The sequence below is a fragment of the Prolixibacter denitrificans genome (assembly GCF_003014495.1).
Taxonomy (GTDB): Bacteria; Bacteroidota; Bacteroidia; order Bacteroidales; family Prolixibacteraceae; genus Prolixibacter; species Prolixibacter denitrificans.
Window position 1 is genome coordinate 57,672 of record NZ_PYGC01000012.1, and the last position, 57,671, is coordinate 115,342.

Here is a 57,671-nt window from a genome sequence, read left to right on the forward strand (position 1 = left end):
CTCTTCCAGTTTTCCCAGCCAGTTTTTGTCGAACTGGTTGGCAGGAATATTTCCGTACAGCATACGCAACTTCGGATCCGTCGACGAAGTGAACATGTTTTTGTTGTAAGGGTAATAGCTGGTATCGGATTGTGCTTTGGGACTATTCGCATAAATCTGCAGATTCCGGGCCATGTGAAAGGTGGTGACGAATTTCAATCCCCGGCCATGAATGGCTTTGCTCAGTTTGGCCATCACATCCTCGTGCGGGCCCATATCCTTCACGTTCCACGGATTGATTTTACTGGCCCACATCGAAAAACCATCGTGGTGTTCAGCTACCTGACCGGCAAATTTAGCTCCGGCTTTGAAAAATAGGTTGGCCCACTGATCGGCATTGAAATGCTGCGCTTTGAACATGGGAACAAAGTCTTGATAGCCAAATTTATTCAACGGACCATAAGTAGCCACCTGGTGCTTGTAAGCGTTGGTCCCTTTAATGTGCATGTTGCGCGCGTACCAATCGTTGGCGTATGCCGGAACGGAAAGCACTCCCCAGTGGAAATAGATACCGAATTTGGCGTCCTTGAGCCATTCTGGCGCTTTTTGATAGTGAGCCGGAATATGCCATTCTTCCTTTTGCTGTTTCTTCTCGTTTGCTGCCCGGCTTGTCGACGAAAGTGTCCCGAGCACAAGTATCAATGAAATAAGTTTTAGTGTCTGAATTCCTTTTGGCTTTCTGAATTGAGTCATGTTGCGTTCTTTAATCCCAGGTCATCGTCCTCCGACGCCTTTCTCCTCTGTTATGCTTAATTTGTAACTTGTATTTCTTTCGTTAACCGGATGTCGTCCGAGGAATTCCCGATTTGCAATTGAATTTGGTCCGGTTCAACCGTGAAGGCTTTCTTTACTTCATTCCAGTATGCCAAATCTTTTGCGTGTAGCTTTAAGCTGACTTTTTTCGTTTCTCCGGGCTTGATGGTTATTCTTTTAAAGCCTTTTAACTCCTTTTTGGGGCGTTGTACTTCCGAATGCAGATGACGGACGTACAGTTGGGGCACTTCATCACCTGCACGTTTGCCGGTATTGGTAATGTCGAAGGAAATGGTCAGCGGTTTTCCAGCTTGAATATTATCGGAACTAACTTTCAGGTTGCTGTATTGAAAGGTGGTGTAGCTCAATCCGAATCCAAAAGGATAGAGTGGTTTTCCCTTGAAATACATGTAGGTTCTGCCTTTTCGGATATCATAATCGAGGCGGGGCGGGACCTGAGAGATTGCCAGCGGCCATGTTTGTACCAGTCGTCCGGCCGGATTGAAATCGCCGAACAACACCGATGCCAATGCGCTTCCTTCTTCCTGACTGCAATGTGTCATGTGCAGAATGGCCGGTACGTTATGCTCCGTCCAGTTAATAGCATATGGGAAACTGCTGATAAGTACCACGATGGTTTTCGGGTTCACCCGATAGATTTGTTTAATTAATTCTTCTTCCTCGAGATTAATGGATTTGCGGTCGACCGCTTCTTTTCCATAGCTTGGCTTGGTTACTTTCGCCCAGCCAGCATCGCCGGTAGGATGGTTGCCAACGACCACGATGGCATAGTCGGATGTTTTGGCCAAATCGACGGCTTTGTTTTTTGAATTGTCTTCGGCATAGCTAACGCGAATGCTGTCGCCAACCCGACTGCGAATACCATCCAACGGCGTAATAGTGTAAGGAGGCGTTCCTCCGTACCAATCGCCGAGTACTTCGTTGGCAAATCGGCCAATCACGGCAATCGACTTGGTTTTTCCGGTTTGAAGTGGCAACGTCTGGTTATCGTTTTTCAGTAAAACGATGGACTTTTGTGTTGCCAGTTTGACCAGGTCTTTATTCTTTTGGCTCTTCCAGGGCACGGGCTCGCTGTTCAGACCGATTTGGGAATACGGATTATCGTTCGGTGGATCGAGCAATCCTAGTTTGATCATTACCCGGAAATCACCCCGGATAACACTGTCGATATCAGCTTCGGTCAGAAGTTTGTCTTTTAATGCCGCGCGAATGGCATCAGCATAATCGTCTAAAAACTGGTTGATGCCCGCTTTTACGGCTTCGGCAGCTCCTTCTTCCAAATCGGGATAGTACTTGTGATCGCTGATCAGCAATTTCAGCGCACCGCCGTCGGTGCAGATGATGCCTTTTTGTCCCCATTCTTTCACTGTTACGTTTTTCAGTACCGGGTTGACCATCATGGGGATTTCGTTCCACGAGTTATACGCTGCCATGTAAGCCTGGCTTCCTCCGTCTTCGATTCCCATTCGAAAGGGAACGGAATAGTATTCGCGGAAAAGTCGTTCGTTGAAGTTGGAAGATGACCAGGTTCGTTCATCTTCGTTACTATTGGCCAGAAAGTGTTTCATCAGCGAGGCCGTCAGCCAGTATTTTGGATTGTTGCCCTGAAGGCCTTTTACGAAAGCAGTGACCATGGTTCCGTTGAAGAAGGGATCTTCTCCGTAGCACTCCTCGGTTCGTCCCCAGCGTGGATCACGGCCTAAATCGGCATTGGGAGCACGAACTACCAGGCCTTTGCTTTTGTAATTTGGGTTTTGAAAAAGATATCGGGTTTCGTAGCCTTCAACGGCGGCTACTTTTTTTAGTAATGCCGGGTCCCAGGTTTCGGCCAGACCGTAAGCTTGAGGGAAAGTCGTAGTGGGAGTAGGGGTGGCATATTTTCCCCAATTTGCCGGTCCGCCCATGGAGACTCCATGCAGGCCTTCTACGTGAGTGGCTCCTTTAATTCCCAGTCGGGGAACACTGGGATCGGTACTCAGACAGCTGATTTTTTCATCCAGTGTCATGAGCGATAAAATGTTGTCAATTCGTTTTTCTACCGGAAGGTTGGGATTCTGGAAAGGGTATTGGTATTGCGCATGTGCTTTTTGGGTTCCTGTCATTAGAGTCCCAATGAGCAGAAGCATTTGGATGAGATGTGATTTCATAGTAAGCCAGTTCTTATCGGGATAGAAAGAAAAGTAATGGTAAAGGGATATTGTACTAAAAAGAACCACCAACCGTGAAAGGATCACAGTTGGTGGATTTGGTTTTTATTTATTGATGTTTCTTAATGAAAGAATGGTAAGATTCAACTTTGAACGTTGTTTTTCCTTCCAGCGGATTGCTGTCGAGCTTATAGTTCTTACCATCTGATGAAAGCTCTACTTTGTGCAGCAGATTGTCGGATGGAAGACATACCAAACCGTCGGCTTTGGTGTTGCGCGTATCGAATACTTCCAGCTCCAGCTTCGACCAGTCCATGTCTTTGGTTGACTGAGCCAATTTGATGTGGGGAATGACAGCACCGTCGCGGACCAGCATCACGACCGGAATTTTTCCGGCTTCGATGTGGTGCCATCCACCTTCATAAGCTTTTCCTGTTTGGTAATCGATCCATTCGCCTTTCGGCAGATAAACATCACGGCCGCTTTCATCTTCAAACAACGGAGCAACCAGCATATCAGAACCGAACAGGTACTCGTTGTCGACCAACCACGAGCCTGCGTCGTGCGGATACTCAACGAAAAGTGCCCGAACCATCGGCAGTCCTTTTTCTGTGCACTCTTTCGCCTGTGCATAGATGTACGGCATCAGGCGGTAGCGCATGTTATCCGCTCTGCGGAAAGCATCTTCGAAATCTTTGCCGTAGGCCCAGGGCTCTTTCGGCGGTGCTCCGTGACAACGACTATGCGAGCTCAACAAACCGAAAGGCAACCAGCGGCGGTACAGGTCTTCCGGTGTTTTCTGAACAAATCCGCCTATATCATGGCTCCAGAAAGCAAATCCTGATAATCCGAATGACAAACCAGCACGAAGTTCAGAGGCCATGGCTGTGTTGCTGTTGGCAGCATCGCCGCCCCAGTGCAACGGATAACGCTGACTTCCTGCCCAGGTACTGCGTGCCCATATGATGTCGTTACCGGTGATTTTCTTCGTGATATCGTGTGCCGCTTTGTTGTAACGCAGCGGATATAGGTTGTGCTCGTAAAAGCCTGTACGACCGTTGTGGTAAATTCCGTTCAATGGAGCAGCTTCGCCAAAGTCAACTTTAATAGCGCTCACGCCCATTTTCAGCAGGCCTGCCAGTTTATCCTGGTACCATTTTACGGTTTCAGGATTGGTGAAATCGAGCGTCGCATCTTCAAAAGGAAGATTACCCTTTGCATCTTTCACATACAGTCCTTTTTTTACGATTTCCGGGAAGAGCGTATTCTTCGGCACAAAGTAAGGTAACTGCCAGAGACAAATATGGAATCCGTCATCTTTCAGGTCACTGATCATCTTTTCAGGAGAAGGAAAACGTGACGGAGAGAATTTATAGTCACAACGCCAGTCGGTTTCGAACCACCCGGTGTCGAAGTGAATCACATCGGCTGGGATTTTATCCTTGCGGAGATGTTCGGTTACTTCATAGCCTTGTTTCTCTGAGTCATAAGTGATACGGCTCATCCACAGACCAAATGACCAGAGCGGTGGCATTGGTGCTTTTCCGGTCAGGTCGGTGTACTGATCGAGAATGTCTTTCGGTTCGCCCAGGAAGATGAATAAGTCCAGTTGATCATCACCAATCATTAGCGTATTTACACCACGGAACGAAGCGCCGAAATCGCAGGTAATGGGCGTAGAAGTGTGCATAAACATACCGTAACCCCGGCTACTCATGAAGAACGGAATCGGTTTGTATTCCGCTTCGTTCTGGGTACCGTTGGCATCGTCGGTGTACAGCACAACCCTCTGACCACGCTTGTTAAGGTTGGTGAACGATTCGCCACAGCCGAAGATTTTTTCATTCGGCGAAAGCGTAAACGATGCTGCCACACTGCGCGAGTAGTCGGATGAACGACGAACAAAAGAGAATGGGACTATGGGAGTGTAAGTATCCTTGTTATCTGCAGGACTATCGGTTTGCGTCAGCAATTTTCCTTTGGCATTGTAGATTTTGATGTGCCAGGGATGGGTTTCAACAACTACGGAACCATAAGCACTCGTGTACTTGTATCCGTTGTCGACTTTGGTGTATTTCCAGATTCCCGGTTTGGCTTCGGGAGCTACACCGTTGACCAGCATCAGCGATTTACCTTCCGGTTTGGCCACAAAGCCGGTGTTCATTCGGATACGAATGGTGCGTGCCGATACAAAATCGATACGGAAGGGGAGATGCGGGTTGGCCTCGTATTCCCTGCCCGGAAACTCATTGCCCGGAGCGGGTTGCAGAAATGCCAGCATGTTGTCGAAAGCCTGGCGTGTTTTGTAAACATTACGCTGCCATTCGACGGTACCTTTTCCGGTAGCCGGATCGAACTTCGTCAAGCTGTCGGCAACAAAGTAGGTATTCTTAAAATTGTAGAAATCGGGACTAATGTCCACCGGTGAGTTGAGTAATCCGTTCTGTGATTCCAGCGACTGCGCGGCCATGGGCTGGCTGAATGTAGTCAAAATCGCAGCAGCCAGTACCGTAAAGGTCCTACGAATCAGCAACTGTGGGTTTTTCCTTTTCATTTGTTTATTCTTTGTTTCATTGAATGATTTATACTTTGTCTTTGCTTATCCTTTTTTATTGAGCTGTTAGCGTCACCTTCGCATCTGGTAGTCCTTCTGCTGAAGCTGTGAGATAGATGTTTCCCGGTTTTCCGTCTGACTGAAGAACGATGAGGCATTTTCCGTTAAAAGCGTGTCGGTAGTTGGCCTTGAATGGCTCGTGGCTGGTCTCACTTCCATTATCCACGCCGGCAATGGTGGCTTCGCCATTTACTTTAAAACGAACCAGGTTGTCGGCATGTGGAACCAGCGTTCCGTTTTGGTCGACCACATTTACGGTCACAAAAGCCAGGTCTTTACCATCGGCATGGATTTGCGGACGATCCACCGTAAGCTGTAATCTGTATGGTTTACCAGCTGTTTGAATTTCTTTAGTGAGAATAACTTTTCCATCCTTTTTTCCCACTGCTTTTAACGTGCCGGGCTCGTAAGTCAGTCGCCACATCAAATGAAGTTTGTCACCCGTCTTTTTACGGACACCCATTGATTTCCCGTTTAGGAAAAGTTCCACCTCATCGCAGTTGGTGTAAGCCCAAACATCAATAGTTTGCCCTTTTTTCCAGTTCCAGTGCGGGAAAATGTGCAGTACCGGTTTGTTGGTCCATTCACTTTGATAGAGGTAGTACGCATCTTTCGGGAAGCCTGCTAAGTCGACAATGCCGAAGTAGGAGCTTCGTGCCGGCCATGTATAAGGCGTCGGTTCTCCCAGATAATCGAAGCCGGTCCAGATAAATTGTCCCGAAAGGAAATCGTATTTCTCGATGAGTTTGAGTGTTTCTTCGTGTGTCGAACCCCATGGTGCATGGCAGTTATCGTAAGACGAGCAGGTGTAGTCGGGGTTTCCCTTCTCTGGAAGATCCCAACGTTTGGGCCACAGCCTGATGCTATCAGATGGCATGTCATAACTTCCGCGGGTTTGCAGCGAAGACACCGTTTCGGTAGCAATGAATTTTTGCCCGGGGAAAGAGTCCGGGAAGCTGGCATACAACTGATGATGGTAATTGTAACCAATCAGGTCGAGCGCACCCGATTTGATGATGCTGTTGCCGGGTTGCGGATCGTTGCAGGCAGATGTAATCGGACGAGTTGTATCGTATTGATGAACGATGCCGGCCAATTCACGTGCGATACTGGTTCCGGTAGAGTCCCATTGTTCCGGAATTTCGTTACCAATGCTCCAAATCATCACACTGGGGTGATTGCGGTCGCGAAGAATCTGGTCGGTCAAATCCTGCTTGTGCCATTTATCCCAGTCGTGTGAATAGTCGTATTTCGTTTTCTGCTTTTTCCACATATCAAAGGCTTCGTCCATGACAATGAAGCCCATTTGGTCGCAAAGCTGCAGCAATTCCGGAGCCGGAGGATTGTGGGAAGTCCGGATAGCGTTGACGCCAGCGCCTTTTAAAATTTCCAGCTGTCGCTGAATAGCGCGGGTGTTGACGGCAGCTCCCAGACATCCTAAATCGTGGTGCATACAAACACCATTGATTTTCATGGGAACGCCGTTCAGCGAAAAGCCTTTTTGCGCATCGAAGTGGAAATAACGGATGCCAAACGGTACGGTTTTATCATCGATGATTTTGTTGTCACTGATAACCTGGGAAACACTTTTATAAAGAGTAGGCGAGTCGATTGACCATAATTCAGGTTGCTGAATATGGAATTGTTGGTCAACAGAAGCCGTTTCTCCCGAAGCAATTTCTTTTTCGTTGTCAGTTTCTCCGACTTTCGTCCCGGTTTGATTAAAGAGTGTCGTGCGGAGCGTAATTTTTTTCGATTCCTTTGAATCGTTCGTAACCTGCGTGGTAACCCGCACCAATGCATTTTCGTTACTCACTTCAGGTGTAGTGATGTGTGTTCCCCAATGGGAGATATGAATCGGGGAAGTCAGTTCGAGGCGAACATTTCGGTAAATGCCGGAGCCGCTGTACCAACGGGAGTTGGGTTGGTTTGAATTGTCGACTTTCACGGCAATGAGGTTGGTGCTGTCGCCAAAATGCACGTAGGGAGTCAAATCGTATTGGAAGGATATATAGCCGTTCGGGCGTTTGCCGAGATAGTGGCCATTGATCCAAACTTCGGAATTGTGATAAATACCATCGAAGTCGATGAAGACTTTTTTTCCTCTATTCTCTTTTTCTAATGAAAAGGTTTTGCGGTACCAGCCTATTCCACCCGGAAGGGCACCGCCACCAGCACCGGCCGGATTGTCTTTGCTAAATTTACCTTCAATGCTCCAGTCATGAGGAACGTTTAAGGTTCTCCAGTTTGTGTCGTTAAATGCAGTCCCACTGGCATTGGTTGTATCGCCCAGGTGGAATTTCCAGTTGTTGTCGAAATCCCGGATGATTCGGGCCCGGTCACTCTGCGACTGATGCTGATCGCATCCATTCATCATTAAAGACAGTGAAACCAGCAGAAGAAGGGTGTAAGTTAATTTCATTGTATTCAGTTAGTAGAAGTTTTATTGTACAAAATACTATAACTTGTTTAATAAACCTTAGCGATTACGGTCAAAATGCTTTGGAAATGCATACTTGTTTTTATTGTCTTCGAAGAGAATAAGAGTTTTATGAGTAGAAATAATCCGGGAGAGCAAAGTGCCCTTCCCGGATCAAACTGCTACTTGTGATGAGACTAATGTGAATCGTAATAAGCTTTGCTAACGAAGTTTAATGTTTGAATGCAGGCTCCCTGTCCGGAAATAACCGGATCGCGAAGAACACCAATCATCATTTTGTCTGCTGTCAACGCCATAATCTTGAACTTCCCTGTCCATGATTTGGTCAGGGTTGTATGGTAATTGATGGGATGAATCAGTGTTACATCGTTCAATGTAATGGTGTGATTCTTCGTATCCAGCATATAGGTTCCAGACTGTTGTCCACCCATCGTAATTCCATCCGGTGTAGACGTGTGGTCAACCTGTACGTAAGGGCCGTCTTTCAAGTTAAAAGTCATTGAACCGAAATCGGTAGCAGCGCAAAGCCACTGGTTGCCGGACCAATCAGGTGACCAGTTCCACGAATCACCACCAACAGCAACTCCGTCGGTTACTGAAAGCCAACTATCGTTGGTTCCGTAAAAGTAGATGGGACCCGCCCATATCTTACTGACGCCGTTGGCATCCAGGTCTAAGTACCAGGTTTTTTCTTTGCCATAACCTCCGGAAATGTTGGTCCACATATCTCCGCTTACAGCATTCTGATCAAGTGTATTTATTGACACCTGTACCGAATCAGCCTGTACATATCCACCGGCGCTTTCTACTCCGTATTTAAACGTGTAATCGCCGGGGAATGCGACATTAATCGTATCGACGACCTTGATAGAACGTCCAAATGGAGTAGTCCACAGCGGGGTTACATTAGGTGTCAAACTTGTGAGAACGATATCATTTGGATTGGCGCTCGATGGTTCTATCGTGAAATTTAAATCGCTTTTGGAGAGTAATGCTCCAAGCTCATAGTTATCGGGTGTACAAGCCGAGAAAAGCAAGGTGAGTCCCAATAACGTATATAAAATTTTGAATCTATTTTTCATTGCTTTCTGTTTTATTGATCCGTTAATCTTACCAACCTGCATTTTGTTTCAGCGTTCCTGAAGACAAGGTAATCTGGTCGTTCGGTATTTGCTGAAAGCCGTTGGTTGCTTTGATATTCGCTTCCAGCTGAGAAGCACTTGGAGGCGTTCCACCATTATCCAGATAGGAAACAGAAGTGTTATCAGCAATGGTTTTGGCTGCTTTATCAACTCCCTGACGGAGCAAATCCCAGTAACGGATACCCTCTCCAACAAACTCGAGTCGGCGCTGGGCCATGATCACATCTTCGTTAACCGAAGTGGCCGGCGATGCGGAAGGATTAGCTCTTTCCAAAACCTGGTTGTAATACGAAACAGCATTGGGACTTCCCAATTCAGCTGCCATCAGCAATACATCGGAATAGCGGATAGCAAAATAGTCCTGGTACTGACCAATTTGGAAGTCTGTAACAACAGATGTTCCTGTTGAATCACAGATCGGACTATACTTTTTCATAAAATAGCCAGTGTATTCCCGGTTCTTGTCTGCTTTGGAATAATCCGGAAATTCTTCTGAAATATTGATGATGGAGGCGAACCGGCGACTATCGTCAGCGCTGAATGTATTGTATAGTTTCGGGTCTACTGTGCAGGCACCCCAGCCGTACTGGTAAGGGAAATGTGACTCTTCCCTGATTCCTTCCATCACCATCCATGTATTGCCCGTAATGTTACCGTTGTAATCACCGGTTGACGAGTACTTGATAGAGAAAACCACCTCGGGGTTATCTTCCCCTGCATAGGTAACACCTTTCGCTAACGATGCCGCCGGCCACAGGGTTGTGTAGTCGCTGACCAGGCTGTGGCCGCTGTTGGCGATGACATCTTCAACCGCAGCCAAGGCTGTTTGAGCTGTTTCACCGCCAATTGAGCTTTTGCCGTAGTATCCGCTGTAGAACAGATAAACCCGTGCCAACAATGACTCGGCAGCCCATTTGGTCACCCGACCACTCGGAACGCTGGTGTAGTCGTTCGAAGGAAGATGATCAACAGCATAACGCAAGTCGTTCATAATTAATGTATACGTTGAGTCGGCACTGGCTTGCGGCACATTGTCCAGGGTAGGGGTGGTGACCAACGGAACTTTCTCCCAAAGACGTACCATATCGAAATAGCAAAATGCACGAATGAACTTGGCTTCCGATTCGTATTGTGTTTTTACTGAAGTGCTGTCGCCCCATGAGACCTGGTCCAATTTACCCAGCAAAACATTACAACGGTATATCGCCTGGTAGTAATTTTTCCAGGTAGTACCAAAGATTGATACATCGGAAGGAGAGATCGATTTATTGAATTCATCAAGCATCTGGTATCCGTAACCATCCGATGCTCCTGTCCCTCCTAAGCTATTGTCAGAAAATACCTCAGAAGCTACCGGGAAAGCAGTCGCTCCGTTCCAAATCAAATCCAGACCGTTATAGCATCCCACCAGTGCCGTGTAGGCATCTTCAGGTGTCTGGTAATATGATTCATTGGTTTTCTTCGGATCCGTCAGGTCCGTCGTGAGAAAGTCACTGCACGAACTGAAGGCGGTCATTGCAATTAGTGCAATAAACAAAATCCTATATCGTTTCATATTCATGTTTTCTTTAAGGTTTAGAATTTAAGATTAACACCGACCATAAGTGTTCTGGGACGCGGATAGAAGCCCAGGTCAACTCCTTGTCCGAAAGAGTAAACATTGTTGGCGTCTTTAGCCGAGTACCCTACTTCCGGATCCATACCATTGTATTTGGTGAAGGTGAACAGATTTTGAGCAGCTACATAGAAGTGAAACTCGCTGAGGTTTTTCCATTTAACCAGCCTGGCAAAATCGTAGCCTAGTGAAATATTTGAGATACGCCAGTAGCTTCCATCGTGGATGTACAAGTCTGAGAATTTAGCCCAATTGGCATTATCCTGTGTTACACGGGGCATGGTGTTCGATGTACCTTCACCATGCCAGCGGCTCAGAATCTCACTGGTCCAGTTTCCATATGCACTGGCAACGTTCCGGTACGACTGAACGATTTTATTTCCGGCTACGCCATTGGTTGTTACCGAGAAATCAACATTCTTATAGTTGCATGAGAAACTCAGACCAAAAACTTCGTGTGGATTCGGGTCACCAATGTTGGTTTTGTCGTCAGCAGTAATTTTGCCGTCACCATTCATATCCACATATTTTACGTCGCCAGGTTGTGCATCGGGTTGAAGTACTTGTCCGTTGCTGGTATAGCTCCGCACATCAGCCTCATTTTGGAATATGCCATCTGTTTTGTAGCCCCAGAAATATCCAATCGGGTTTCCGGCTGAAGCACGGAAAAACTCGGGTGCATTGTTAAACAAGATATTGGTGCCGCCATGAATAATTCCGTCTTCGGTTGGAATGTTGTTGACAATGTTTTTGTTGTACGAAAATGAGCCGCTAACATTATAATGGAAATCTTTACCAATGTCGTTGTTGAAGGACAACTGAACCTCGACTCCTTTGTTGGTTACGTCACCGCCGTTGATATAGGGGTTGGTCTTTACTCCTGCAGTTGCCAGCAGTGGAGCGGCAATCAGCCAGTTTTTTGTCTTCTTATTGTAGAAGTCTACATTCAGACTCATTCTGTTATTCAGAAACTGTGCATCAAAACCCAGATCGGTCTGGTATGAGGTTTCCCATTTGGTATCGGTAACACCGATTGTCGACGGATAAGCTCCCTGCGTCAGCGTGCTGTTGTCGCTTCCAAAGTTGTACTGCGCATTGGACAGCTGAATGAGTGACAGATAGTTGAAAGCCGTAATAGCATCATTACCATTGGTACCCCAGCTTCCGCGAATTTTCAGGAAGTTGATAACATTTTTCAGTGGTTCCATAAAAGAGGCGTTGGATGCCACCCAGCCCAGAGATACAGACGGGAAGTAACCCCACTGATGTCCCTTGGCAAACATAGTGGAACCATCGGCTCGGAACACCAGCGAAGCCAGGTAGGTCTCCTTGTAGTTGTAGTTCAAACGACCGAAGAACGATTGCTGTGCATAAACGGCATTCTGATTACCGGTCAACGAAATGGTGTGCGTAACGGTCTGGGCATCGCCGGGATCACTACTCGGACTCATGGTGATGGTGGTTACCTCAGAATTACTCAGGTAAGCGCGGTCGAAGTTGCCGAACAGTGTTGTTCCCTTGTTCGAACCGTTCATCCAGCTTCCGGTGTATTTGCGTACAGAAGTACCACCCAAAATGTCAAACTTGTGATCGTTGAGATTGAAGGTGTAGTTAACCGTATTATCCCAGTTCCAGGTATAACCTTGTGAACTACTCTGGGTAATGGTTTCGTAGTCGTTATACGAATAAAGTGAAAGGTGCCCGTAAGCCGGCAAATAGCTGTGATAAGCCGATGCCGAGTAGTTCAAACCAAAAGTCGTTTTGATTTTCAGATTTTTAATCGGCTCCAATTCAGCATATACATCACCAACCAGCGTTTGTGTTTTTGTATTGTTTTTGTTGGTCAAAACCATTGAGGCGTAGGGATTGGATTCGCCGTCGTACCAGGGACCGCCATTGTAAACAGTTGAATTCTGGCTGTTCAGGAAATTACCGTCTGAATCGTACATGGCGAGCAGCGGCGATGTGGTGAAAGCGCCACGGAAACTGTTGTTGTAGATATTTCCGTCCTTAATCCCTTTCTGTTTTTTAAACGAGAAGGTCAGGTGTTCTCCAACTGTCAGCTTTTTGTTGTACAGTTTGCGTTCGCTATTGCTGCGGAAATTGTATCGTTCGTAATTCGAGTATTTCGAACCACCGACAATACCACCCTGGCTGGTATACGAAAGTCCCAGTGAGTAAGTCGAAATGTCACTTCCGCCACTGGTCGACAAGTTGTAGTTTTGCGTGGGAACGTTCGAAACGAACATCTCGTTCATCCAGTTGGTGCCTGTTCCCAGTGCGTCAATTTGTGACGGAGTGAAAAGCGGTCCTTTGCCAGAGTTGATGGCTGCCTCGTTTTGTATGGTTGCATATTCCCGTGCATTCAGCAAGTCCACTTTACGCGGAACATTTTGCAAACCGTAATAGGCATCGAAGGTAACCTGACCGCCTTTTTTGCCGGAAGCACTTCCGCTTTTGGTTGTAATCAAAACAACACCGTTGGCTCCGTTTACCCCGTAAATAGCACATGATGCAGCATCTTTCAGAATGTCGATCGTTGCAATGTCTGAGTTGTTCAGGTAGGTGATATCGTTGGTAATTACCCCATCGACAACATACAACGGGCTGGAGTTACCAATGGTACCCACACCACGAATATTTACTTTGAAACCTCCTCCGGGTTGTCCCGATTCTGAGGTAATGTTTACACCGGCAGCTTTTCCCTGCATGGCTTGTAAAGCATTTGTTGTATTCTCTTTCTGAAGGCTCGAACCATCAACAGAAGCAGTAGCACCCGTTACCAGCTTCTTTTTTTGAACACCGTAACCAATTACCACCACTTCGTCCAGGCCTTTGATATCCTGTTTCATGGTGATGGTCACTGTTGTTTTTCCGTTTAGCGGGATGGTTTGTGTCGTGTACCCGATAAACGATGCTTCCAGAACGTCATTCGGTTTGGCCTGCAACGTAAAATGGCCATCGATGTCGGATACGGTACCCGTTGACGTGCCTTTCACTACAATGGTAGCGCCCGGAATGGGTGAACCATCGTCAGCACCCACTACGGTTCCATTGATGGTAGCCAGCTGATTCTGGGCAAAACCAGGAACAGCAAGAAATACCAACATCAGGATTGCCATGATTCGTGCTATTTGAATCATTTGTTTCCGAAATAAGAAGAATCGCGTCAGCGACTTTCTTAGGAGTTGTTCATTCTTCATAGGTTTATTTGTTTTATTGAAAAAAGGGTGTAAAACAAGTTCTCACCGAAAACTCAACTGTTTCCGGTTTCTATATAATCGTTTGTGAATGTTTGTTGCAGAATTTTTTGTACCCGCCTGTAGATGTAAGCGATTCGGTGGATAATAATAGACCGCGATACCGGTTGCCGGATGAGATACTGTGGCAGTGGTAGTGCACAAAGTATGGTGCTGTTTCCCGGAAGGGATTTCCGGATACCACAAGGCAAGCTTGTGCATACCTGTTCGTGTTGTCGTGCAGCCAATGCAGGTTTGGATTAAAATTTTTCATATGACCCAGTTAGTTGATTGCCGCATTTATGTCCCGTTGCGACAAAATTGTTACTGACGAATGTATTGATTCGCGCTGCCGGGTATAGGATTGGTTTGTTTCTGTGTGGGGTGATAAATGTTAACAGGGGGAGAAATTTGTAAATAAAAGGGGGAGAAATGTTAATGGTATGACCAATTAGGGCATTTCATAATAGTCATCAGAACAGTTGATTCGTTATGATTTCTTTGTGAAGGATGATTTGGTGAAAAAGAATGCCGGATGAGCCGAGAATATATTAGTGATGCAATTATCCTGCAGTCATCAATCGGATGTGCATAGCGGCTTGTATCGTCAAAAAAAATCCCTCCGGAGAGGGATTTTGTATTTGAACGAATTGGATGGTAAAAGGTAGTCAATGTTATAATCCAATTGTTGTTTATTTAATGGCTTCATACTTGAAATTCCTGAACCTCACGGTTCCTTTTCCAATGGAACAAAGCCCGATTCGCAAGCTTAAGAATCCGCCGAGTACATTATGGTTCAGGCTGGAAACTTCCATCGAATTTTCAATTTTCTTCCAGTTCTTTCCATCGGTGCTGTAATACATGTCGACCGTATTGTTCATACTTCTAAGCCTCAGGAAGACATGTCGGTTGATGGCATCTTCTTCCGTTACGAACTGCCATCCCCGCAGATTGGCCAGGATGTTCTCTTTGTCGGCCAGCATGCCCGAATTGAAATTGTTATTGTAGAAAAGAACCAGGCCACCCATGGCATCGCCTTCAATATCCATTTCCACCTGAGCGATGTAGGAATGGTCGGACGGAACACACAGCAGCGGAGAGCAATTCCCGATGGAGTTTCCCTTGCCTTTAATCTCCAGTGATTTTCCCGTAAGGTGAAAGCGGGTGGTATCGTACTCGCCGAAGAACTTCCATTGCAGGTTCAATGATTTGCCTGTGAAATCATCATTCAACGTGAAGGTGGGTTTTGATTTCTCTCCAAAAGGCCTGAGGATGGGATCATCGGTTTTGAGCCCTTCCGGTATTTTAAACCAGCCGTCTTTGGTCCATTCCACCGGTTCCAGCATGGTTTGTCGTCCCATGTTGTAATGTCCTTTTTCGTATGCATGGAACATCAGCCACCAGTCGCCGTTGACGTCGTCGAACAATGTCCCGTGCCCCTTTGACCACCACCTTTCCGACTTATCTTGTGTCCGGAGAATCGGATTGTATGGGGAATTTTCCCACGGTCCCAGCGGAGATCTGGAGCGCGCCGAGATAATCATATGGCCGGTAGCCGGTCCGGCCGTTCCGCCTTCTGCCACCGTCAGGTAGTAGTAATCACCATGTCTGACCAGTTTCGGGCCTTCCATGCAGAAACATTCAATCGACCAATCACGAGGAATCGTCCAGCCGTCGTACACATGTTGCGTTGGTCCGGTAACCCGGAGGCCGTCATCCGATAACGGGACGTAACCGCCATTGGCGGAATAGAGGTAACGTTTTCCGTTCCGGTCGGCCACATGGCCCGGGTCGATATTGTTTATTTTCAAATCGACGGGATCGCTCCACGGACCGGCTATCGAGTCGGCTGTTACCACATAAATTTCGTTGTTAGCCGGGAAATAGATATAATACTTGCCTTTGTATTTCACAAAATCAGGAGCCCAAACCGAACCCAGGTATTTGTGCAGGGCGTTGGTCACCGGTGTCCAGTTAATCAAATCTTTCGATTGCCAGATCATCAGTCCAGGGTAATATTCGAACGACGAATGCACAACGTAGTAAGTATCTCCGTCGCGCAGAATACTCGGATCGGGGTAATCCCCGTCAAAAATGGGGTTCACAAAGTAGTCGGTGCCGACGGTTCTGGGGTTGGTTTGGTATTGGGCATGCGCCCACACCGCCAGTTTTGCCAGCAATAAGGTCAGGATAATTTTCTTCATATTCTTCGTTTTAGCGATTTCGTTAGCGCTTATCATCTGTTTTTTTGATTCAGTTGGCTGAATGTCGCATGGGTGTTGTGTTGCGACCAAACTATCACCGACGAAGGTATGGATTAGCGCTGATGGGAGTGGGGGTGTTTTGTTTCGTAAACGGGGAAAAATGTTACCAGAAAGGCCAATGGATATCGATATTCATAATCTGTCACAAAAAAGTGAGGAAAGAGAGAAAGTTTACCCGTTCCCATTTTTCCCGTATTGCGACGGTGTGATGCTGAATTCGTTTTTAAACTGCCGGGCAAAATATTTCGGGTCGTTGTAGCCTACCCGGTACGCCACTTCGCTAACGGTGAGCTGACCTTGTTTGAGGAATTGGGCTGCGCGTTTCAACCGGATGGTACGAATGAACTCGACCGGGGTTTGTCCGGTGAGCGAAGATATTTTCTTGTAAAGGTTCACCCGGCTCATGCCCAGCTCCGAGCTCATTTCCTGTACCGAGAACTGACTGTTGGCAATATTTTTCTCGACTAAATCAATGGCTTTTTGGATGAAGATTTCGTCCAGCGAGGTGATTTCGATTTCGCTGGGGCTGACATCGATCTTCTTACGGAAGGCTTTCTGCAGCTTCCGGCGTTGCGCCAGCAGGTTCTTGATGCGCGATTCGAGCAATTTGAAATTGAATGGCTTGGTGATGTAATCGTCAGCGCCCACATCGAAGCCTTCCATCTTCTGGTTGTCGGCTACTTTTGCGGTCAGCAGAATGACGGGGATGTGCGACGTCTCGGCCGTAGTCTTGACTTTTCGGCACAGTTCGATGCCATCCATCACCGGCATCATCACATCGCTGATAATCAAATCGGGCAGCGATTTCGATGCTATTTCCCAGCCGGTATGTCCGTCGCCGGCTTCGAGCACTTCAAAGGTGAGTTTGAAATTATCCTTCAGGTAAAATCGGAAATCTTCGTTGTCTTCCACCAACAACAATACCGGTTTGGTACTTTTCGCCGGCTTACCGGTTGTTTCACTTTCTTCTGCCGTTTCCGGTTCCATCACAACCGAAGGCTGAGCTGCCGGTTGGCGTTTCCAGCTTGCTTGTTCCGCTTCTGCCGATGTTTCTTTGCCAAATACCAATGGTAATGTCACCCGGAAACAGCTGCCTTTTCCCGGCTCGCTCTCCACGGTAATGGTGCCGTTTTGCAACTTCACATATTCATTTACGAGCGCCAGCCCGATGCCGCTTCCCTGGTTGTAATCGGAGCCGTTGGTCTCATCCTGGAAGAAGCGCTCGAAAATGCGTTGTTGTTTTTCTTCCGGAATACCGATACCGGTATCGCTGATGCTGATTTCGATGGTGGGCTGTTCTTTTTCGTCTAAACGAACAGCTACATGTACGTCGCCGTTTTCGGAGGTGTATTTGAAAGCATTGGAAAGCAGGTTCAGGAGAATTTTTTCCAGTTTATCGTGGTCGAAATACGCGGTGACATTTTCTACATCGGTCTGGAAATAGAGATGAATATTCTTCTTCTCCGAGAGGTCGGAAAACGATTCGGTGGTTTCGCGAATGAAACTGACAATTTCGCCTTCACTCGGACGGAGCTTAATCTCCTGGAATTCCAGCTTCCGGAAATCGAGTAATTGGTTCACCAGGCTTAGCAAACGTCGGCTGTTTCGGTAAATAAGCTGCAGGTGTTTCTTTTCGTCGTTGTCTTTCGCTTTTTGCAACAACTGCTCGATGGGTGTGATGATTAGCGTGAGCGGCGTGCGGAACTCATGACTGATATTCGTGAAGAAACGGAGTTTCAGCATGTCGAGGTCGTGCAGGCGGCGTGCCTTGATTTTTTCCCGCTCGATCTCGAATTTTTCGTGCTCCCGCCTGATAATCCGCTGGCGCCATAACCAAATGATGAGCAGGATAATGAGCACATAGGCGACATAAGCGTAAATCGTTTGCCAGAAAGGAGGGAGGATGTTAATCTTCAGGGTAGCACCTTCCTGGTTCCAGTAGCCGTTGTTGTTCGATGCCCTGACACGCAATGTGTACTCGCCCGGGTCGAGGTTGGTGAAGGTGGCCCGGCGGTTCTTCCAGTCGGTGTAAATCCAGCTGTTATTAAAGCCTTCCAGTTTGTAAGCAAATTGATTTTTTTCCGGATGGAAATAACTTAGCGTGGAGAAGGCTACCGAGAAGAAGTTTTCGGCGTGCTTCAGCGTGATTTCTTTGGTGTCGGTTACGGATTGCGGCAATAACACACGGCGGTTAAATTTTTCACCTACCCTGATGGTTTGGTTGAACACCTGCAGATTGGTGAATACCACTTTCGGTGTGTTTTTGTTTTCAATAAGGTTTTCGGGACTAAAAAAGTTGATGCCGTTCGGACCACCGAAGAAGAGCTGCCCATTGCGGGTGACATAAGCCGCCCGTTCGTTGAATTCCTTGGCCTGCAACCCGTCTTCGTCGTCATACTGCTTGATGCGTACGGCAAAATCGGATACCTGGTCGCCTTTGACGAAGATTTGAACCAGTCCCTTAATGGTTCCCAGCCAGATATTGTGTTGTTGATCCTCTACTATAGAAACAACGTTGTTCGTCGGTAAGCCGTTACTTTTCAAAATACGCCTGAACTGGCCGGTGTGCTCGTCGTACACATTCAGGCCTTCGGGTGTGCCTACCCAAATCCATCCGCGCGAATCGGCTAACAGGCAATTCACCGTATTGCTGCTCAATGTCGTGGTATCTTTGTCATTATGAAGCAGTTTACTGAATTTTTGGTTTCTTGTGTTTAAGATGCTCAGGCCATCGGGCGTGCCAATCCACAGGCGGTTTTGTTTGTCTTCGACCAAAGAAATGATAACATTGGAAACGATGGAATTCGCACCGCCGGTACGAAAATGCTGAAAACTTTCCGTATCACGGTTAAACCGGTCGAGTCCGCCGCCCAGTGTTCCAATCCAGAGATTGTTAAATGAATCTTCAAATATCGACCAGATATTGTTATCGGATATACTGGTTGAATCTTTGGGATTGTGGGTGTAGTGAGTGAATTTTTTCCCGTCGAAACGGTTAAGGCCACCGAAGTAAGTACCAATCCAAAGTTTGTTTTCGTGATCGATAAACAGTGAAACAATTACATCGTTGGAGAGGCTGTTCGGGTCATCGTCATGATGAACGTAATGGGTAAATTTTCCGGTTTTCCGGTTATAGTAGTTTAGTCCGCCGCCATTAGTCCCAATCCACAAATTCCCTTTTTTGTCTTCGGCAAAGCAGTTAATATCACCAAAGTTCAGCCCTTCTTCATTTTGAGGCGTATACCGGATGGTGTTGAACAGGATCAGGTTTTTGTGATAATAGCTAATTCCCTCTTTATAGGTTCCTATCCAGATAATCCCTTCGCTGTCGCGGAACATGGCCGTGACGCTGTTGTGAGCAATGCTGTGGACGTTGTAGGTTTCGTGTGTCAGGTAGCGTATGGTGAAATCTTTTTTGTCGAGTAGGTTGATGCCTCCGTGGTCGGTGGCTATCCAGATGTTGCCATCCGAGTCTTGTGTGATACCGGTAATGATGTTGGTGTTGGTATGAGTGGGCCTGGAAGCCTGGTCGATGTGGACAAGTTTTCCGGTGGCAGGCTCATAATAAAAGAGGCCGATGGCATGGTCCTGTGTCGAAATCCAGATATCGTCATCTTTGTCAATAAATATGCGACAATCCAATTGTTCCCCGGGATACCGGTCATGCAAGAAGCTGGCCTGAATCTTCGCTTTCATGCTCCCTTTGGGCTTCATTTCCAGGTAACCATCCTGATGGATGAGCCACAGGTTTCCTTTTGAATCTTCGGCCATGGCAATCACATCGGAGGTTGCTTTTATACCATTTTTATTGGCGAGATGTTCTACCGGGACAATATCCTGATGAAGCGTGTCGAAGCGGAATACCCCATAACCACTGGTCATCAGCCAACTCTTATTTTCACTGTCGGTAAACAGGTTGATGAAATGACTGATGAATTCAGGGTGTTTTTGCAGAACAGGAGAATTGGAAAAGGAGAAAGTCTCGGTTTTTGGGTCGTAAACGTTGAAGCCGTTTTGAGTTCTGACCCAAAGTTTCCCATTGCAGTCCTCGCTAATTGCCGCGATGATGTTGTTGTCAATCGATGTACTGTCGGACGGATTATGTGTGAAAACTTTAAAGGAGTAACCATCATAGCGGTTCAACCCAGATGTAGTTCCGAACCACATAAAGCCTTGCTTGTCACGCAAAATGCATGTAACATGATTATTCGATAACCCGTTTGTATTATTTATCTGGGCAAAGTTGTATTGTTTCTGTTGAGAAAATGCGGAAACACTAGAAAATACAGCTATAAGCAGTATTAGGATAAAGTTGGTGAATCTGATTTTCACAGGCCGGCTTTTACTTGATTCAGTTCCGCAATTTAATAAAAGGTTGGTATTTCCTGAAACATTCGGAATAAACGCGGATAATATTCTCAGAAATGGGGCCGACAGTAGTTTTGTTCCCACAATGTTGTACCGGAATGAAGCTTGTCTTTCTGTAGCAAAACAGACCGAAAACTCCATCCCGGGATTTATGGCAATTTAATCTGACGTTCTGTCAAAAATATTCCGGCAATCCTTCCTCAATTTGTTCGTGTTGCCAGATGATAAAGAGCTGTTCATCCTCAAAGCACTCCTTCGGTTTCTTCCCGTTGATGAGCTGCAGCAGAAGATTGGACAAATTGGGACGCAGTGATAAATCATTTACAACAAAACCCGATTCGATGTATATGTTGCGGGCAGAGGTTAACGAGATGCGGCTCACATCCGGAATATCGCCGGTTTGCTCGCTCAGCCGCATATTGGTGTACGAAACCAATATCTCTTTCGTAACCGGAAGAAAGCGTTCCAGCATTTTGGCTTTGAGCAGTACTTTGCCTTGCGGCTCATTAATCTGAATTTTGCTTTGCTCGCTTTCCGGGAGTTGAGCAAACAGTTGCCGGAATTGCTGCCAGTCGGAAACCACGATAGCTAAATTCCGGATATATCCTTTTTCGGTTATTTCCTCGAAAGGTTTAACAATAAACGGAGCCAGTTTATTGCGGAATCCCGATTTCTGGTAACGGCTTTTGTAGGCATACGAACAGTAATTCACCGGCAGATTGATTTGTTCCTGTTTTGTATACTCCAGAATTTTTAAAGCGGTTATCTCCGAATCGGGCAGTGTTACTCTCGGACCATGAGCGAATTGAAAGTTTCGGTCGAGCAGTTTGGGCAGGTTGTAGGGCGTTAATCTCATCTGGTGCAGGTTCAGATGCGACAATCCGGCTTCGGCCGACTCCTTAACTGCTTTTTTTAATTGCTCGAGTTCATCAGGCACGGCCGGAACTTCCACTGTTACTACCGGAATGATGCCAATCGCTTGTTTCACCTTTTTTAGGTTATAGTTGGTCGCTCCGATGTCGAACCGGATTTCATTCAGCCCCAGTTCAGCCAATTCTTGCAACTTTTTTGGCGTCGAAAGAATGCCATTGGTATACATCCAGATGTAGAGCTCGTTCCCAAACGAATCTCTCAACGCTTTCAGAAATGTTTTTACCCGATCGAATGTCAGGAAAGGCTCGCCGCCACTAAAACTGACGCCTTTGAAGCCCATCTTTTTTATGTAGGCGACATACTCTTCCGGTGTGTGAAAATCGATGGTTTGTGTTTCCGGTACGCCAATGGTTTCCTGTGGAGCAGGACAGTAAAAGCAATGCGCATTGCAACGGTTGTTGATGAAAAGACAGCTCCATTCGCCTGCACCGCAAAGCCGGCAACCCGGCGACAGATTGCTGGTGTCGACTTTCGTTTCCTTAAATCCGGTTTGAATGTTGTCTTTTAGTCGTTCGAGGATTTGGTCCCGTTCGGCTTCCAGTTCAATTCCTTCGTAATACCCCAGCCATTTCAGCTGGTCGTAAAAAACACCATATTCCAGACGATTTCGTTCGACGAGATCGTTCCGGTACTTAATTAAGGCGTTCATCTCTTATTTCCTCATGGAACCTAACGATATCAATGTTTAGCTCAATTCGGTTATACGAAAAAAGCGAGCAAATATATCGAATTTTCCAATCAGAATTTCAGCCGGAAGCAGTATTCAACGCGCGGATGATTAAATAGATTCATTCTTGTTTTGCGCTCCGTTGTTGAGTTGTTTATCTTTTTCTCCGAAAGAAATCAATGATTGAGTCGATGCTGATTTTCCCGGGACCGAGGATGAACAGCGTAAACAGCATGAGCATGTAGTATAGCGGAATCTCAAACCCATTATCACTTGCAGCGAATCCATGTTGCCAGTGAACCGTTTTGATAGCAACAAACATCACAAACATGAGTGGAATGGTGATTATTCGGGTTCCTAATCCCAGGAGCAGCAAAATTACACCCAATGCTTCAGTGGAAGCTGCCATGTAGGCATTCAGGGTAGGCATCGGCATTCCCATTTGTGTAAACCAGGAGATGACGCCATCCATGTTGCTCCACTTCATTTTGGCAGGACCCATAAATCCATAGGCGAGGATTAGACGTAAGAAAAGGAGGGGAAGCGCTTTTGCTTTGCTGATAGCTTCAACCAATTTGTGGTAAGTGGAATAGAGTTTCATGTCTTCGTTTTTGGTGTTTAGACGAATTGAGTCCTGCTACCTTACATGGCGGGAAAAATTTTTATATCGACCGGACCTTGCCGCCCATTATAGCTTGGGAACCATAAAAGAGGTCGTCTTTTTTATCTCCATGGCATTTCTTATCTTTTTTATTTGAATGGAGTAATAAGAGAGACTTTTGCTTTAGGTGTAAAACAGTTTAACCAGTTGAAATTCATGCAAATTATTAATAAGTGGATTACTTTTTTCAATCCGGAACAGTTCCAGGGATGGGGTCGTAAAAAGCGTTATTTCGAGGGCTGGTACTATAAGATGGTTAGTGCAGGCGAAACCAAAGCTATTGCTGTTATTCCGGGTATTGCGATGGATGAAACCGGAAAAAAGCAGGCCTTTATCCAGGTACTTGACGGACGAAAACATACTTCCGAATACTTTCGTTTCGATGCGGAACAGTTCCGGCCGCAGGCACGAAAATTTCAATTCTCGATTGCCGACAATCATTTTTCACTCGATACGATACATTTGGAATTGCCCGTCCTTTCAGGTGAATTGCATTTCTCGGGGATGGTGCCCTGGCCAAAGCCCTGGTATTCGCCCGGAATTATGGGCCCTTACGCATTCGTGCCTTTTATGGAATGTTACCATGGAATCGTCAGTATGGATCACAGCATCGAGGGGAAGCTGCAGTGGAATGGTGGATCTGTTGACTTTTCGGGTGGACGAGGTTATACTGAGAAGGATTGGGGACTATCGTTTCCCAGTGCGTATATCTGGATGCAAAGCAACCATTTTTCCCGTCCGGGAATTTCTCTGAAGCTTTCTGTCGCGAACATTCCCTGGATACGAAAAGCTTTTGTAGGATTCATAGCCGGTTTGTGGTTGGACGGGAGGTTAATTCGTTTTACGACATACAACAAGTCGGTTTTGCGTAAGTCTTCGGTCTCAGCGGAATTGGTTGAATTGATCATTGAAAATCAGAGCTACCGGCTTTGGATTCGTGCCTACCGGGAAAAAGCTACAGAATTGGCTTCACCTATTCATGGATTTATGGAGGGACGGATTGAAGAAAGCATGACTTCGACCATTGATGTGGAGCTATTCGATAGAAAAAGAAGAGTGATAGTATTTAAGGATACCGGGCGAAATGCCGGTCTGGAGGTAGCCGGAAATATTCAGGAAATTATCCTTTGAAAGCTTTACGGATAAAGTGGCATATTTTTGTTTACTTCACTTCCACGGAATAACGAAATGTAATCGATTGTATGAATCTTCCCGATATACGTAATGATAATGTTGCCTGGTTTCTCGATAGCGCTGCTGTTGTTCAGGAAACTGCCGAGCAGATCATGAAGGATTTTGCCATGTTTGGTATTACCATCACTTTCTCAGGAAATACGGACCAAGCTTACCGCGAATTGCACGAGCAGTTGGTCGATCAGATTCGTCATCTGCTGGCCAATGATTATCAACGGCTTTTGTCGGTGCTTTACCAAGTGGATATTACGCAAAGGGAAATTACACAGGCCGGTTTGGATTTGCCCGATTATAATGAGATGGAGGTATTGGCACATCAGATTATCGTGCGCGATTTGAAGAAGGTGCTGACCCGACGTTATTTCAAATCGCAGGGTTAATGTAGTTTCAACTGAACCGTGTAAAAACACAAATGGGAACCATTCTTTGACGAATAGTCCCCATTTCGCTGTTGAAGTTTTCACTTCACAGTGTCAGGTTACGGTTATTGTGGCCGGCTACATGACCGTCCGAAGACTTTCGTGCAACCTCAGGCTCTTGGACAATATTTGTTACAACATCATCTTCAAGCTGTCCCTTCGGCGTCCCGGGAGGACACCTTCCCGGACGAAGCTTCTTTCAGGCTATCTCTGTCTATCTGTTCCGAAGAACTGATTGACAGTCGATGAAGTGAAACAGGAAATAAATTCCTTGTTCCGGCTTCTTTCTGCAACATTAACCGGAGTTGCTGCTGCAGAGCCATCAGATTCAGTTTTGAAATGAACGTTTCCGTTTATCCGAGACCGACTGGCAGTTCGATTGGATTTTACTCCTTTCGCTTTCCAGGCTTCAGCTCCTTCAACAAGCAAGTTTTGCAACCTGAACGATCGGAATCGAGCCTCAATTAAGTGACTTTTTTCTTCTCCTTGTTTCCGGCGCGACCTTTTATCGCTCACCTGATATATGCAAATTACAATGTTTTATTTATCAGGCAAGTGTTTTTGGCAAAACAAAATCAACGAAAAACAAACAAGAGATATTAACAATTGTTGATAACGCTTGTGGGCCTTGTTTCTATTGATTGTTTGGGATTGCTGGGGCTGGATCTTCAGCAACAATCGGTAGAGCTAAGGAGAAAAATTATTCGCTAATAATGGTCAATCGCCCTTCTTTTTGGGGATGCAACACTTTATTTTTCAGTGCGTAGTGCTCGAGTGCTTTGTAGTCCAACATCGCTTTTGGATTGTTTTTACCGATGATTCTCCGGAATCGATTCGGTGTCCGATTCAGAATGTAGTTATTCATTGTGACGGAAATTGAGTCACTGGAAGGAAGGGGAGTTCCGTTTCGATAAACTGAAAGGGAATCATTTTCCAGTCGGTAGGTGTATTTTATGCCGAAAACCTGAAAGAGTTGCCCTGTTTTACTGTTCACGTTGGCTTTGATTAGTTTCTCCAATTGGTTTCCGGTTATTTTTACCAGGCATAGCTTATTCCCGAAAGGCAATAACGAGCGGGCTGACTTCAGTGTGAAAGTTCCTGCGGGAACGTTAGCCCGGATGCCACCGCCATTAATGAGCGCAACGTCGGAATGATATGCCGCCCGAAAAGCATCAGCAACCAGGTTGCCCGCAGCGCTTTCACCCGTAATTCCTTCCCGGAAGGAAAGAGGAACTTCCAATCGGGCCAGTGGTTCCGAAAGCTTTTGATTCATGTCATTCCGGTAAAATACTTCGAGCTTGCGAAGTTGCGGACTGGGTAAAACCGTTGAGTCCAACGGAATGATTTCGACAGATGGTCTTCCGGTTTTCCGGAGGATAACATGGGCAACCGAACTCATATTTCCTGCCGGAGCGATAATCGGGCGCTTTCCCAGGTAAAATACATTGCTGTTGTATTCATGCTCTTCTTCTGTGAAAACGAAATTAATTTGAGGAAATGCGTTGAGTAATTTCCTGTTGGTTTCGAGGTCGGTTTGTGTAACGGCAATAATCCAGTCGGGGTGTTGTGACTTTATCTCTGGTAAAACTTCGGATGTGGCTTTTGTCAGATTTTCCTGAACAACACCTCCGTCATTTAATGTGGTGTTCATCGCGTCTGTTAAGCCGATAAAAGCAATCCGGATACCATGGAAATTGTGAATAACGTAGCGGGGGACATCAGCGAACGGTTTTCCGGAAGGAGACTGAAGATTAGAGGAAAACCACTGGAAAGTTGAGCGCCGGATGAGCGAGTTGGCGTGATCGGAACCAAAATCAAATTCGTGCTGACCAAAATTGCAAAGGTCGAGCGGAATTTGATTAAAAGCCCGAATCATCGGCCAGCCTTTGTACATTCCTCCGAATAAAACACCTCCGGCCAAATCTCCACCGTGAATCAGGAAGGTATTCTGATTTTCCTGGCGGATGCTGTCTGTTATTGTTTTCAGACGGGCGACGCCACCTCGTCCTCCGGGAACGTCTTCTACCGGAAAAATGCGATGAGCATCGGTGAAATAAAGCAAATCGACTTGTTGGGCTTTTACTTTTGATGTTATTCCTAATATTATCAGCAGAAGAATAGAGATAAGTTGCCGCATCAGCTATCCGGATTAAGATTTTGGCGTGAAAATAGAAAAAATGGTTGAAGTGTTGGAGAGAAAAGAGATGGTAAAAACAAAGGGGGGAGGAAGGATGAGGCTATAAAACACAAATGGGAACCATTCGGAGGAATAGTTCCCATTTCGCTGTTGAAGTTTTCACTTCACAGTGTCAGGTTACGGTTATTGTGGCCGGCTACATGATTGTCCGAAGACTTTCGTGCAACCTGTGGCTTTTAGATAATGCCTGTTACAGCATCGTCTTCAAGCTGTCCATTCGGTATTCACGAGGAATACCTTCCCGGACGAAGCATCTTTCAAGCTATCTCTGTTTTCGTGTTCCGAAGAACTGTCCAACAGGCGATGAAGACGTCTTGGGAAATGAATCCTTGTTTTCATCTTCTTTCTACAGCGTTAACCGGAGTTGCTGCTGCAGAGCCTTGAGATCCAGTTTTGGAATGAACGTTGCCGTTTATCCTTGACCGACTGGTAGTTCGATTGGATTTTACTCCTTTCGCTTTCCAGGCTTCAGCTCCTTCAACAAGCAGGTTTTGCAACCTGGATGATCGGAATCGAGCCTCAATTAAGTGACTTTTTTCTTCTCCTTGTTTCCGGCGCGACCTTTTATCGCTCACCTGATGAATGCAAATTACGACGAATCAGTTATATGTCAAATGTTTTTGGCAAAACAAAATCAACGAGAAACGAACAGGAGATATGAACAATTGTTAGTAAGTGCTTCAGTTCCTTTGTTTAAGCCATCTTTGAGATGTCTTGAGCACGAAATATTCGGTTTTTTAGTCGAAACGAGGGCGTTGACGGCGTGATTTTTTCTCCGAATGTTGCTTTTTCTTTTCCAATCTTCTACGGCGTGAAGCCAATGTTGGACGGGTAGCTTTCCTTCTTTTTTTCGGAGTAAGTGCATGATTGATCAAGCGATAGAACCGGTCAATCACTTTTTCTTTGTTTTTCAGTTGCGAGCGATCGTTTTGTTCGGTCAGAATCAGTTCGCCTTCCTTGTTCATCCGGTTCGCCAGCTTGCGTATCAATATGGCTTTTTCGTCGGCAGACAATAACCCGGATGATTCGATGTGGAATCGCAGTTCGACTTTGGTATTTACCTTGTTCACATTTTGTCCACCTGCTCCGCTGCTGCGCGAAGCACTAAATTTCAGTTCCGGCATGAAATTACGATGGACTAACATGGTATCGCTATTTTGTTGGGCAAAGATAATGGATTGCATCTTGATTCCTGATAAGAAAGGGGTGTTTTCCTCCGATAATTGCTTATTAGTTTAACAATAATTCAACTCTATTAATGTTTTTTAAACTGGTTAAAGCAAACTACTCTTTGTGCTCAATTGTTTTTCTGTTGATTTAAAATGATTGCCTTATGAACGGAAACAATGCAGTGGAACCGGAACTTAATGACCTGACCATTGATGAACTAAAAGAAAAACTTCAAACTTCCGAAAAAGGCTTGTCCTCCGAAGAAGCGTCGAAACGACTGAGCCAATACGGGCTCAATAGTCTGAATGAACACAAACAGCATCCCATTGTCAAATTCCTGAAAAGTTTTTGGGGACCTATTCCCTGGATGATAGAAATTGCAGCGATTTTATCGGCTGTTATTCATCACTGGGAAGACTTCTGGATTATTTCTGCCTTGCTGGTGCTGAACGCGATTGTTGGTTTTTGGCAGGAGCACAAAGCTGACAATGCTATTGAGCTGCTGAAAAAGAAACTGGCGCTAAAGTCACGCGTTATTCGTGACGGAAAATGGACCGAGCTTCCCGCCGGGCAGTTGGTGCCGGGTGATTTGATTCGCCTCCGACTGGGCGACGTGGTTCCGGCTGATGTGAAATTAACCAAAGGAGATTACTTGCAGCTGGATGAATCTTCGTTAACCGGAGAATCGTTGCCGGTTGAGAAGAAGGCTTCTGAAATGGCTTATTCCGGCTCGGTTGTCAAACAAGGCGAAATGAACGGAATTGTGACAGCTACCGGAATGAATACGTTCTTCGGAAAAACAGCTAAATTGGTTCAGGAAGCGAAAACGACCAGTCACTTCCAGCGGGCGGTGATAAAAATCGGGAACTACCTGATTGTTTTTGCCTTCGTGCTGGTTTCGCTCATTTTTATCGTCTCCCTTTTCCGGGGTGAGAGTATGCTTCACTTCATTCAGTTCGCGTTGGTACTGATGGTGGCTGCGATTCCGGCGGCTATGCCGGCAGTTCTTTCGGTTACGATGGCTGTCGGGGCATCGGCGCTTGCGCGGAAAGAGGCCATTGTTAGCAAGCTGGCTTCCATTGAAGAGATGGCTGGAATGGATATTCTTTGTTCGGATAAAACGGGAACCATCACCAAAAATGAGTTAACCCTGGCTGACGTGGTGCCTTTCGACCAATTCGAAGTTAACGACGTGTTGACGCTGGCCACGTTGGCTTCTAATGAGGAAGACCACGATCCCATCGATACGGCAATTATTGATCGGACGAAAGCTGAAGAAGCAAATCAAAAGCGTCTGAATGACATTGAGATTGTCGATTTCAAACCTTTCGATCCGGTGATTAAACATACCGAGGCGAAAGTAAAAGAAGGCACTTCGGAATATCAGGTAGCCAAAGGTGCACCACAGGCTATTCTTTCATTGATTGATAATCCTGGTAAGGTGAAAGAACAAGTCGATAATCAGGTGGAAGCTTTCGCTGAAAAAGGATATCGCGCGCTTGGGGTAGCCCGTACCGACAAAAAGGGCCACTGGCAATATGCCGGCATGATACCGTTGTACGATCCGCCTCGTGAGGATTCTGCTGAAACCATCAAAACCGCTCAGGAAATGGGCGTTGAAGTGAAAATGGTAACAGGCGATCATACTGCAATTGCGAAAGAAACTGCCGATCTGGTGGGTTTGAAAAGAAACATCAAAAATACAGATGCCATTATGCAGCCTTCCGAACGAATGGCATTGAAAGAGATTGAAGAAGCCAACGGTTTTGCCCAGGTTTTCCCGGAACACAAGTACCATATTGTCGAGATACTGCAGCATAACGACCACATTGTTGGCATGACGGGGGATGGAGTAAACGATGCTCCCGCGTTGAAGAAAGCCGATGTGGGAATTGCTGTTGCCGGAGCAACGGATGCTGCCAAATCGGCTGCGTCTATCGTGCTAACAAAGCCCGGATTATCGGTTATTATTGATGCAATAAAAGAGAGCCGGAAGATTTTCCAGCGAATGAATAACTATTCCATTTACCGGATTGCGGAAACCATTCGGGTTCTGCTGTTCATCACGCTATCGATTATAGCGTTTAACTTCTATCCGGTTACGGCTCTGATGATTGTTCTGCTGGCTCTGCTGAATGATGCGCCGATTATGACGATTGCGGTAGATAATGTGAAGTATTCCCGTACACCTGATAAGTGGAATATGCGTACTACATTGGGAATTGCTACTTTTCTGGGTGTGGTTGGTGTTTTCTTTACCTTCGCTCTCTTTTTTGTAGGTAAGGAAATGCTCCATCTGAGCGATGCCGTGCTTCAACCGTTTATCTATCTGAAACTATCGGTTGCCGGACAATTGACAGTATTTATGGCACGCACCAAAGGACACTTCTGGTCGGTGAAACCCTCCAAAGCGTTGATGATTGCCTTTATCAGTACACAAATTGTCGCTACACTGATAACCGTCAATGGCTTCCTGATGCCCGCCATGGGCTGGAAACTGGCGGCTTTGATTTGGGGATGGGCTCTTTTTGAACTGGTTGTAACCGATGCATTGAAAGTATGGATGCTGAAAGTGCTGGATCACAGTGATGTTCGTTTCCGTAATTACAAACACTGGGGGCGTCATTCGGTACGTGGATGATGCTCTTTCGAACTTGTTTTGAAAGAAGGTGGTCTGACTGGAATGATTTCAATCACTTCGTCACAAGCGGCACAGAGGTAACGTTCACAGCCAGTGCAGGCAAAACAGTTGCTGCAGTATTTGCGTAAGTCGGCTTTGGCAAACTCTTTTCCGCAGTGCGGACAGGTGACGGTATGCTGTTTGGGTTCAGGCACGTTGGCTTACCTTGGATTCATAAAAATAAAAAAAAGCTCCCGGATTGGAACAATGCGTTCTTCCGGAAGCTTTTATTTTTTCCGGTAGTCTTACTTTACAATCGTATTTCCCGGACAGGTTTCCGTGTGCGACTTTCTTGTTCAGCCGTTTCCTGCGTATAGCCGATGGCAGCCACAGCCACCGGATGGTAACCTTCGGGCAATTCGATGTTTCTTTCGATTTTTTCTGGGAAAAATCCTCCCATCTGGTGTACCTGGACACCGGCTTCGACTCCGGCCATTAAAAAGAATCCCATAGCCATACCGGTATCGTGCCAGGCGTGTCGATTAGGTTTTCCGTTGCGCGCATAGTTGTTATTGGCCAGCGTAACGACAAGGACTGGAGCATCGCCGGCCCAGTTTTGGTTGCCCTCCATTAGTGCATTATAAATTTTTTGGAAGTTTTCTTCCCCGTTGTGGGCAACCAGAAATTTCCAGGGCTGCTCGTTATACGAACTGGGAGCCCATCGGGCAACATCCAGCATGTCATTTATCAATTCGTCACTAACAGGTTGATTGTTGAAAGTGGTCGGACTAAAACGTTCGGCGACCATTTTTTTCATCGTTTTTATATCTTGTGTATACATAGCTAATGATTTAAAAATCCTCATTAGCAAAACTAATCATCATATAACCGAAATGCTTGCACAATTTGGGGAATCTGTTGTACAATTTAAAGGAAAGAATAGGCCTCGTTGTTTTTATCTCCTTAGAAATGTAGAGAACATATTCTCTTTGTTTTGGATACTTACTTCCCAAAAAAATCCCGGGTCACTGGTTAGTGAGTCCGGGAAATTTGTAAAGCATGTTTATCAGCATCCATTATTGGAGTCTGAATACTCTCCAATCATACTGTCTCTAATTCCATTTGTGGAACATGGCTGCTCCGAATATTGCCATAAAGAGTAACCAGATAACAATGCCGATAGCTGCCCAAAGCAATGCTGCTTTTGCCCAGTTTGCCTTACTGGGATTGGTGTTGCTGCCAAATGCCCACACAAATAGCAATATAATTCCAACCAGAGGAATTGCTGTCAGGAAGAGGGTGAGAAACCAGTCAGAAATCGTGACAGGCGGTTGTGGAACTTGTTGTGGTGTTTGTTGAGGTTGCTGCGGCTGTTGCTGCGTTTCTTGATTTTCCATGAGAATTTGTTGTTTAGGTTGTCCTACTCGTAAGGCTTTTCGGTTCCGCCCCGTTTTTTCAGTGGTTGCAGTCTCCACATAATATATCTTAAAAGATTTTATGAGTCGTTGAGTTATCGTTAATCCAATGGAATAATGTGGAGGTGAAATGTAACGTTGCCTATGAATTTATTGATAGAAGAGAGTACAGAGGGATAGTGATAATAGGTTTTTGTGTCGGACGAAATGAGGTAAGGAAAAAGTCCGGAAGATGAAGATTTCATTTTCAGGTAGCTCATTTAGTTACATTTAAATATCTCGCTAACTAAATTAATTGATAACATACAGAATACCAAATTGCCACAGCTTAAATATCTGTTTCCTATCTGTTAAAAAAGAGCATAAAGGTGTTTTATGGTAAAGAGAATATGAAGTCTTTGTTGTTGAGCTATGTTTCAGGAACTTATTGTGGTGTTCTAAATAAAGATGGTTAAGTATTGATTTTTAGTTGGTTTTATTTTGATTTATGTTTTCTAACGATTTTTTTATCAGATAAGAAAAGGTGGTTTCAATTAATGATCTAATTTTGGGAGCATAAACAAACGAGAATAATGAGAAATTTCACTTCAAATATGAATATGTGTATGTGCAGCATGATGATGTGTATGTGCAGAGCTATTCGTATGCGGAAGTGGACCTCAGGATAAAAGATAAGCCTTTACAAGGTTGAGGAAAAGATAAAGCCCTTCTGCATCGCAGAGGGGCTTTTTTTATGTCTATATCCGGATTTTCATCAGATACCAAAAACCAAATCATAATCAATCAAAAGATGAGTTTAAACCATTTACAACAACTGGAGGCCGAAGGAATCTACGTGATTCGGGAAGTGGCCTGGCGTTTTAAAAGGCCGGTATTGCTCTTCTCAGGAGGTAAGGATTCCATCGTGATGTTTCACCTGGCCCGGAAGGCTTTCTGGCCCGAACCGATTCCGTTTCCGCTGCTGCATATCGACACGGGACATAACTTTCCGGAAACGCTGGCTTATCGTGATCGGCTGGTGAAGGAAAGCAACAGCCAATTAATCGTGCGAAGTGTGGAAGATTCTATCGCACAGGGAAAAGCGGTTGAAGAGACCGGCATTCATGCCAGTCGAAACAAGTTGCAGACCGTCACCTTACTGGATGCCCTGGAAGAATTACAGGTGGATGCTGCTCTGGGAGGCGGTCGGCGAGATGAAGAGAAAGCCCGGGCTAAGGAGCGTTTCTTTTCGCACCGTGACGATTTCGGGCAGTGGGATCCCAAGAATCAGCGGCCCGAATTGTGGAGCCTCTATAATTCGCATCATGCGGAAGACGAGCACTTCCGGGTATTTCCCATCAGCAACTGGACAGAGATGGATGTGTGGCAGTATATTTTGCGGGAAGAGATTCCCATTCCATCGCTTTACTTCTCGCACGAGCGACCGGTCATCGAGCGTGATGGAATTTTGCTGGCCGATTCTCCTTATCTCGTGAAGACGGAAGATGAAAGACCGGTTTTAAAAGAGGTTCGTTGCCGCACGATTGGCGATATGACCTGTACCGGGGTAACGGTGTCACCCGCTTCTTCGCTTGACGAAATCATCGCCGAAGTAGCAGCCACCCGTGTCACCGAGAGAGGCGGTCGGGCCGATGACAAACGGTCCGAATCGGCCATGGAGGATCGCAAAATAGCCGGGTATTTCTAATTCAACACATCACACATGACAACATCAGCTATTACACATAACAGTTATCTCGATATGGATCTGCTGCGCTTTACCACCGCGGGCAGCGTGGACGATGGTAAGAGTACCCTGATAGGGCGCTTGCTGTACGATTCCAAATCCATTTTCGACGACCAGGTAGCCGACCTCGAAAAGGTGAGCAGCCGTACCGGAGAAGGATTGAACCTGGCTTTGCTGACCGATGGCCTTCGCGCCGAACGGGAGCAGGGCATTACCATCGACGTGGCATATCGCTATTTTGCCACGCCTAAACGCAAATTCATTATTGCCGATACTCCCGGACACTTGCAGTATACCCGGAACATGGTGACCGGAGCTTCCACAGCCGATTTGGCCATTATCCTTATCGATGCCAAACAGGGCGTAGTGGAGCAAACCCGCCGTCACACCTTTATTGCCAACTTGCTGGGCATTGAACACATCGTAGTCTGCATCAACAAGATTGATTTGGTCGATTATGACGAAGCCGTCTTTAATCGCATTGTTGCTGACTTCGATATGGTGAAGAAAGAGTTGAATACAGATGTGACTTTCATTCCTGTAAGCGCTTTAAAAGGCGATAACGTGGTCTCGCGGTCCGAAAAACTGCCGTGGTACAAAGGTCCGTCGCTGCTTCAGTTGCTGGAAGGGATTCAGGTTCGTGTGCCCGACGCCGGTGAACTGTTCACTTTCCCGATTCAGGGCCGTGTAGGGCAAAATGGAAACAGTCGCTACACCGGGCGTATCAGCAGCGGAGTATTACGCCCGGGAACAACGGTGCGAGTGCATCCATCCGGTGAAGAAACTACGGTGGAAGCTATTGAGCTATACCAGGAAGTGAAGCAGGAGGCTTTGCCCGGTGAATCGGTTTCGTTGCAATTGTCCGGAGTACAGTTGTTCAATCGTGGTCACCTTCTGGCGGATGCCGAAGCAAAAATTCGGTACACCCGGCATGTGTTAGTAGACACCTGCTGGTTTAGTGAAACGCCGTTGCAAAAGAACCACTCTTACATTCTTGCTCACGTAACCGGCGAGACAAGCGCGGTAGTTGCCCAGGTGGAAGATAAGATAGACTTCGGTAACCTGGAACGACTCAAAGGTGAGCAGACCATCGGGGTAAATGATATTGCCACGCTTTCACTGCAACTGGAGGAAGAAATTCCTGCTATTGCCTACCGGGAAAACCGGACATTGGGCAGCATCATTCTGATTGATCCGGATACGCACCAAACAGTGGCTGCCGGAATGATTATCAACCGGAAATAACCGACGACGATGAGAGAGAAAGCCTACCGTAGTCTGTTGAAGAGTGTCTCATGGCGGGCCCTGGGAACAATCGATACTATTTTGATTTCCTGGTTGATTACCCATAAAATCATGTTTGCGCTTTCTATTGGCGGTGTGGAGGTCTTTACCAAGATGTTCCTCTATTTTCTGCATGAGCGAGCGTGGAATCGCGTTGGGATTGGGAAGCACGATGAAAAACCGGAGTACGAAATTTAAAAACGAACAGCGATGAGTCGAAATGAGAAAACCTATCTGCCCATTACCCTCGATATTACCGGGCGAAAAATCCTGGTGATTGGCGGTGGCCCGGATGCTGCGAAGAAACTGAAGATCTTGCTTCGGTTTACCCGCGATGTGGAAGTGTTGGCCGAAACCGTTTGTGACGAAATCCGGGAAACCGGAGTCGTTTGCCACGAAAAGCCTTACACTCCGGCTATACTCGACGATTATGTTCTGGTGTATGTCTGCCTGAATGACCCGGATATGGAACAGAGAATTCGTCGTGATGGCGATGAGCGGCGTGTACTGGTCAATGTGCACGACAAACCCGATTTGTGCCGCTTCGTTTCGCCAGCTATTTACCGGAAGGATAACATTAGCGTGTCGGTGGGCTCGGATTCAAAAAATGTATACGAGGCCATCGCTATTCGTGATTTAATCAGAGAATTCCTTGAGAAAAATTACTTCAGAAATTAACGTATGAGCAACCTATTAGGACTTTTGAATGACAAACAGCAACAACTGGTTGGCGATTTGACCAGTGGTTTGCAACGCGACCAGCTGCTATGGCTGAGCGGTTACCTGGCCGGTCTGGGGGAAGGTTCCGGCGAAAAGCCCGCCGCAGCTTTAACCGGAACGCAGCAGGTTCCGCTGACGATATTATTTGGAACGCATACCGGTCACAGTGAAGCATTGGCCAATCAGTTGGCCGAAAGGGCTCGCGAGCTCGGCATTGATGCGGAAGCGACCGTGATGGAAGATTATGACGTGCAGGAGTTACCCGATGCCGTAAACCTGCTCGTGATTGTGAGTACGGATGGCGAAGGAGAACCTCCGCTGAATGCGCTCGACTTCCTGGAATACCTGCAGGGTGAACGCTGCCGCGAATTGACCGGGCTGAATTATGCCGTGCTCGGATTGGGTGACCTTAGTTATAAGCAGTATTGCCAAACGGGCATCGATTTCGATGTGGCGTTGGAAGGCAAAGGCGCCAACCGATTGCTGGAGTTGGTGAAATGTGATGTGGATTATCACGAAGATGCCCGCAATTGGAGTGATGGCGTGCTCGAAATTCTAAAACAACAAAAAGGAACCGTTTCCGATGCGTCCGTAACCGCTTCGGATAGCGTGACTCCCGCGGTTGTTTACGATCGGCAGAATCCTTTTAAAGCCAAAGTGCTTGAAAAGATTAAGCTGAGCGGAAGAGGTTCCGGCAAAGAGGTTTATCACCTGGAATTGTTGCTTCGTGATTCGGGACTGACTTATGAGCCGGGCGATACGGTGGGGATTTTCTGCGACAATCCGCCGGAACTGGTGGAGAAGGTATTGGAGATTACCGGCTTCGACCGCAATGAGCAGGTGACGATTAAGAACGGGACGCATTCGCTGGAAACCGCTTTACGCCATCACCTGGAATTATCGGTGTTGAACCGCGCAGTATTGGAAAGCTACCGCGAATTGACCGGCAATGAGATTCTGGGTGATTTGCTGAATGACGAGCAGGCGCTGGATACCTATCTCTATGGACATGATGTGGTCGATTTGCTGACTGATTTTCTTGCGGAATTGGAAATTGCAGGACTGGTGTCCGTACTGACATCGCTGCAACCCCGGATGTATTCCATCTCATCGAGTCAGGCAGCTCATCCGGAGGAACTGCACCTCACCGTTGCGGCCGTGCGCTACGACAATCATGACCGTCGCCGCCACGGTGCTTGTTCGACCTTCCTGTCCGACCGGGTAGAAGCGGGTTCAGAGATTCCGATTTTCATCGAGAAGAATCGGAACTTCAAATTACCCGAACAAAATGAAGCGCCACTTATCATGGTGGGAGCCGGAACTGGAATTGCTCCGTACCGGAGCTTTGTGCAACACCGTCAGAAACTAAAGGCGAAAGGTGATTCGTGGTTGTTCTTTGGCGATCGGCAATTCTTCACCGACTTTCTGTACCAGGCCGAGTGGCAGAAATTCCTGAAAAAGGGATCGCTGGGACAGCTTACGGTAGCCTTCTCGCGTGACCAGGAAGAGAAGTTGTATGTGCAGCACCGGATGCGTGAACACGGCCGTCAGTTATACGAATGGTTGCAACGGGGCGCTTATTTCTACGTGTGTGGCGATAAAATCCACATGGCCAAAGATGTTCATCAGACGCTTTTGGAGATTGTGGCGACCGAAGGGGGTATGACGCCCGAAAAAGCCGAAGAGTACCTGAAAGATCTGAAAAAGCAGCGCCGTTACCAGCTGGATGTGTATTAACCTCAAAACAAAAACAATGAGCGAGCAAATTAACTGGGATGTTTTATCCGAACTGGAAAAATTAAAATACGATAGTAACTATCTGCGGGGCACGTTGACGGAGAGTTTAGCCGATCCGATTACCGGTGCCATTGCCGCAGCCGATCAACAGATATCGAAGTTTCATGGCATTTATCAACAGCAGGACCGTGACTTGGAGCTGGAACGCAAGAAACAAAAGCTGGAACCGGCCTGGTCGTTCCTTATCCGGGTACGGTTGCCGGGAGGTATTGCCACAGGCGAGCAGTGGCTGACCATGGACAGTCTGAGCGATACCCATGCCAACAGTACCTTGAAGTTGACAACCCGTCAGGCCTTTCAGCTGCATGGTGTATTCAAGCGGAAGCTAAAGTCCACCATTCAGGGCATTAATCGGTCGCTGCTGGATACGATTGCCGCCTGTGGAGACGTGAACCGGAATGTGATGGCGAGCCCAAATCCTTACGGTTCGAAAGTGCATGGCGAAATACAGGATATTGCCCGTCAGTTGAGCGCCCACCTGCTGCCGCAAACACCAGCTTATCACGAAATCTGGCTGGATAAAAAGTTAGTGGCTGGCGGACAGCAGGAAATTGAGCCGTTGTATGGTAAGCGTTACCTCCCGCGTAAATTCAAAATTGGTATCGCCATTCCGCCGAACAACGACACCGATATCTTTTCGCAGGATGTGGGCCTGATTGCCATCGAAGAGAATGGAAAACTGGCCGGATTTAACGTCGCTGTTGGCGGCGGCATGGGCTCTACTTTTGGACGGAACGACACGTACCCGCGGGTAGGAAATGTGCTTGGCTTTGCCACCCCCGATCAAGTGTTGGACGTGGTAGAGAAAGTTGTGTTGATTCAGCGCGATAACGGGAACCGGGAAGATCGGAAACGGGCGCGTTTGAAATATACCATCGATTCGTACGGGCTCGATTGGTTTGTGAAAGAGTTACACGAAAGACTCGGTTATGAGTTGGAGGCCGAACGCTCGTACACGTTTACCCGTAACGGCGACGACTATGGATGGCACGAGAATGATGGTCGCTGGTACTACACGCTCTTCATCGAAGGCGGCCGGGTGAAAAACACCGGGACTTACCAGTTGAAAACAGCCTTGCGGGAGGTAGCGAAACTGGGGTTGTGCGATTTCCGACTGACCGGAAACCAGAACCTGGTGCTGGGCAATATTGCTGCCGGAGATAAGAAAAAGATAACCGATACCTTGCAGCAGTGGGGGGTTATCCAGGAGGAGTTGTCCGGGCTGCGACGCAATTCCATCGCTTGTGTGGCGTTGAACACCTGTCCCTTGGCTTTCGCCGAAGCAGAACGTTACCTGCCTTCACTGATTACAAAGATTGAGAAACTATTGGACGAAGTTGGACTATTTCAGGATGAGATCGTGATACGGATGACAGGTTGCCCGAACGGTTGCGGGCGTCCTTCGCTGGCAGAGATAGGCCTGATTGGTAAATCGCTGGGACATTATAACCTCTACCTGGGCGGTGGCTTTTCCGGCGAACGCCTGAACAACCTCTATCGCGAAACGCTCACAGAGGAAGAGATACTGGAAACGCTGCGTCCGCTGTTAAAACAGTACGCTGAAGAACGAGAAGAAGGCGAACGCTTTGGTGATTTTGTTATTCGTGCAGGAATTGTGAAAGAAATTAAGGAAGGAGCAGAATTCAGACACTGATTTGGAATGCCGGTCGGAGGCCGTAGGAAAGTACCGGCCGGCGCTCCTTTCATTTTAAAAATATGAGAGAGATAACACACATTAGTATACTGGGCTGTGGCTGGTTAGGAACTTCTTTGGCAAAAGCGTGGCTGAAAAAAGGTGCCATTGTGAACGGTTCGGTTCGGGATGAGGCGGTTTTTCCGTCACTGGCAGCACAGGGCATTCGTCCCTTCCGGGTGAATGTGGAGGAGAATGGTATTTTCTCCAACGCCGAAGCTTTTTGGAACTGCGATGTGCTGGTGGTCAGTATTCCGCCGGCCCGTAATGAGCGGGTAACGGAAGTTTATCCCCGTCTGGCGGAACAGGTGGTTGCTGAAGTGAAGCGTCGAAGCATTCCCCGGGTGGTTTTCATCTCTTCCACATCGGTATATCCTGAAACTGGCGGTGAAGTAAATGAAGAAACATCCGGTCGGCCGGAGAAACCCTCAGGAATCGCGCTGTGGCAGGCGGAACAGCTTTTTCTGCAGGAAGAATCGTTTCGGACCCTGGTGGTGAAGCCCGGTGGATTGATTGGTCCGGGGCGTTTACCGGGAAATTTCATCCGGAAAGCCCATCCTTCCCGTCCGGGAAACGTGCCGGTTAACCTGGTGCACAGCGATGATGTGGTAGAAGCCATCCTGCATCTCACGGAAGTGGAAAAAGATAGTGCTGTTTACAACATCGTCTCGCCGGAACATCCTTTACGGAGTGAGCTGTATAGCCGGGCGGCAGAACTGCAGGGCATCGGTTTGCCCGATTTCCCGGTAGGAGAAAATGTGAAGTTTAAAACAGTCAGTAGTCAGAAATTAATCGATACCGGTTTTCGGTTTACCTACCGGAATCCGTTAGCGGCTTTGGAGGATTTGTATGAACAGAAGGAGAATGATTGAACGGGTACCGGTGTCATTGGTCGGGGCCGGGCCCGGCGATCCGGAATTGCTGACGGTGAAAGCCCTGAAGCGACTACAGCAGGCTGACGTGTTGCTATACGATGCACTGATAGACGAACGCATTCTGGAGGAAACCCGGCCGGATTGCGTAAAGATATATGCTGGAAAAAAGTGCAGTGATGGACAGAATCCACAGGAACGACAGGATGAAATTCACCGGCAGATGGCTTTGCATTTTCGGAAAGGAAAGCAGGTAGTTCGCCTGAAAGCTGGTGACCCGATGATTTTTGGGCGAGGTATGGAAGAGGTTCGTTTCCTGGAAAGTGAAAGTATCCCGTGGGAGGTAGTCCCGGGGATCAGTGCAGGGATTGCGGCTTCGTCGGCCTTTGCGTTGCCCCTGACTGAGCGGAATAAAAGCCGGATGGTGCTGTTTACCAGTGGCTATACATCTTCGGGCGAAACGCCGGGATGTGATCCGTTGGTGTTGGTGATTAAAGAAGGCGGAACGGTTGTGGTGTACATGGGCCTGACCAAGTTGCATTGTCTGCTGGAGGTGATGGAGAAAGCGGGCATTGGGAATATTCCATTGATGATCGCCGATCGCGTCAGCCAGGAAGGGGAGCAGCTCATTGCGGCTACGACCGACAGCGTATTGGAACGCCTGGAAAGCGAGCAGGTTCAGGGGCCTTCACTGGTGATGGTTGGGAAATACCTGGAAACATTGGAACCAAAAGAATTGCTGGAATCGCTTCATCAGCAGCTACCGGATGCATCGCTGTTGACTTAGACCGTGGGCTCATTTTTTTTCTTCCGCAAGAAGATCGGAGAACAGATCTTTCTCGGGTTCCAGAATGTGTACGTGTTGCTCCAGATCGACATCCATTTCGCGGATGGAGAAGGCGAGAATGGCGGCCAGGATGCTTTTATTCCGATCGGGACCGAAGTCGGCTTCCACGTGTTTAAGTAACGGGCCCAGTTCGTCGGGCATGTTATGCGCCCGGGCAATTTCCCGGACACGGATGTAACGAATGTGGTAATTGGTGATTTCGTGGTAACGTAACAGTTCCCTGAGGGTGAAGATTTCGTCATCCCAAACGGCAACCAGGTTGTTGTTCAGGCTAGTGCTCATCTCGTCATGCCATTTCCAGATATCTTCAAACTCAGAGGCGTATATCTTTTGTGGATCGAAATAGTATTCGTCCATGATTTCAAGGTACTTCCGTTTGTGGTTGTAAGGATAAGGAGGAATGAAATCGAAGTCATCCAGGTCGGCTATTTTGTCATCTTTCAGGTAGCAAAGGTCGATTCGAAAGGCGCTGAGCTTATCCGGAGAACATTGCAGAAAGCGGATACCGATGATGTCGAATTCGCAGTGGAAATATTCCTCGAACGTATAAGGATTATGGAAAACGTGTCGCCGAATCTTATCATTCAATGCTTTTTCGTACTCAGGTTTTAGCAGAATGTTTTGCCGCCGTAATTCTTTTCTTACTTCTTTCAGTGTGATATATGGCGTCACTTCGATGTACTTGTAAAAGCGGTACGGATTGGTTTTCTCCGGATGGGGAAGCGTGACTGTAACCGAAGTGGATGACGGCCAGGAACCGTAGCCGGAACGATAAGTGGGAGTGAAGAGCCAGGAAAAGAATTTCACAAAGAGTATCACAAAAGTGATGATGAGCAGAATATCAAGCATGGTTCGCGGTTTTGAGAATCGGTTACGAACCGGGTTAGTATTTGGGTTAACTATCTTAATTTAACGCTTTTATTTCGGATAGTCAATGCTAAATCTGAACAGTGCTATCAATGATTCAATAAGTTATGAAAAATAGGATGAATGATTCAGGGTGTTTGTGTAGTTACTTGTCTTCTGTTTTTAACATCATCCAAATTCAAACCTATGCGTCTAATCAACTCAATTTTTATCATCAGTGTTTTAATACTTTCCTTTACTTCTTGTCAAACTCATCCTCGTTCGGCCGTCATGTTTCGCGGCGACGCACAGCATTCCGGATATTTTGCTTCACCGGATATTGATACGCTCCATGGCGTGAAATGGAAATTCAAAACCAACGGCTATGTTTTCAGCTCTCCGGCTGTATTTGGACAAGATGTCTACTTTGGCAGCAACGACAGCACCTTTTATGCGGTCGATAAATCTTCCGGAAGGGAAAAATGGAGTTACAAAACCAGTGGTTATGTTGCCTCTTCGCCTGCAGTGACGGAAGAGTCGGTCTATTTTATCAGCTCCGATGGTTATCTATACGCCTTGGAGCGGTCATCCGGAAAGTTGCAGTGGCGTTTCAACGAAGGACCGGAAAAGCATTTCTCTGCGCCGGGTGTTCAGGGACTGCAACCGAAGGATGAAATAATTGCCGATCCGTGGGACATGTATGTTTCGTCGCCGGTGTGGCATGATAATGTGTTGTACTTCGGAAGTGGTAACGGTAACTTCTATGCGGTGGACGCGAATACGGGAATGGAAAAATGGCACATTGCTACGGGAGAGGCGATTCACAACGCGCCAACCATCTACAACGACATGGTCATCTTTGGCGGGTGGGACCGGTTCCTGCATGCGGCTAACCTGGAAACAGGCCGCGAGATTTGGAAATTTGAGACGGGAAAAGACACCGTAAATTATAATCAGACGGGTATTCAATCGTCGCCAGTGGTTTGGAACGACCGGATTTACTTCGGTTGCCGCGACGCACATGTGTACGCGCTCGACGGCATGACAGGAAAGCTTCTCTGGAAACGGTTTAACCGGTATTCATGGGTCATCAACACGCCGCTGGTGCGCGATAGCACCGTTTATTACGGCACATCCGATACACATCGTTTCATTGCGTTGAATGCGATCAATGGTGATTCCATCTACAGCAAAGATATCCCGGCCGGATACATCTTTTCATCGCCAGTGACAACCGGAAAACAGATCTACTTCGGCGGCTTTAATGGTACCGTGCATGCTGTAAAAGCGAAGAACGGAGAAAAAATGTGGGAGTATCGCATGGATGCTTCGGTTGCCGATCGCGATAGCGTGTTGACGGCTGATGGTGAAATCAGTAACGATTTTTACCGGAGGGTTTTCAAAGATGGCTACAACGCGCAAACCCATGAGGTAGCGATGAAAGGTCTCTATTCCGTTGGTTCGGTGCTGAGTACGCCTGCTGTGTCGGATGGTGTGTTGTATGTCGGGAGTGCCGACGGATATTTGTATGCGTTACATTAAAAATAGAGCTTGTCTGTCTCGATGCCGGGGGAGAAAGGTAATGAAGTAGTCGTTCATTGTATATTTCGGAAGCTTCATTAAACCATTGCCTCAGGAGGCAATCAAATACTACCAGTTAATGCGATAGCATTTTCTGGTTGAACAGAACATTTCTTTTTTTTCATAGATTTTGTACACCAAAGTAAAAAGCTGCCCGGACATTCCTGAAAAAGGAAATTGGCCGGTGCAGCTTTTTCGTCTATGGTGCTATCTTATGGTCTAAGGAACGACTTCCGGCCGAAGCCGGAAATCAGTTCCTTCATCACTTGTCATTAACGAAGCTCTGGTTGAGCGACATTTTGTGCACGTCGTACGGTGCAGCAGGACCTCCCAGGTATTTGTGGAACCAGTCGAGGTGCGCGTCGTAGTACAGCGGCATCGATTTCACGCGGTTGGGCCAGTGACCGTCGTTTTTGAAGATGATCAGACGCGATGGAATGCCCAGTGTCTGCAGTGTACTGAAATATTGAATGCTCTGAGTGTACGGTACACGGAAATCCTTCTGGCCGGTGATGATGAGCGTCGGTGTCGCGAAGTTCTTCACGTATTCCGAAGGCGAGAATTTCTTGTACAGGTCAGAATTCCATGGTTGTCCTTTCAGGTCGAAGTTCGGGAACCAAAGTTCTTCGGTTGCTCCCCACATCGAACGCAGGTCGTAGAGTCCCATCATCGAAGCCAGACACTTGAAACGTTTGGTTTTGGCCTGGAACCAGTTCATCATGTAACCTCCGTACGACCATCCCATGGCGCCCATGCGGGTTGAATCGACATACGACAGTTTAGCCAGTGCATCGGTTACCTTCATCAGGTCTTCGAACGGTTTGCCGCCCCAGTCACCCGAAATTTCGCGGGTGTAAGCCTGTCCGCGTCCGGTTGAACCGTGCGGGTTGGCAAATGCCACCACGTAACCGGCTCCGGGATATACCTGCCAGTCGCCGCGGAACGAATCCATCCATTGTCCCTGTGGTCCTCCGTGAACGTTCAGGATGAGCGGATATTTTTTCGACGGGTCGAAGTTGTGTGGCTTCACGATGAATACCTGTACCTGCTTGTTGTCGGCACCGGTTACCCACATTTTTTCCGCCGGACGGAAATCTACTTTCGACAACAGCTCTTTGTTGAAGTTGGTCAGCTGTTCTTCGGTTCCGCCTTTGGTTTTCATGCGGAAGAGCTCAGCTGGCTTGTCGATGGTGGTAGCCAGGTAGTATAGATATCCGTTACTGGCTACATCGAAACCGTAAATGGAGCGCTGTCCCGAAACAGGAGTGATAACGTCCGACGCCAGATCGACCATGTAAACCGGTTCTCCTCCTTCTTGCTCTGCTGAGAAGAAGATTGACTTGGAGTTGGGAGCCCATTTAAAGTCATCCACCCAGTTGTCAAAGTCCTTGGTGATGATCTTCGTTTCGCCGGTTGCCCGGTTATAGAGCGCGATGTTGAATTTCGCCGATTCGTAGCCCGGAATACTCTGGGTACGGTAAGCAATGTACTTGCCATCGGGTGAGTAAATGGGCCATCCGTCCCAGGCTTTGTTCTCTTTGGTAATGTTTTTGGCTGTTCCACCCGTTACCGGAACAACAAACAGGTCGCTGTTGGTCGATGCCTCGGGGTGCTCGACGTGTTTCGACGCGTAGCAAAGTTCTTTACTGTCGGGCGAGAAGTTGTAACCTACGCCACCGCCCAGCATAAACACGGGCGATACAAATTTACCCGGGGTAACATCGGTGTATTTTCCGGTCTCGGTGTTAAATACAATGATGTGGGAATATTTACCCTTGGCGTATTGTGTCCAGTGACGGAACAACAGGTGATCGGCTACATAGGCCTGGATGGGACCGTTGTGTGACAACGAGTCGTTGCGAGCATTGCACTCACTGTTGGCGCCGCAATCGGGATAAACTTCTGCCGAAAAGGCAATCAGTTTGTTGTTGGGCGACAATACCGGGGCGTCTACACCCATCGAGAAATCGGTTACCTGTTTTGATTTCCCGGTTGCAAATGAATAGTGAACCATTTGCGGAGCTCCCGATGCAGTCGACACATAATAGAGGTTTTTGCTGTCGCTGGTCCAAATGGGATTGTAATTTCCCTTGTGGTCGGTAGTTACCGGGGTGACGTCGCTGCCGTCGGCGTTCATTACATAGATGTCGGTCATCGATTTACCTTTCGGCATATCGTAATCGGTTACCGTGAAGGCAACGCGCATGCCGTCGGGCGAAACTACGGGAGTGCCTACGTGACGTACTTTGTACAAATCGGCGATGGTAAACGCGCTTTTCTGCGGAAACGCTGCCTCCGCAGTAAAGAGGAAGACCATCACAAAGAGATAAAGAATTCGTTTCATACTTCTTTTCGAATTTTAAATCATTGATGAATGAATAAATATCTTGTCATCCAGGTTTCGGGTTATAAGCAACAATGCAAACAAACCGACACCCTTATTGTTTGCCACTGGCACATAAACTCCTGAAATGGAGTTATTATTCATTGGTTTTAGGCAGGATTTTCAGTCTGGTTTTGACCTTGTGGGAAAGGATTTCACCACAATTGACCGGTTTTGGACGAGAAAATTACAAAGAAAAGGAGGAGAGGGGCATGAATTTTCTCATATTGGAGCCTTTTTAAGCTTTTTTTAAGAATGAACCCCCTTCCGGGAAGTCGGTGATGCCCTCTTTTTTATTGAATCTGGTTGTGTGATGTCGTTTGCTTCTTCGGGAATACAGTTTGCAGTTGTAGCAATAGGTAAACCACGCGAAGCAATGCACGACGGACGTGAGGAAATGCATAACGAACCTGTAGCAACCCGTCACGCACGTGAAGCAATGCTCGACTGACCTGAAGCAACGTACGCCGCAACTATAGCAGGTCATGCTGCACATGTAGCAACACAAACCGGACGTTACGTGGTTGACCTCTCCTAAAATCTTTGACCTACCCTAAAATAGCTTGACAGATTTATACTTAATTGGAGAGGGGATAAGGTTATTCTTCCCGTGTGTTGTTCAGATAATAACTTAATGCTCCGGAAGGACATCGGTCTATCTGGTCTTTCAGCTCAGCAGTCGTGGCTTTGTCAATGGTTACCCAAGGCCGTTCTCCGGGATGGTAGACTTTGGGCAGTGTTTTTACACATACTCCCGAATGAATGCAGAGTCCGGGTTTCCATACGATGGTCAATTCACCGTTGGTGTATTCTTTTGTAATTTCCTTTTCCATATCAGCGAATGTTAACTCCTTTTAATACCAATGATTTCCATTCGGGATTCCGCGCTATAAAGGTGGCCACAAACGGACAGAGCGGAACAAGTGTAAGCTCTTTTTCTTTGACGTCTTCCAATGCCTGCCTGACCAGCTCCATACCAATTCCATGGCCTTTTAGCTCCGGAGGCACTTCGGTATGTGTCAGGTAGATGGTGCCTTGTGCTTTGATGTATTCGATTCTGGGTATGAGATCATCGATATGAAATTCATATTGCTTTTTCTCTTCGTTGTCAATCAGTTGATGGTCCATACAGCATGCTTGAAATTGATGAATTTCTGGATACCTGTTTTTGCTGGGTATCGCTGATGGAGATTACGTGCGGAATAAGGAAATGGTTTCGGTTATTGTTCTGGGGCAGTTGATTGCCGTTGTTTATATGAGTTCGATTTCCTGCAGGTCAGTAAGAATGTTATCAGTATAGTCGACAATGGTCAGCGTGGTGATTTTTCCTTTGATCGAGAACTCCTTTTGATTCCATTCGTCCACCCAGCCTTTTACTTTGAGTGGGTCTTGGGAGTTGGCTATGCCTATATGAGGGATGTAGTCGATGTCGAGCCTTAGTTCGTCAAAAAGCAAATTGGAGTACAGCTTGTCGTGAAGCCTGACTATTTTACTGTATCCCTCATCGGGGACGAGTAGCAAATGGAAATAGTCGAGAACGGCATCCTTGTTGATGGTGGCGCATTTGATTTCGAAGTCAATGGCTTTCACACCACGGGACTTGCTTTCTATTTCGGCAATAAAAGCCTTTTGGTCGATTCCGGAAACCGGGAATACAAAAGGGAAATGTGGCTCAGCAACGGAATAGTATAATTCGTCGTTTGCCTTTCGGAATTCCTGGATGCGGTCATAATCATCCGCCTGTAACTGAGGATATGATAATACACCTAATGCCATTTTTGCTATCAGTGATTTGAGTGTTCATTAAAGTTACGGGAAATTTTGGTTGGTGTGGGGTGATACAAAAAGAGACGCTGTCCTTTGGCTAAATCTTTTATATCAGTTGATTTCTGTTTTTCCCAACTTAAGTGGGTATATTTAAACATAGGAATGCACTATTCTTGCCATGCTATTCGCGTGAAGCGCAGAATTGACACAAAAATGTACAAACCATGAAACAGCGATCAATAAGGCGAATCATATTTCGAATTTTAGGGACCATCGTTTTGTTTATTGTTATCCTGATTGGTAACCTGCTGCTTTTCGAAAAGAAAGCATCTGTTGTTTCGGAAGGAGAACCTATTGCCACTTCCGATGTTGTGCGCCCGGCACTACTGGTCATCGATGTGCAGGGAGCAACAACGGGTGAGGCTTCGCTCAATTCATATTACATAGCGGAATCCGAAAGTCTGATTCGTACTATCAATCAGTTGACTGAAAGCTTTCATAGTCATAACATACCCGTCATCTATATTCGGAGTGAAATCACCAATCCGCTGATTAACTTATTGAATGCGTCGTATGCCAAGGGAGGCATAGGAGCTCGGTTTGACAAACGGATGAATCTCGTTTCCGATATGGAAGTGATCAAAAGCCGGAATGATGCCTTTCTGAAAACATCTCTTGATGAATTGCTTCGTCAACATCAGGTTAATAAGTTATATATCGTCGGGCTGGATGCTGCGCACTGCATCAATACGACCGTGGCAGCAGCGCAAAACAGAAACTACGATGTGACGCTCATCAAGGAAGCTATCCTGTCGAAATCAGCTCAGATGAAAGATAGTATGATGACTGTGTTTCATGCTCGTGGTGCAATGCTTGTAAGTATGGATAGTTTGAGCTTTGATTAACCGTTGTAATCAGATTGTAGTTTATGCAGTGAAGCGAGTTCACGCAAGTGTTATCAGTTTCTTCTGTTCCTGTTCAAAAAAACGAATGATTTGGTTATGCTTCCGACCAGCCGCTCAGGTAGGCCTTGAATTTTGTATGCGATTCTCCTATTGGTCCGGAGATTTCCTCTCGCGCGTATGTGTATCATTCAATAGCCAGTTTTTTGTCGATTTGTGTCAATAATTCCGGTGCGGCCGAATATTTTTGCTGCTTTTTGTCGTAAATCGTCAGTACGCCGGCCCTTTCTAGCTGTTTTATTGATTTCCAGGGGAATAGTTAACATGCAATCCCACAATTGATTAAGAAATACAGCGAAAATTTTTCCGTGATTTTAAATGGTTGATAATCAGTTTTTAAATGTTTTTTTTCAAAATTATTTTTGAGAAAATAAAAGATGGTGTTTGGAATTCGGATACAATGCGTATATTGCGGCGTATTAAATAAATAACAATGAATAAAGGAACAGTAAAATTTTTTAATGACACCAAAGGTTTTGGTTTCATTAAAGACGAAGAATCAAACAATGAGTATTTTGTGCATGTAACCGGATTAGTGGATGAAATCCAGGAAAATGACGAAGTAACCTTCGATTTACAAGAAGGAAGAAAAGGATTGAATGCAGTGAACGTTAAACTTGCGTAAGTAAGTTTAGACGATGACATATTCATTAAGATTTTGAGCCTCACAGTTTGTGAGGCTTTTTTTATGTCCAAACGTCTGAGCCGAGATGTTCATTATCCATGCCTCATTCTTTCCATTTCTTTTTTAAAGAAATGCTCCAGATGATGTTTGCCATAGTTAGGAGCCAATTGGTCATTGGCCATGAGTGTGAGGAAGAACTCGATGGGGCCATAGGTTTTGGATGAGGTGAATGTCCTCACGAGTCCGATGGTCATCCGGCGAATCCAGTCGGGGAGGTGTGTAATTTTGATTGGTTTATTCGATGCTTTCAAAGCGAGTGTCGCCAGTTCGTTCTGCGATAGGTTGTCCGGGCCGCCAACGGCAATTTCCTGTTCAGCGGAAGTAATGGCATCGACACATACTTTGGCCAAGTCCTCACCATGGATGGGATTCATTTGGTAGTGACCATCACCAAAGAGATAAACTCTTCCACCTTTTGCCATATCGAGGAAGTCGCGCATGTCGGAAAAGAACCCGTTGGGGCGCATCACAGTGTAATCGAGTCCCGATGATTTTAACGCATCCACGAAAGCTTCCTTGGCCTGGAAGATTTTCAGATGGCGGTATTTGTCTCCATTGATGGCCGAAACGTAGATGAATTTTCGCACGCCAGCTCTCTTTGCTTCGCTGAGCAAATTCAGATTCGCCTGGTAATCGACGTCCATGTAGGTAAGACCGTCTCTTTGCCGGGTGATACCGATGGAGGATATGACGGTCGTAATCCCTTCACATAATCCTTCGAGAGTTTTGAATTGTGTAACTTCTGCCCGGATGATTTCCCGGTTTCCTCCTTCGAGATATTCGAGTTTTTCGGGCCGACGGCCGATGATTTTTGCCGGTATATTTCGCCGTACCAATTCTTCCGCGATGTAGTGTCCAAGGTAACCAGTTGCGCCTGCCAATAATACTTTTTCGGTTGTTTTTTCGGTGTCCATATTGCTATTTGTAGTCATTTGTTAAGTCATTTTATTTCTCCGTTTTCGCTCTTCAATTTATTATATTTGGGAGTATATTTCCAGCGAATGTTTTGATAATTTAAAAACATCCAGTATTCGATTGGAGACTCCCGGTTATCCGTGTTCTGTGCAATCGCTACCATCTTACCTGGTTCTTTTTTGAAGACGGACTTGCACATGATTTCATCCTGACTTTTCCCGAAATGAGTTTATTCGATTCATTATGAGTAATTCGGATATTAAAATCTTTTATTTTCAATTCTGCTTTGTGACTTGAGCAAGTTACTTCCATTTTCATTCGGTCTTATTTTATTGGGTGAAAAAGAATGCGAATGGGCTAAAACTTACTTGAATATGTTGTGTTCGTAATCTGTGCTTGTTGTTGTTTATCAATTAATTGGTGGAGTTTTTGTTGCTATTCCGTCCAGTTAGGGACGATGGACGTTCAACCGGTCCAATTTTCCTATTTATAATAATGAAGGTGGTCAAATCCGATGTGGCGGGGAGGGGTTTTTGAGTTTCCAGACCCGTCACTTGAGTTTGTTTTGTCGGTTTGAGACACCGGTAAAGTGACTCGCTTTGGATACAAGTTGTGAGGAAAGAATGTGTATAAAGAATAAGAAGCTTTTGCATGACGATTACTTTTCTGTCAGCAAAATTAGGGAGGAAATTGGTCGAGATCGTCCCAATTTATAAAACGGGACTTCTTTTGGGAAAACCGATTTGTTGGCAAGATGGGCTAGGGAAGTTCGGAGGCAATTCTATTGGTGGTAGTACGCCCACCCAATTCTTCTTCGATTGAAATAGTCGTTTCGTGCAGCGCAATCTCCCGGTTAACAATAACGGAAATGGCCAGGCCCGGACCTGAAACAGCTTGTTTCTGTGTCCCTGCATCAATGACATAACTGTCGTCGACCGTTTTCCGACCGTGATGAAGCGCCCCATTCTCGGTGCAGGCGGTGAACAAAAGCAGCATGTATAGAATCAGAAGCTTTTTCATGACAGTTGTTCGAAGTGTACGCTGTTTGTACTAATAGACTGTCTGAAAATGGAAAAGTTACGGTTTTTGGAAATTTTTTTTTTTGAAAAAAGTTCGTGACTTCTCGCAGAGTATAGGAATAATAAGGGTAGTTGGTTGTGTTGCCAAAAGAAATCCCACAGATTCTGTGGGATTTTGTTAACTGAAAATGTTGTTTTAAACTTTCTTCACCAACACCACCTTCTGTCGTTCCTGCGAAGCAATTCCCGTTAGGAAATCGTTGATGGATTTGACGTCATCGGCTTTGTATTTTCCCTGGTGAATGACGACTTTTCGGGTCACTTCAATGGTATTATTCCCATTCTGCCCGTAGTTGATTTCGTAATCACCAAAAGAAGAAGAGAGTTCCGTTTTCTTCGGAAGGTACTCCACCTTAAAACCGTCAGGGATGGTGATGGTGAGGGTGTCCTTGTAGGTATAGCCCGTACGCTGATAAATCTCCAACTGACGATCCGTTGACAGATGCGATGGAAAGCTGTTCTCAATTAAAAAGTTGGTCGATACAAACATTCGGTTCCCGGTAGGTATGGCATAGCGACTCGTTTCTCCTTTGACATTCAGCTTTGCTTTGGCCGTGTCGGCAGAAATATCCTGCATGGAAAAGTTTTGAATCGTAAGTCCCGGCACATTCAACCAGCGGGTTAAGGCGTCTTTTTGTTCTTTTGATGACAAGTGGAGGACCCCGAAAACATCTTCAAATTCGCCTTCTTCGAATTCGGAATTCAGCTGGAATGAAGCAGCCCCATTGTTTTGCAGGTTGACCTGAATATGGGAATCCCGTCGGTTCTCTTTTTCTGTGTACTTTGGTGTGCGCACCAGCTTTCCCCCTTCAGCCGAAATTTGCAGCGCAAAGCGGTTGGCATTGTCCAGGCTGATGTAACCAAAAGGAATTTGCTGATTGGTGCATTCCAGCCAAATGGTGTCTTGATCGAGGGGAACGAACAGGATGGCGTGATTCATCTGGCTGGCTCCCGGAAAGTCGGGATATTTGATTTGCCTGTAATCGCCACTGCCGATAACTGTGTAATACGAATCGATGCCGATGGCCTTTAACAACGAGCGGGTGTAGTTACTCAGTGCTTTGCAATCGCCGTATCCTTTCGCGTCCACATCTTCAGCCATGAGCGGTTGAAATCCCCCGATGCCCAACGCAATGTTGACGTAGCGTGTCTTCTTCTGCATATACCGGTATACTGCTTTTACCTTGTCCCGTTTATCCGGTATGCTGTCAGTCAGCCTGAACAGTTTTAAGATGGTCTCCTCGGGCAGTAAGGTCCGGTCTCTGATAAGTTGGTATGTCCAGGCACCATACCCTTTCCATGTTGCGAAATTTCCGGTTGTTCCTTCGTATGACATGTCGTCCGGTGATAGAAGCACTACCGGAAATACATCCATGAAATCGGGTGCGAGTCTTTCCCATTCGAGGGCTTTAAAACCTGACAGTTGCCAGTGGTAGGTTACCGTGTTTTTTTCGGTCGTCTGGCTAAAGGCAAAATCACTGTTTAGGTCTTTGTGTCGTAATTGGAACTTGTTCGGTGTGATGAACGTCAACTCCGCTTTTTCCACGGAAGTGTTATAACCCGAAGCCGGAACCCAGTTACCAAAGCCGACCAAATCGTTGTAATTTACTTTGTAATAGTATTCAACGGTGTATGGATAGAGCTTATATGCCGGTCTGAAGAACTTGACCCGGTTGTCTCCGAACAGCGTATAGCTTTCGTTGTAGGCAAAATCCCGGATGTCTTTATTCCGAAGTCTCTTAACGGTTTTGCCGTGCGCGTCATAGACGGTTCCGCCAATCTGGGAAACATTTGAGTTGTGGTCGTACATGACAACCAGGTTGGCTTCACCTCTTCCATTGCTGTTCAGAATGGTGGCTACCAAATGAACCTTCCGGCTGTAACTGCCTGCACCGGTCCGGTTGTATGTGACCTGGTATTCCCGGATAACCGCATCGGCGTGCTTTTTCAGGGAGTCGGGAATAGAAGCAGCATCCCGGCTGCTTTGCGAAAATACCGGGATGCTGAAGAAAAAAGTGCAGAGAAAAGTGAGAAATAATGTCTTCATCAAATGTGTTTTAGTACGACCAGTTCGTGCTGTTTGTCAATCATCATTTGGAAGAACTTCTTCAGGGACTCGTATTCGCTTGGTAGAAATACACTTTTGTTAATGTTCAGAGATGAACTGACAATCAGGTTGCCTCCGAGGTTTTGGACCTGGAAAACAAATTGTGCTTCATTATTCGGAAGGACCATTTTTACCGACTTCGGTGCTTCCTGAAGCTGGTAATTGGCCGGTAATCTATAAGTCTGAACTTGTTGAATATGGTAGGGATGATCGAATTCCACCGGATACTCCCTTTTGTCGAGCTTGAATGGGTTATTCTCGAAATACGGTATGACTACCGGGTTGAAGTAGAGCATGTCTCCCGGATTGGATGACAACTCGTTATCTGTGAATTTGTAGGTGAGGTTCAGGTTGTGATAAAGAGTATCGAGGCCTTTGACTTTGATCCCGTCTACATCCTGAAGTTTGTTTTTATCATCCATTGCTTTGATGAAATCAGCCGGCGAATCATATTTTCGAATGGCTTTCCGGAATTCGTAAGCACCGTATCCCTTCAGGTTCATATTCGCCTGGCCGCTAATCGTTGCTGTGCTATCCATCATCATCAGAATGCTGGAGGTCATGGTGAAGGGCTGATAGTTCATCAGGTTGATCCACTTGTCCTGAACATCACCAATGATTCGTCCTTTGTCGTTCAGACAGCGGATTGGGAGCAGGTTGATTTCAGCATCGCGATCGGTGGCGTCCATCAGGTAGGCTTTACCATTACTGAGTACCATGGCAACCACATAATTAAAACTACTGATGGAGGGATGCGACGGATGGATAATTCCGTTGTCTTGTGTACTCAGTACGACCGGATAACTCTTGAAACCCAGTTCGCGTAACAGCCTGACAAGATTGAGGTTCACATCGGCACAGTTTCCTGAACCTTCCTTGAATGCTTTATTCAGCGTTGCGTTGATGTACTTGCTTCGGGTACCGTTCCAGGCGACGTGCCTTTTGATGTATTCGAATGCCAAATCCAGCATCTGCATGCCTTCAACTCCGCTCTGTTTTAGCTCTTCTGCGGCATCCCGGATGTAACCAGCGCTGTTGAGCTGCTTCCCGAAATATTGATTGTCGGTTAAATCTTTATCGACATTTGCCCAGGTCGATGTTACATAATGTATGGGCTCCTGAGGAAATTTTACATATTCCAACTCAAATTCTACCTTGGAAATATAATTCTCCTCTGTCCGAAGGAATTTCTCTTTTGGAAATGCCGGAATGCTATCGGCGGTGTAGTGGTAAATATGCTCCGTGTAATTGAATGAACTGGTGTACCTGGCTTCATCTACAAGGCGGCCCCGAGCCTGCTGATGAACATTGATCGTAAGCTTCTGTTGCCGGTTATCCTGATCGAACTTCACCGGATAATATCCCCTTAAAGTCTTGTTATAATGAAAGTATTCAGGAATAATCGCAGTGAAATCACTGTTTAAGATTGGGATATCCCGCTGAAAATACCACGTGCGAAGATTAAAAAAATGAGTTGTACGAATGGTATAGTCTACCTCGATGATGGAACCTGCTTTTACGTTGGGCAGGGCAAACTTAACCGTATTCCAGTGTTCGCTGGTTTCTTCTGTCATGACATCTTTGTTACTGAGCTTGTCTTTTACCACCTTTCCGTTTTCAAGATTGTAAGTATAAGCTTTCAGCTGTGATAGTTCGTCATCTTTATCTCCTTGGTACAATGGAATTTCAATGTTGGCATAATCGAAGCCTTCGTTGTCGAGAATTTTGATTCGGAAATGCCGGTTGAAGTGAAGTTGAAAACCGGTTTGACTGCTTCCCGCTTCGTTGGTACGAACGTTTTTGGCCATGTAATCAAAATCGGCCTTTCCATAGTCAAAAATGAAGTATGCGTGAGCGTTCGAATCGGTAGGACATTGAGTCGCTTCGAGGTTCTGGATGTCTACCTTTCCTGTTTTGGGTTCTTTTTGTGCGTCGACCTGTTGGGGTATAGTCACGAGTAACAACAGCACAGACAATAGGAGGAAGCAAGTTTTCATTATTCTTGTTTATTAGTTAGAACTTTTGTGATTGATCCGGCACCGAAAAATTACCCACGATGTATCTCAACGAGATATTCGTCAGGTAAGTCGAAGGGCAATAATATCAGGATACTATCCTGTTTTTATATCCGTAAAAAATAAATACTTCGGTAAAATTGAATCATTTGCCATTTCAGGTAAAGTAAGGAAGGTGAAAAACTGCAGGGATGGTTTGTTTGATAAAGCCTCAGGTCTCATTTTCAAAGGAATCGCAGATTTGTTTATTTTTATTGGTACGCTTAAAGATAAAATCTTATCGCAACGTTACAAGAAATTGGCATTATGTTATTGGACAGGACAGCCTTTCAATTGTCGATTAATGATGACTTTAAGAGGCATCTTTTCTTAATACCACTAGTTCATTTTGTTTATCAATCATTAATTGAAAGAATTGCTTCAGTTGTCTGTATTCTTTCGGAAGAAAAATACTTTTGTTAATTCTAACAGTTGTGATCACGTTCATATTTTGTCCGAAAACATTGACCTGATATGTGAACTGGGCACTTTGGTCAGGGAGTGTGATACTTATTGGCTCAGGAGCCCGTGTTATATGGTAATTGGTTGGGATGGAAAATGTACTAATTTGTTGTATTTGATAGGGATGATTGAATTCGACAGGATATTCTCTCTTTTCGAGCTTGAATGGATTTTTTTGAAAATAAGGATTAACGATGGGAGCATAGTAGAGCATATTTGCCGGATGATTGGATGAATCCGAATTGACAAAGTGATAAGAGACAACCAGGCTTTTCGACGTTTTGGCTAGATCCTTAATTTTAATGTTTTCGATTTTTGCAGTCGTCATATTCTTATCCAGAACTGATTGGAAATATTCAAGAGGTGAACTGCTTTTGTTTATATCCTTGCGATATTCGTATGCACCATAACCATTTAACCTCAGTCTTGCGTTACCGGTAATTGATGCACTGCTGTCTATTTTTGATAGAAAGGTCGATTGCAAAACAAAAGGTTGGTAGTTTGTCAGATTGATCCATTTTTCACTTCTATCACCAATAATTCTGCCTCTGTCATTAATACACCGGGTAGGTAACAAATTGATTTCAGCATCGTGGTCTGTCGCATCTAACAAATAAATATGGTTTTTCATAAATACCGCGGCAATGACGTAGTTGAAGCTGCTGAGTGAAGGATGCGCCGGGTGTATTATACCATGTTTTTGGGTACTGAGCAAGACGGGATAGCACTCAAAGTCCAGTTGTTTCAAAAGTCTCACTAGATTGAGATTGATGTCAGCGGAGTTGCCGACACCATCTTTGTATTTTTTTGCTAATGTATTGCTGGCATATGGACTTTGAAATTCGTTCCAGGAAAAGTGCTGCTTAATATGTTCATAAGCTTTCTGTAATAGATCAATTCCGCTTACTTCATTTGTTTTCAATTTGGCAGCAATGTTTCGAATATAACCCGCACTACCAAGCTCTTTCCCAAAATACGGATGCTCGATGAAATCTTTGTCAATGCTTTCCCAGCTGGTTGAAAATTTTCTTTCAGAGCTCATGGGAAATTTTATGGATTGGAGTTCAAAGTCGACTTTTGATATATAGTTTTCAGCCGTTCTGAGAAACTGCTCTTCAGGGAAAGCAGGTATGCTATCGGCGCTGTATTCAAATACATTTTTCGTGAAATTAACGGTTCGGGTGTAAGATTCGGGACTTCCTACCATACCATTTTGTCTTCGGTTAAATATAATCGAGAGGCCTCGATTGATAATATGTCGCTTGAATCTGACAGGGAAATAACCAGCAGCAGTCTGATTATAGGAATAAAATTCAGGAATCATAGCGGTAAACTCACTATGAAGTGTTGGTATATCTCGTTGAAAATACCAGGTGTGGAAGTTGTAGAAATAGCTTGAAGTAACATTATATTCTATATCGAGGACAGAACCGGCTTTGACTTCAGGCATCGCAAATTTCACCGTATATAAGTGTTCACTGGTTTTCTCTGTTAACATGTCGGATGGTTCGAGCTTGGTTTTTTGAATCTCTCCGTTTTCGAGATTATAAGTATAAGCTTTCAGTTTTGTTATATCCTCTCTGCCCCGACCACGAAATAGAGGAATCTGAATGGTTGCATAACGGAAGCCTTGATTATCAATGATTTTAACTCGAATGTATCTTTTGAAAACCATATGAAAGCCGGCATTTTGATTGGAATAAATAGTTGTACTTCCCAGAGATAAATCAGCTATTCCATAATCAAATACATAGTAGGCGTGGGCATTGGAATCAATGGGGCAGGTATTGCTTTTGAGCGTTTCTATGTCAATTTTTCCAAATTTCGGAAGATTTTGCGCGGAGGCAAAGTGGGAGCAAGCTATTAGGAAAAAGCTAACTTGCAGGAGACGAAGAAAGTATTTCATTTGTTAAAAGTTGAGGTATAGTGGTATATTTTATTGGCGGTTGTAAAAATATTATCTTACTGAAAAA

At 46.0% G+C, this 57,671-nt stretch carries 44 protein-coding genes (1 of these 44 only partly in view); 16 read left to right on the forward strand and 28 right to left on the reverse strand.

The genetic code is table 11. The features are described from left to right. From CLV93_RS17500 to CLV93_RS17550, 11 genes are all read right to left on the reverse strand, one after another. On the reverse strand, positions 1 to 732 hold the start of the coding sequence (locus tag CLV93_RS17500; RefSeq protein WP_106543517.1) for an alpha-L-fucosidase. 810 nt of this gene lie to the left of the window's left edge; 732 of the gene's 1,542 nt are visible here — the first part of the coding sequence; its start codon is at positions 730 to 732; its stop codon lies beyond the left edge, outside the window. 56 nt (positions 733 to 788) lie between these two features. Next, a complete protein-coding gene (locus CLV93_RS17505) occupies positions 789 to 2,960 on the reverse strand; it encodes a glycoside hydrolase family 3 C-terminal domain-containing protein (protein WP_106543518.1) in 2,172 nt (723 codons plus the stop codon). A 109-nt stretch (positions 2,961 to 3,069) separates the two neighbouring features. After that, entirely contained in the window at positions 3,070 to 5,514 is a 2,445-nt protein-coding gene (locus tag CLV93_RS17510; RefSeq protein WP_106543519.1) for a glycoside hydrolase family 31 protein, read from the reverse strand. A gap of 55 nt (positions 5,515 to 5,569) precedes the next feature. Continuing rightward, on the reverse strand, positions 5,570 to 7,996 hold the full coding sequence (gene galB, locus CLV93_RS17515; RefSeq protein ID WP_106543520.1) for a beta-galactosidase GalB: 2,427 nt from the start codon (positions 7,994 to 7,996) through the stop codon (positions 5,570 to 5,572). Between the two features lie 194 nt (positions 7,997 to 8,190). Further along, positions 8,191 to 9,096 carry a hypothetical protein gene (locus CLV93_RS17520; protein WP_146142062.1) on the reverse strand — a complete coding sequence of 302 codons (906 nt, stop codon included), beginning with the start codon at positions 9,094 to 9,096 and terminating at the stop codon, positions 8,191 to 8,193. Between the two features lie 28 nt (positions 9,097 to 9,124). Further along, complete coding sequence (locus tag CLV93_RS17525) at positions 9,125 to 10,711, reverse strand: RagB/SusD family nutrient uptake outer membrane protein (protein WP_106543566.1); 1,587 nt, start codon at positions 10,709 to 10,711, stop codon at positions 9,125 to 9,127. A 20-nt stretch (positions 10,712 to 10,731) separates the two neighbouring features. After that, positions 10,732 to 13,893 carry a SusC/RagA family TonB-linked outer membrane protein gene (locus CLV93_RS17530; protein ID WP_211297899.1) on the reverse strand — a complete coding sequence of 1,054 codons (3,162 nt, stop codon included), beginning with the start codon at positions 13,891 to 13,893 and terminating at the stop codon, positions 10,732 to 10,734. Between the two features lie 809 nt (positions 13,894 to 14,702). After that, positions 14,703 to 16,214 (reverse strand): family 43 glycosylhydrolase, encoded by a 1,512-nt coding sequence (locus tag CLV93_RS17535; protein WP_106543567.1) that lies wholly within the window; start codon positions 16,212 to 16,214, stop codon positions 14,703 to 14,705. Positions 16,215 to 16,445: 231 nt separating this feature from the next. Then, a complete protein-coding gene (locus CLV93_RS17540) occupies positions 16,446 to 20,783 on the reverse strand; it encodes a hybrid sensor histidine kinase/response regulator transcription factor (protein WP_106543523.1) in 4,338 nt (1,445 codons plus the stop codon). A gap of 34 nt (positions 20,784 to 20,817) precedes the next feature. Next, a complete protein-coding gene (locus CLV93_RS17545; protein WP_106543524.1) occupies positions 20,818 to 22,224 on the reverse strand; it encodes a radical SAM protein in 1,407 nt (468 codons plus the stop codon). Between the two features lie 172 nt (positions 22,225 to 22,396). After that, positions 22,397 to 22,843: an HvfX family Cu-binding RiPP maturation protein gene (locus CLV93_RS17550; protein ID WP_106543525.1), complete on the reverse strand. Its 447-nt coding sequence runs from the start codon at positions 22,841 to 22,843 to the stop codon at positions 22,397 to 22,399. 216 nt (positions 22,844 to 23,059) lie between these two features. On the opposite strand from CLV93_RS17550, the gene CLV93_RS17555 reads away from it, so the two are divergent. Next, on the forward strand, positions 23,060 to 24,034 hold the full coding sequence (locus CLV93_RS17555) for a tocopherol cyclase family protein (RefSeq protein WP_106543526.1): 975 nt from the start codon (positions 23,060 to 23,062) through the stop codon (positions 24,032 to 24,034). A 71-nt stretch (positions 24,035 to 24,105) separates the two neighbouring features. Beyond that, entirely contained in the window at positions 24,106 to 24,477 is a 372-nt protein-coding gene (locus CLV93_RS17560; RefSeq protein ID WP_106543527.1) for a hypothetical protein, read from the forward strand. A gap of 185 nt (positions 24,478 to 24,662) precedes the next feature. On the opposite strand, the gene CLV93_RS20300 is transcribed toward CLV93_RS17560, so the two are convergent. The 3 genes from CLV93_RS20300 to arfB all read right to left on the reverse strand — a co-directional run bounded on the left by CLV93_RS20300 (position 24,663) and on the right by arfB (position 27,858). After that, positions 24,663 to 24,839 carry a hypothetical protein gene (locus CLV93_RS20300; RefSeq protein WP_153637044.1) on the reverse strand — a complete coding sequence of 59 codons (177 nt, stop codon included), beginning with the start codon at positions 24,837 to 24,839 and terminating at the stop codon, positions 24,663 to 24,665. Positions 24,840 to 25,216: 377 nt separating this feature from the next. Continuing rightward, the gene (locus CLV93_RS17565; protein WP_106543528.1) at positions 25,217 to 26,653 is read right to left on the reverse strand and encodes a bifunctional metallophosphatase/5'-nucleotidase; all 1,437 of its coding nucleotides are present in this window, start codon (positions 26,651 to 26,653) and stop codon (positions 25,217 to 25,219) included. Between the two features lie 797 nt (positions 26,654 to 27,450). Then, positions 27,451 to 27,858 carry an alternative ribosome rescue aminoacyl-tRNA hydrolase ArfB gene (gene arfB / locus CLV93_RS17570; protein ID WP_106543568.1) on the reverse strand — a complete coding sequence of 136 codons (408 nt, stop codon included), beginning with the start codon at positions 27,856 to 27,858 and terminating at the stop codon, positions 27,451 to 27,453. A 188-nt stretch (positions 27,859 to 28,046) separates the two neighbouring features. Between arfB and CLV93_RS17575 the strand changes: the two genes are divergently transcribed. Then, positions 28,047 to 30,524, forward strand: coding sequence for a plasma-membrane proton-efflux P-type ATPase (locus tag CLV93_RS17575; RefSeq protein WP_106543529.1), 2,478 nt, complete (start codon positions 28,047 to 28,049; stop codon positions 30,522 to 30,524). On the opposite strand, the gene CLV93_RS20140 is transcribed toward CLV93_RS17575, so the two are convergent. The 4 genes from CLV93_RS20140 to CLV93_RS20305 all read right to left on the reverse strand — a co-directional run bounded on the left by CLV93_RS20140 (position 30,506) and on the right by CLV93_RS20305 (position 32,178). After that, positions 30,506 to 30,718, reverse strand: a complete 213-nt coding sequence (locus CLV93_RS20140; protein ID WP_146142063.1) for a hypothetical protein — start codon at positions 30,716 to 30,718, stop codon at positions 30,506 to 30,508. The two genes, CLV93_RS17575 and CLV93_RS20140, sit on opposite strands and share 19 nt — an antisense overlap. A gap of 95 nt (positions 30,719 to 30,813) precedes the next feature. Beyond that, entirely contained in the window at positions 30,814 to 31,320 is a 507-nt protein-coding gene (locus tag CLV93_RS17585; RefSeq protein ID WP_211297900.1) for a nitroreductase family protein, read from the reverse strand. Positions 31,321 to 31,615: 295 nt separating this feature from the next. Further along, positions 31,616 to 31,900: a hypothetical protein gene (locus CLV93_RS17590; RefSeq protein ID WP_246187236.1), complete on the reverse strand. Its 285-nt coding sequence runs from the start codon at positions 31,898 to 31,900 to the stop codon at positions 31,616 to 31,618. Between the two features lie 119 nt (positions 31,901 to 32,019). Further along, positions 32,020 to 32,178 carry a hypothetical protein gene (locus CLV93_RS20305; RefSeq protein WP_153637045.1) on the reverse strand — a complete coding sequence of 53 codons (159 nt, stop codon included), beginning with the start codon at positions 32,176 to 32,178 and terminating at the stop codon, positions 32,020 to 32,022. 473 nt (positions 32,179 to 32,651) lie between these two features. Between CLV93_RS20305 and cysD the strand changes: the two genes are divergently transcribed. From cysD to cobA, 8 genes are all read left to right on the forward strand, one after another. Then, positions 32,652 to 33,605 carry a sulfate adenylyltransferase subunit CysD gene (cysD, locus tag CLV93_RS17595; protein WP_106543532.1) on the forward strand — a complete coding sequence of 318 codons (954 nt, stop codon included), beginning with the start codon at positions 32,652 to 32,654 and terminating at the stop codon, positions 33,603 to 33,605. A 15-nt stretch (positions 33,606 to 33,620) separates the two neighbouring features. Next, the gene (locus CLV93_RS17600; protein WP_246187238.1) at positions 33,621 to 34,889 is read left to right on the forward strand and encodes a sulfate adenylyltransferase subunit 1; all 1,269 of its coding nucleotides are present in this window, start codon (positions 33,621 to 33,623) and stop codon (positions 34,887 to 34,889) included. Positions 34,890 to 34,898: 9 nt separating this feature from the next. Then, a complete protein-coding gene (locus tag CLV93_RS17605) occupies positions 34,899 to 35,126 on the forward strand; it encodes a DUF2061 domain-containing protein (RefSeq protein WP_106543533.1) in 228 nt (75 codons plus the stop codon). Between the two features lie 12 nt (positions 35,127 to 35,138). Further along, positions 35,139 to 35,606 carry a precorrin-2 dehydrogenase/sirohydrochlorin ferrochelatase family protein gene (locus CLV93_RS17610; protein WP_106543534.1) on the forward strand — a complete coding sequence of 156 codons (468 nt, stop codon included), beginning with the start codon at positions 35,139 to 35,141 and terminating at the stop codon, positions 35,604 to 35,606. Between the two features lie 3 nt (positions 35,607 to 35,609). Continuing rightward, complete coding sequence (locus tag CLV93_RS17615) at positions 35,610 to 37,385, forward strand: assimilatory sulfite reductase (NADPH) flavoprotein subunit (RefSeq protein ID WP_106543535.1); 1,776 nt, start codon at positions 35,610 to 35,612, stop codon at positions 37,383 to 37,385. A 16-nt stretch (positions 37,386 to 37,401) separates the two neighbouring features. Continuing rightward, positions 37,402 to 39,099, forward strand: a complete 1,698-nt coding sequence (locus CLV93_RS17620; protein WP_106543571.1) for an NADPH-dependent assimilatory sulfite reductase hemoprotein subunit — start codon at positions 37,402 to 37,404, stop codon at positions 39,097 to 39,099. Positions 39,100 to 39,161: 62 nt separating this feature from the next. Continuing rightward, on the forward strand, positions 39,162 to 40,010 hold the full coding sequence (locus tag CLV93_RS17625) for an SDR family oxidoreductase (RefSeq protein WP_106543536.1): 849 nt from the start codon (positions 39,162 to 39,164) through the stop codon (positions 40,008 to 40,010). Beyond that, positions 40,003 to 40,797 (forward strand): uroporphyrinogen-III C-methyltransferase, encoded by a 795-nt coding sequence (gene cobA / locus CLV93_RS17630; protein WP_170108990.1) that lies wholly within the window; start codon positions 40,003 to 40,005, stop codon positions 40,795 to 40,797. The genes CLV93_RS17625 and cobA overlap by 8 nt, the downstream gene beginning before the upstream one ends. A gap of 9 nt (positions 40,798 to 40,806) precedes the next feature. On the opposite strand, the gene CLV93_RS17635 is transcribed toward cobA, so the two are convergent. After that, positions 40,807 to 41,706, reverse strand: a complete 900-nt coding sequence (locus tag CLV93_RS17635; protein ID WP_106543538.1) for a hypothetical protein — start codon at positions 41,704 to 41,706, stop codon at positions 40,807 to 40,809. A gap of 204 nt (positions 41,707 to 41,910) precedes the next feature. On the opposite strand from CLV93_RS17635, the gene CLV93_RS17640 reads away from it, so the two are divergent. Beyond that, positions 41,911 to 43,245, forward strand: coding sequence for an outer membrane protein assembly factor BamB family protein (locus CLV93_RS17640; RefSeq protein WP_170108991.1), 1,335 nt, complete (start codon positions 41,911 to 41,913; stop codon positions 43,243 to 43,245). A gap of 301 nt (positions 43,246 to 43,546) precedes the next feature. Here CLV93_RS17640 and CLV93_RS17645 read toward each other — a convergent pair whose 3' ends face one another. Beyond that, complete coding sequence (locus tag CLV93_RS17645) at positions 43,547 to 45,628, reverse strand: S9 family peptidase (RefSeq protein WP_106543540.1); 2,082 nt, start codon at positions 45,626 to 45,628, stop codon at positions 43,547 to 43,549. Between the two features lie 127 nt (positions 45,629 to 45,755). Between CLV93_RS17645 and CLV93_RS20310 the strand changes: the two genes are divergently transcribed. Both CLV93_RS20310 and CLV93_RS20315 read left to right on the forward strand, forming a co-directional pair. Then, positions 45,756 to 45,920: a hypothetical protein gene (locus CLV93_RS20310; RefSeq protein ID WP_153637046.1), complete on the forward strand. Its 165-nt coding sequence runs from the start codon at positions 45,756 to 45,758 to the stop codon at positions 45,918 to 45,920. Positions 45,921 to 45,980: 60 nt separating this feature from the next. Next, positions 45,981 to 46,118: a hypothetical protein gene (locus tag CLV93_RS20315; RefSeq protein WP_153637047.1), complete on the forward strand. Its 138-nt coding sequence runs from the start codon at positions 45,981 to 45,983 to the stop codon at positions 46,116 to 46,118. Positions 46,119 to 46,266: 148 nt separating this feature from the next. Here CLV93_RS20315 and CLV93_RS17650 read toward each other — a convergent pair whose 3' ends face one another. The 3 genes from CLV93_RS17650 to CLV93_RS17660 form a co-directional block, all read right to left on the reverse strand. Next, entirely contained in the window at positions 46,267 to 46,500 is a 234-nt protein-coding gene (locus CLV93_RS17650; protein WP_106543541.1) for a (4Fe-4S)-binding protein, read from the reverse strand. A gap of 1 nt (position 46,501) precedes the next feature. Next, a complete protein-coding gene (locus tag CLV93_RS17655; protein ID WP_106543542.1) occupies positions 46,502 to 46,795 on the reverse strand; it encodes a GNAT family N-acetyltransferase in 294 nt (97 codons plus the stop codon). Between the two features lie 123 nt (positions 46,796 to 46,918). Continuing rightward, positions 46,919 to 47,443, reverse strand: coding sequence for a 2'-5' RNA ligase family protein (locus tag CLV93_RS17660; protein WP_106543543.1), 525 nt, complete (start codon positions 47,441 to 47,443; stop codon positions 46,919 to 46,921). 215 nt (positions 47,444 to 47,658) lie between these two features. Between CLV93_RS17660 and CLV93_RS17665 the strand changes: the two genes are divergently transcribed. Together CLV93_RS17665 and CLV93_RS17670 are read left to right on the forward strand one after the other, a co-directional pair. Beyond that, complete coding sequence (locus CLV93_RS17665) at positions 47,659 to 48,339, forward strand: cysteine hydrolase family protein (protein WP_106543544.1); 681 nt, start codon at positions 47,659 to 47,661, stop codon at positions 48,337 to 48,339. Between the two features lie 490 nt (positions 48,340 to 48,829). After that, on the forward strand, positions 48,830 to 49,021 hold the full coding sequence (locus CLV93_RS17670) for a cold-shock protein (protein WP_025865958.1): 192 nt from the start codon (positions 48,830 to 48,832) through the stop codon (positions 49,019 to 49,021). A 92-nt stretch (positions 49,022 to 49,113) separates the two neighbouring features. Here the strand turns inward: CLV93_RS17670 and CLV93_RS17675 are convergent, their stop codons facing one another. The 5 genes from CLV93_RS17675 to CLV93_RS17695 form a co-directional block, all read right to left on the reverse strand. Next, a complete protein-coding gene (locus tag CLV93_RS17675) occupies positions 49,114 to 50,013 on the reverse strand; it encodes an SDR family oxidoreductase (protein WP_211297901.1) in 900 nt (299 codons plus the stop codon). Between the two features lie 742 nt (positions 50,014 to 50,755). Then, complete coding sequence (locus CLV93_RS17680) at positions 50,756 to 51,016, reverse strand: hypothetical protein (RefSeq protein ID WP_146142064.1); 261 nt, start codon at positions 51,014 to 51,016, stop codon at positions 50,756 to 50,758. 195 nt (positions 51,017 to 51,211) lie between these two features. Next, the gene (locus CLV93_RS17685; protein ID WP_106543547.1) at positions 51,212 to 53,122 is read right to left on the reverse strand and encodes a DUF3857 domain-containing protein; all 1,911 of its coding nucleotides are present in this window, start codon (positions 53,120 to 53,122) and stop codon (positions 51,212 to 51,214) included. After that, a complete protein-coding gene (locus CLV93_RS17690; protein WP_106543548.1) occupies positions 53,122 to 55,179 on the reverse strand; it encodes a DUF3857 domain-containing protein in 2,058 nt (685 codons plus the stop codon). The genes CLV93_RS17685 and CLV93_RS17690 overlap by 1 nt, the downstream gene beginning before the upstream one ends. Positions 55,180 to 55,549: 370 nt before the next feature. Beyond that, positions 55,550 to 57,604: a DUF3857 domain-containing protein gene (locus CLV93_RS17695; protein WP_106543549.1), complete on the reverse strand. Its 2,055-nt coding sequence runs from the start codon at positions 57,602 to 57,604 to the stop codon at positions 55,550 to 55,552. Between the last annotated feature and the right edge of the window lie 67 nt (positions 57,605 to 57,671).

Excerpts from the sequence above, each read along its gene's own strand:
- CLV93_RS17505 (WP_106543518.1), bottom strand. The coding sequence starts at position 2,960 with ATGAAATCACATCTCATCCAAATGCTTCTGCTCATTGGGACTCTAATG.
- CLV93_RS17510 (WP_106543519.1), bottom strand. The coding sequence starts at position 5,514 with ATGAAAAGGAAAAACCCACAGTTGCTGATTCGTAGGACCTTTACGGTA.
- galB (WP_106543520.1), bottom strand. The coding sequence starts at position 7,996 with ATGAAATTAACTTACACCCTTCTTCTGCTGGTTTCACTGTCTTTAATG.
- CLV93_RS17520 (WP_146142062.1), bottom strand. The coding sequence starts at position 9,096 with ATGAAAAATAGATTCAAAATTTTATATACGTTATTGGGACTCACCTTG.
- CLV93_RS17525 (WP_106543566.1), bottom strand. The coding sequence starts at position 10,711 with ATGAAACGATATAGGATTTTGTTTATTGCACTAATTGCAATGACCGCC.
- CLV93_RS17530 (WP_211297899.1), bottom strand. The coding sequence starts at position 13,893 with ATGGCAATCCTGATGTTGGTATTTCTTGCTGTTCCTGGTTTTGCCCAG.
- CLV93_RS17535 (WP_106543567.1), bottom strand. The coding sequence starts at position 16,214 with ATGAAGAAAATTATCCTGACCTTATTGCTGGCAAAACTGGCGGTGTGG.
- CLV93_RS17540 (WP_106543523.1), bottom strand. The coding sequence starts at position 20,783 with ATGGAGTTTTCGGTCTGTTTTGCTACAGAAAGACAAGCTTCATTCCGG.
- CLV93_RS17545 (WP_106543524.1), bottom strand. The coding sequence starts at position 22,224 with ATGAACGCCTTAATTAAGTACCGGAACGATCTCGTCGAACGAAATCGT.
- CLV93_RS17550 (WP_106543525.1), bottom strand. The coding sequence starts at position 22,843 with ATGAAACTCTATTCCACTTACCACAAATTGGTTGAAGCTATCAGCAAA.
- CLV93_RS17555 (WP_106543526.1), top strand. The coding sequence starts at position 23,060 with ATGCAAATTATTAATAAGTGGATTACTTTTTTCAATCCGGAACAGTTC.
- CLV93_RS17560 (WP_106543527.1), top strand. The coding sequence starts at position 24,106 with ATGAATCTTCCCGATATACGTAATGATAATGTTGCCTGGTTTCTCGAT.
- CLV93_RS20300 (WP_153637044.1), bottom strand. The coding sequence starts at position 24,839 with ATGGCTCTGCAGCAGCAACTCCGGTTAATGTTGCAGAAAGAAGCCGGA.
- CLV93_RS17565 (WP_106543528.1), bottom strand. The coding sequence starts at position 26,653 with ATGCGGCAACTTATCTCTATTCTTCTGCTGATAATATTAGGAATAACA.
- arfB (WP_106543568.1), bottom strand. The coding sequence starts at position 27,858 with ATGTTAGTCCATCGTAATTTCATGCCGGAACTGAAATTTAGTGCTTCG.
- CLV93_RS17575 (WP_106543529.1), top strand. The coding sequence starts at position 28,047 with ATGAACGGAAACAATGCAGTGGAACCGGAACTTAATGACCTGACCATT.
- CLV93_RS17585 (WP_211297900.1), bottom strand. The coding sequence starts at position 31,320 with ATGAAAAAAATGGTCGCCGAACGTTTTAGTCCGACCACTTTCAACAAT.
- CLV93_RS17590 (WP_246187236.1), bottom strand. The coding sequence starts at position 31,900 with ATGGAAAATCAAGAAACGCAGCAACAGCCGCAGCAACCTCAACAAACA.
- CLV93_RS20305 (WP_153637045.1), bottom strand. The coding sequence starts at position 32,178 with ATGAGCTACCTGAAAATGAAATCTTCATCTTCCGGACTTTTTCCTTAC.
- cysD (WP_106543532.1), top strand. The coding sequence starts at position 32,652 with ATGTCTATATCCGGATTTTCATCAGATACCAAAAACCAAATCATAATC.
- CLV93_RS17600 (WP_246187238.1), top strand. The coding sequence starts at position 33,621 with ATGACAACATCAGCTATTACACATAACAGTTATCTCGATATGGATCTG.
- CLV93_RS17605 (WP_106543533.1), top strand. The coding sequence starts at position 34,899 with ATGAGAGAGAAAGCCTACCGTAGTCTGTTGAAGAGTGTCTCATGGCGG.
- CLV93_RS17610 (WP_106543534.1), top strand. The coding sequence starts at position 35,139 with ATGAGTCGAAATGAGAAAACCTATCTGCCCATTACCCTCGATATTACC.
- CLV93_RS17615 (WP_106543535.1), top strand. The coding sequence starts at position 35,610 with ATGAGCAACCTATTAGGACTTTTGAATGACAAACAGCAACAACTGGTT.
- CLV93_RS17620 (WP_106543571.1), top strand. The coding sequence starts at position 37,402 with ATGAGCGAGCAAATTAACTGGGATGTTTTATCCGAACTGGAAAAATTA.
- CLV93_RS17625 (WP_106543536.1), top strand. The coding sequence starts at position 39,162 with ATGAGAGAGATAACACACATTAGTATACTGGGCTGTGGCTGGTTAGGA.
- cobA (WP_170108990.1), top strand. The coding sequence starts at position 40,003 with ATGATTGAACGGGTACCGGTGTCATTGGTCGGGGCCGGGCCCGGCGAT.
- CLV93_RS17635 (WP_106543538.1), bottom strand. The coding sequence starts at position 41,706 with ATGCTTGATATTCTGCTCATCATCACTTTTGTGATACTCTTTGTGAAA.
- CLV93_RS17640 (WP_170108991.1), top strand. The coding sequence starts at position 41,911 with ATGCGTCTAATCAACTCAATTTTTATCATCAGTGTTTTAATACTTTCC.
- CLV93_RS17645 (WP_106543540.1), bottom strand. The coding sequence starts at position 45,628 with ATGAAACGAATTCTTTATCTCTTTGTGATGGTCTTCCTCTTTACTGCG.
- CLV93_RS20310 (WP_153637046.1), top strand. The coding sequence starts at position 45,756 with ATGGAGTTATTATTCATTGGTTTTAGGCAGGATTTTCAGTCTGGTTTT.
- CLV93_RS20315 (WP_153637047.1), top strand. The coding sequence starts at position 45,981 with ATGTCGTTTGCTTCTTCGGGAATACAGTTTGCAGTTGTAGCAATAGGT.
- CLV93_RS17650 (WP_106543541.1), bottom strand. The coding sequence starts at position 46,500 with ATGGAAAAGGAAATTACAAAAGAATACACCAACGGTGAATTGACCATC.
- CLV93_RS17655 (WP_106543542.1), bottom strand. The coding sequence starts at position 46,795 with ATGGACCATCAACTGATTGACAACGAAGAGAAAAAGCAATATGAATTT.
- CLV93_RS17660 (WP_106543543.1), bottom strand. The coding sequence starts at position 47,443 with ATGGCATTAGGTGTATTATCATATCCTCAGTTACAGGCGGATGATTAT.
- CLV93_RS17665 (WP_106543544.1), top strand. The coding sequence starts at position 47,659 with ATGAAACAGCGATCAATAAGGCGAATCATATTTCGAATTTTAGGGACC.
- CLV93_RS17670 (WP_025865958.1), top strand. The coding sequence starts at position 48,830 with ATGAATAAAGGAACAGTAAAATTTTTTAATGACACCAAAGGTTTTGGT.
- CLV93_RS17675 (WP_211297901.1), bottom strand. The coding sequence starts at position 50,013 with ATGACTACAAATAGCAATATGGACACCGAAAAAACAACCGAAAAAGTA.
- CLV93_RS17680 (WP_146142064.1), bottom strand. The coding sequence starts at position 51,016 with ATGAAAAAGCTTCTGATTCTATACATGCTGCTTTTGTTCACCGCCTGC.
- CLV93_RS17685 (WP_106543547.1), bottom strand. The coding sequence starts at position 53,122 with ATGAAGACATTATTTCTCACTTTTCTCTGCACTTTTTTCTTCAGCATC.
- CLV93_RS17690 (WP_106543548.1), bottom strand. The coding sequence starts at position 55,179 with ATGAAAACTTGCTTCCTCCTATTGTCTGTGCTGTTGTTACTCGTGACT.
- CLV93_RS17695 (WP_106543549.1), bottom strand. The coding sequence starts at position 57,604 with ATGAAATACTTTCTTCGTCTCCTGCAAGTTAGCTTTTTCCTAATAGCT.